The sequence below is a fragment of the Ectothiorhodosinus mongolicus genome (assembly GCF_022406875.1).
Taxonomy (GTDB): domain Bacteria; phylum Pseudomonadota; class Gammaproteobacteria; order Ectothiorhodospirales; family Ectothiorhodospiraceae; genus Ectothiorhodospira; species Ectothiorhodospira mongolica.
In genome coordinates, this window is the sequence record NZ_CP023018.1 from 779,748 (window position 1) to 836,641 (window position 56,894).

Below are 56,894 nucleotides of genomic sequence, written 5' to 3' on the forward strand. Positions count from 1 at the left end.
GGTCTGGCTGGACCAGCACTTTAAGGCCGTTATCTAGAGTGAACTCATGCACCCCTGCACTGCGGGGATCAGCAGAAACGGTGCCTGCCAAAAGCAGCACCATCAGCCAACCCCAAAAACCTGTCTTACCTCTCATTTCGATGCACCTTGCCTAGTGGTAGGATGTGGGTCTTCGCTCAGCATAGACCTGAAATACCCATGTTCGGTTTCCGAAAAAAGCAAAAATCGACTTCCGAGACGACAGCTGCGCCGCCCGAATCGGCGCCAGAACAGCAGGAATCCCCTGCGGCTGCGCCACCTGGACCCACGCCAGAACAGCAGGAATCGCCTTTAGCCGCGCCACCTGAAACCCTGGCAGAGCAGCCAGAAACGCTCTCGTCTGTTGAGGATAACCAGCCTCGAGAGACGAAGAAAGGCTTATTTGCGCGCCTGCGTCAGGGTCTTTCCAAGACCTCATCCCAGCTTACCGACGGTATGGCTGGACTGGTGTTGGGCAAAAAAGCCATTGATGACGAGCTATTAGAAGAGCTTGAGACGCGCCTGTTAATGGCAGATGTGGGCATTGAGGCCACGGAAACCATTTTGCGAAAGCTCACTCAGCAAGTCGCGCGCAAATCCTTGGATGATGCCGATGCCTTGGTGCAGGCTTTAAAGGCCAGCATGACCGAGGTGCTGCTGCCGGTGGAGAAGCCTTTAAATATTGATCGCCGCCACAAACCCATGGTGATCCTAGTCCTGGGTATTAACGGCTCAGGCAAAACCACCACCATTGGCAAACTCACGCATCGCCTCAAAGCCCAGGGCCTTTCGGTGATGTTGGCAGCGGGTGATACCTTTAGGGCAGCAGCGGTAGAACAGCTGCAAACTTGGGGTGCGCGCAATGGTGTCAGCGTGATTGCTCAGGGCCAGGGCGCTGACTCCGCCTCCGTCATCTTTGATGGGCTGCAAGCGGCTAAGGCCAGGGGCATGGATGTCTTGATTGCCGATACCGCGGGGCGGCTGCACACCCAAGACAATCTCATGGAGGAGCTGAAGAAAGTGAAGCGAGTCTTGCAGCGTCTGGATCCTGATGCCCCCCATGAAACGCTATTGGTGGTTGATGCCGGCACCGGACAAAACGCCTTGAATCAGGCTCGGGAGTTTCATGCGGCCATGGGCCTCACCGGCATGGCGGTCACCAAGCTGGATGGAACCGCTAAGGGCGGTATTTTGTTTGCTATTGCTGATCAAGTCGGTGTGCCGGTGCGCTTTATCGGTATTGGCGAGCGCATCGAGGATTTGCGGGAATTTCATGCAGAAGATTTCGTGCAGGCCCTTTTGGACACGCCACATTGATCCAGTTGCGCAATATCACCAAGCGCTATGAGTCGGGCCAAGAGGCTTTATCGCGCATTAATTTAAAAGTCGATGCCGGGGCGATGGCGTTTCTCACCGGCCACTCGGGCGCGGGGAAAAGTACTCTATTAAAACTCATCGCCTTGATTGAGCGCCCCACCCGCGGGCAGCTAATGGTCAATGGCGCCGAACTGACGCAAATGAAGCCGCGGCAAGTGCCTTATTTTCGGCGTCAAATCGGCATTATTTTTCAGGATCATCATCTGCTGCGCGATCGTACGGTGTTCGATAACGTCGCTCTGCCGCTGCTGATTCAGGGCTATTCGCGCCAAGAAATTGGCCGACGCGTGCGCGCGGCATTGGACCGCGTAGGCTTGCTGCATAAAGAGCAAGCTGCGCCAATCACGCTGTCCACCGGGGAGCAGCAGCGCGTCGGTATCGCCCGCGCTGTGGTGCACAAACCCGCCATCTTGCTGGCCGATGAACCGACCGGCAATCTCGACCCTGAGTTGTCGCGGGATATCATGTCGTTATTCCTGCAATTCAACGAACTGGGCACCACGGTCTTAGTCGCCAGTCATGACTTGGATTTGATTCAGACCTTGGGCAAACCAGTGCTGCAATTGGCCAATGGCAGCTTGCAGCAAAGCGTGGTGGCTGACTGATGGCTAAGCCCGCGCTATATTCTCGCCTGCAGGCCTGGGGACTGCGCCATGTCGAGGCGCTGCAATTCAGCCTGCACAAACTCATCTCTGCGCCATTGGCCAGCGCCCTGACGCTGTTGGTGATTGGCATTGCTCTGACCCTGCCCGGCAGCCTGTATCTGCTATTAAGTAACGTGCAAACCCTCACGCCGCATTGGCAGGACAGCAGTCAGGTATCGGTATTCCTGCGCACCGATGCAGCCGCAGAGGAGTTGCCGCGCTTGGTGGCTGAACTGGGGCGTGATCCCCGGGTGGCGCAAATCCAAAGTATGACGCCGGAGCAAGCATTGGCGGAGTTTCGTCGGCACTCTGGCTTCGGTGAGGCATTGGATGTACTCGGCGATAACCCTTTACCGGCCACCATCCTGGTCACGCCGACAGCCGATCATCGCTCGCCCGAGGCCTTATCTGAATTGATCACCGATTGGCAGCGCCTCGACATCGTGGCCAGCGTCGAGGTTGACCTGTTATGGCTACAACGGCTGTCGGCGATTGCGCGCACACTGGAGCGCGGCACGCTATTGCTGGCTTTGCTGTTAGCGGCGGCGGTGCTACTGGTGATTGGTAACACCATTCGCTTAGACATCCAAAACCGTCGGGAAGAGATTGAGGTGGCGAAACTGGTGGGTGCCACCGATGGCTTTATTCGCCGCCCCTTCTTGTATGGCGGTTTGTGGCTGGGGCTGGGCGGTGCCCTGCTGGCGATCACCTTAAGCTTTATTCTGTTAATCGTGCTCAATGGCCCGATTCGCGAATTGGCCGGCCTTTATGGCAGTCCCTTTGGACTCTCCGGGCTGAGTCTTATTGAGATGCTCGGCTTGCTGTTTTTGGGCAGCGCATTGGGTCTTATTGGCGCTTGGCTGACTGTTGGACGCCATTTCAAGAACATTGAGCCCTAGGACACTTGAGAACTTCCGGGGGTATTAGCACTCTAAAGGTGACAGTGCTAATATCAGCCAAAACTCAGTTTTACCGGAGGACAAAACACGATGAATCAAGCGCTTGTGACCGCTCAAAGTCATTTGCTGGTGCCGGTTGGCAACCTGGATAGTTACATCCATGCCGTCAGCCAAATGCCTGTATTGGATGCCGAGGATGAGAAGACTCTGGCACGACGCCTGCGCGACGATCAGGATTTGGAAGCAGCCCGCGCTTTGGTGGTGCATAACCTGCGCTTTGTCATTCATATCGCCCGTGGCTACAACGGCTATGGTTTGAACCTGGCCGACCTGATTCAGGAAGGCAACATTGGCCTGATGAAGGCAGTGAAGCGCTTTGACCCGGAAATGAATGTGCGCTTAATCTCGTTTGCGGTGCATTGGATTCGCGCTGAGATTCATGAGTTCGTGCTGCGCAACTGGCGCATTGTCAAAGTCGCCACCACCAAAGCCCAGCGCAAGCTGTTTTTTAATCTGCGCAGCGCCAAGAAACGCTTGGGCTGGTTTAGTGCCGACGAGGTGGCCAAAGTCGCCGAAGATCTAGGCGTGAGTACCAGTGATGTTTTAGAGATGGAATCTCGCTTGGCCGGACAAGACATGAGCTTTGATCCCATGCAGGCGGATGAAGACAGCGCCTATCTGAGCCCGGCTGAGTCGTTGATGGATACCGCTGAGGACCCCTCAGAACTGCTGGAACGCCATGACTGGGAAAGCCACTACCAAACCCGTCTGGCAGCTGCCATGGGGGATTTGGATGAGCGCAGCCGGGAGATTTTGGCGCGGCGTTGGCTGGCGGATGAAAAAGCCACTCTGCATGAGCTGGCTGCGGAATATCAGGTCTCGGCGGAGCGCATTCGCCAGCTCGAGGCCAATGCGATGAAGAAATTGCGCGGCGTACTGGCGGCCTAAGGCCGCCACACCCTTATCAGCCGAAGATCACGACCGACAAAAAGCTCAACCAAGAGAAGATAATCAGCAATACCACCAGGGTCATGGCGGCATTGTTGAAACTCCATAGCGACTCTTTGGGTTCTTGTTTGTTGGGGTTACTCATGATGACTTCTCCTGCTGCGCAGCGGGCTTTTGCCGCCGCGGAATTCTCGGATCATCGTCGTCCATGATGATGCGGTAAGGCGGTCCATCCATATCTTCATATTGTTCTTGGCGCACGGCCCAAAGAAAACCGGCCAGCAACAGGCCCATAAACACCACGCCCAGCAGCATCAGGACATACAGAATTTCCATCAGTGCACCTCCTCAATCACCGGTGCGGTTGCCGAATTTCGGGGCTCATCCCCGTCATCTTTCAGCCGCAAAGCATTGGCCACGACCAGTAGCGAACTCATGGACATACCCAAAGCCGCCAGCCAGGGTGTAATCACGCCCAGCGCAGCAATTGGTACTGCTAGACCATTATAACCAATAGCCCAACGTATATTCTGCCGAATGATATGCATGGTGTCTTGAGCCCGCGCAATTCCATGCGTGAATTCTGTGAGTTGATTGCGATACAAAATCATATCGGCGCTTGCCTGGGCCAACTGCGTGCCACTGGCCATGGCAATCGAGACATCCGCTGCGGCCAGCACCGGTGCATCATTAATGCCATCACCGAGCATCGCCACTTGCGCCCCCTGAGCCTGCAGCGCTTGCAGGGCCGCCAGCTTATCTGATGGACTCATGCCCCCCTGCCATTGGCTCACGCCGACCTGCTGGGCGACGGCGCCCACAGCCGCTGACGCATCTCCGGAGAAGACATGCACCTTAAGGCCGCGCTCCTGCAACGCCTGCACGGTGGCTAAAGAGTCGCTGCGCAGCTGATCCTCCAAGACAAACAAGGCCAGCAATTCCTGCTTAGAACCTAAGGCAACCAGACTGGCAGCCGGATAGTCAGCGCGCACCTTAGCTATGGGTTGCTCACAGCCGCCACAGTGCTCGCCCACAAAACTCGGGCTGCCGATGCGCAGCGACACACCATCGATATCACCCTGCACGCCGCGGCCGGGTTCCGCCTTTAAGCCATCAGCGGGCTTTGGCTGACTTTGATGGAACACCTTAGCCATGGGGTGCTCCGAAGCCACCTCCAGCGCCGCCGCCCAATCCAATACCTGCTGCTGGGTTTGGCCGGCAAAGGGAATCACTCGCACCAAACTGAGTTGGCCGCGGGTGAGCGTGCCGGTTTTATCAAAGACCACATCGGTGACTTGCGCCAAAGCCTCTAGGGCATCGCCATTGGTCGTCAACAGGCCACGCTTTGCCATGGCGCCGGTTGAGGCGGTGATCGCGGTGGGCGTCGCCAGCGCCAAGGCACAGGGGCAACTCACCACCAACATGGCGATCACCACCCAAAAGGCGCGCGCCGGATCAATGAAAAACCACCATATACCGCCGGCCAAAGCGGCCAGCAACAATACCGCTAAGACGAACCAGCCCGTGCCGCGCTCGGCCAAGCGAGCGATGCGCGGGCGCTGGTTCTGAGCACGCTCCAATAGCCGCTGTATCGAAGACAACACGGTGTCTTGGCCAATGCGGGTGACCTGCATCATCAGCGGGCTTTCGATGTTGACTGTACCCCCCGTGAGCGCATCACCGACGCCGCGCCGTCTGGGTAGGCTCTCACCGCTTAACAAAGACTCATCGACACTGGATTGTCCGGACTCCACTTTGCCATCGGCAGGAACAACCTCGCCGGGCTTGACCCGCAGGCGATCACCGATGGCCAGCTCACTGACCGCCACCTGCTCATCGCCTTGGGGTGTGATGCGTGTGGCAATGGTGGGCAAGAGGCGCGCCAGTGATTCAGTGGCTTGTCCTGCACGCTGGCGAGCGCCCATCTCCAAATAACGCCCGGTGAGCAAAAAGAACACGAACATACAGACGGATTCGAAATAGACATGTTCGCTATAGCCCATGACGGTGGCCCAGCTGCTGGCGATAAAGGTCGAGCCAATGGCCAGCGCCACCGGCACATCCATACCCAGCTGCCGCTTTTTCAGGTCGCGCCAAGCACTGGTAAAAAATCCCAGACCGGAATAAAACACCACCGGCAGCGTCACCAACATCGCCACCCAGCGAAATACTTGCATCAAATGCTCCTGCCCAGGGGCATCGTGACCCAGCCACAGGGCCACGGCTAACATCATCACTTGCATAGTCCCCAAACCGGCCACCACCAAGCGTCGCAAGGCGGTGTTGCGCTCGCGCTTGTAAGCAGCCTCTTGGCGTCCCGGATCAAAGGGGTGGGCGTGATAACCAATATCGGTGATAGCAGCGAGGACTTGGCTGAGATGGATTTGGCTGTCATCCCAGCGCAGCCGCGCCCTATGGGTGGAGTAATTGACATTAAATTCCTGCACACCGGGCAATGCTTTGACGTGGCGCTCATTGAGCCAGACACAGGCGGCGCAGGTAATACCCTCAAGCATTAATGAGGCTTCACGCAGAGTGTCAGACGCTACATGCACAAAACTGCGCTGCACCTGGGGCGCATCATAGAGCTGCAGCTGTTTTAGAGCCTCTAGCGGATCCGCTGGACGCGTGGGCAGCTCGGTCCGGTGGCGATAATAGTCCTCTAAACCAGCCTCGGAGATCGCCTTGGCCACGGCTTGGCAGCCCGGACAGCAAAAATGTCGAGTCTCACCGAGGATCTCATGGATGTAAGACTGTTTCGCCGGTAACGGCAGGCCGCAATGGAAACAGCCTGACTGACTCATCCCTGACGCACGGCGGTATAGGAGCGCATCTCATGAAGTTCACTGCCGCGCACGACCTGCAATAATAAATCCCAGCGACCAGGCATAGTCAGGGTCAGCTCCACTTGATAAACACCGGGGCCGACCTCGCGCATTTGAAATTCCTGATCACGCCGCTCATCCGAAGGCCGCATAAACTCGCCCGAGACATAGGCACCGCGCACCGGGTCACCGTAGCGATCGACTACTTCTACCTGGAACACAGCCGGCTCATCGCGGCGCGGTACTTCTATCCAACCCTGGCGCACCTGCCAGCCGCGCTCAGCTTGGATTTGCGCTTGTTCTAGATACGTCACCGCTAGGGCCTGATTACGCGTAGAGATATGTGCGGCAAACCCCGGGAAGAACGAGGTGACTTCTTGGCCGCCGCTACGTGGCTCCGGCAGAATCCGCCCGACCAGGTTACTGGGCATGCCCTGATGCGCTACCGTCAGCAAGATTCCGTTCACCGTCGCAATAACCATGAAAAATCCAATGATGGTGGCGGGTGCCCAATGAAAGCGAATGCGAAAACCAGGTTTTTCACCGCGGGCCTTTTGTGATTCCAGCTGCGACATGATCATGCCAAGGCCATAGGGGGTAATAAAATACAACGCAAAATGAATCGCAAAAACGTCCGCGCCCTGCCAAAAAACGATGGAGATGGGGATGTAGACCAACATCACGGCAACCAAAACGGTCACCGACACTTGATAGGCGCGCAGCTGAGTGAAGCGATAGAGAACAAAAAACAGCAGGGCCGCCGCAGCCACCCCCGAACTCAGACTCAAGACCAAAGAATCCATGACCGTTTTTTCCTCGAACTGATTCAGTGACTAAATTGCGATGTAATGACCACCGGCTCCATGCCGCTTGGTGCAACGGGCACGATCTCAAAACTCAGTGGCCGCTGTTGTCCCACACCTGGCTGAGCAGGATAGCGCACCCGCGCTAGGAGTGTGGTGCTTTGCTGGGGGAGTAATTCAATGGTCTCAATGCGGCCAGTATCCAAAACCGCGCCCGGCAAGCCTGAAATGCGCAGCTCCAAGGTCACGGCTTGCTGAGCCTTATTATTGAGTTTGATTTGATAGCTATTTTGCACCGAGCCATCGCTGAGGGTCACAAATAACGGTTGACGCACCTGACTCACAGAGGCATCCAGCGGCGCCTGAGTGGCGATCGACCAGATCAGTACGCCGATAATCAGCAACAGCGGAATGCCATAACCAAAGGTCTTGGGCTTTAACACCCGTGCCGGCTTGCCCGCCAGCGCATTTTCTGAGGTATAGCGAATCAGGCCGCGATCCCAGCCGAGTCGATCCATGACATTGTCACAGGCATCAATGCATAGCGCGCAGTGGATGCACTGATATTGCAGGCCATCACGAATGTCGATGCCCACGGGGCACACCTGCACACACATACCACAGTCAATACAATCGCCAATGCCGTCAGCCAACCGAGCCTCATGATCACGCGGACCTTTGCCCATGAGGCGGCGGCCGGCAGCGGCTTCGCCGCGCTTTTGATCATAGGAGACAATCAGGGTGTCGCGATCGAACATCACGCTTTGGAAGCGCGAATAGGGGCACATATAAATACAGACCTGTTCGCGCAGAATGCCGGCAAATACATAGGTAGTCAGTGTCAAAAAGCCGGCAGTGAAATAAGCCGCATAGGCGGCTTGCCCGGTGAAAAAACTCACCGTCAGCGTGGGCGCATCGCCCCAATAGACGATGAAGGTGAAGCCTGTCGCAAACGCAGCCACTAGGTACAGGAGGTGGGTGATCGTGCGCAGTGTCAGGCGTTTGAATGCCGGGCCATCACGATCTAAACGCATGCGCGCGGCGCGATCGCCTTGCATCCGGCGTTCGATCCACATGAACAAATCCGTCCACAGGGTTTGAAAACAAAAATAGCCGCAGAACACCCGGCCCGCCATCCCCGTCACCATGAACAACAACAATGCGGCGATGATTAATAGCCCGGCCAGCCAGAAGATATCTTGGGGATGGACCAGCAGATTAAACAGGTAAAAGCTGCGACCCGGAATGTCGAATAAGACCGCCTGATCGGGCCCATGGGGGCGCTCCCAGCGCAGCCATGGCAATAGAAAATAGACGGAGTAGGCCAAGCCCAGCACCGTCCATTTCAGATTGCGAAAGCGTCCTTTGACGGCGCGGGGGTAGATGGGAATCCGCGCTTCATAAACCTCATTCATCTCAGCCTGCCTGGGGTGGCGGGCGGCTACTGGCCTCCGCCGAATTGGTGGACGTAAGTCGCCAGCACGCGGATCTCAGCTTCAGAGAGACGATCGCCGAATGCGGGCATTTGTCGATTCACCCCGCGGGCCACCATCTCGCTGACTCGCGTCAGGCGCTCTTCGTGACTGGCAGCCCCCAGAACATCCACATTCTGCCAGATATTGTTGCGCAGATCCGGCGCGCCCAAGGCGCGCAGACCCGCCCCATCCGGTCGGTGGCAAGCCACGCAGCCACCTTCCGGCCCCAAGTAAATGCTCTGACCGCGCGCAATCAGATCGGCATCGCCCTCATGTCCCGCAATATTCAGCACATACGCAGAGACCGCACGCAATTGGCCAGCGTCTAGCGTCTCACCGAAATCCGGCATGTAACCCATGCGGCCATGGCGGATGGAGTGCTCGATAGAGGCCAGATCGCCGCCCCAATGCCAGTTGTCATCGGCCAGATTGGGATAGAGTTCGATGATCCCGGCACCGCCGGTTTGATGGCAGGCGGCGCAATTATCACCAAACATGCCGCGACCATAAGAGTTCACAAAAGCCAGTTTGGTGGTATCGGAAAGCACTTCATCAATAGAGCTGTCGGCCACGACACGCAGCATTTCCTGCTGGCGCAGGGCCATTTCACCGGACTGCATTTCACGCGCAAGTACGGCGCGGGTATTCCAGTGCGTGGTGCGCGGCTCACCCTCAACCTCAAAGGTCACCGTGGCAAAACCCTTGGTGAAGGTACTGGCGATTGGCCAGGCGGGATACAGCAGCCAATAAACGATGGCGAAGATCACTGTGGCATAAAAGCCCCACAACCACCAACGCGGCAAGGGATTATTGTATTCGCACAGATCGTCATCCCAGACATGACCGGTGGTTTCTACCTCGGTGCCCGGGGCTTTACCCGGTGTTTTTTTGTCGGATGCGCTCATAACCGATCCTTTTTATCCTGCGAATGCTGCTCATCAGCATCGTCGTCAAAGGGCATGTACTTATAGGATTCGAGGCGCTCGGAGCGGCCCCGGCTGGAGTACAGATAAATCAAAATGCCCACAAAAGTGCTGAAAAATAGGATCAGCGCAACCATCTTGCTGTTGCCCAAATCCGTTATCCATCCCCAAAACTCTGCCACGACGTCACCTGCCTAGCGGAATTCGACGAAGTAGCCTTCGTCGTATTGGGTGAAATCAACCATGGTGCCTAACACCTGAAGATAGGCGACCAAGGCATCCATTTCGGTAATGCGACTGGGATCGCCATCGTAGTTACCGGCACGAGCCTGCGCCTCAAGGTTTTCGCGGGCGCGCCGGATATCCAACATTGGCGCAACATCGGCACCGAAGCGCTCGATATTGGCCTGGAACTCTTCTTCGGTGCGCGAGTAAGGCACACCTACTCGACTCAGAGCAATCAGGCGGCGCTCAATGTCGTCGTACTGCAGATCATTGCGTGCCAACCAGGGGTAGCCCGGCATAATGGACTCGGGCACGACCGACTTGGGCGCAATGAGATGGCGCACATGCCACTCATTGGAGTACTTGCCACCAACCCGTGCTAGATCTGGCCCAGTGCGCTTGGAGCCCCATTGGAAGGGATGGCCAAACTGCGATTCGGCGGCCAATGAATAATGGCCATAGCGCAGCATCTCATCACGGAAGGGCCGCACCATCTGAGAGTGACAGGTGTAGCAGCCTTCACGCACATAGATATCTCGACCACGCTGTTCTAATGGGGTGTAAGGACGCACGCCATGAACTTCTTCGATGGTGTCATCGATGTAGAACAAAGGGACGATTTCCACCAGACCGCCGATGCTGATGACCACCAAGGTCAGGGCGATGAGGATACCGGCATTGGTTTCAATGGTTTCGTGTTTCATCATGTCGGCTCTCTCCCTGATCAGGCGCTCGTGGCCGCGGAGGCATCACCCGCGCGCGAACGCACTGGTTGAGCTTCACTTCGCGCCCCAAGAATAGTCATTGCCACGTTATAGGCCATGATCAGCATGCCGGTGAGGAACAAACCGCCACCAAGGGCACGCACCACATAGGGCTGATGCAAGAACACAACGGTTTCAATGAACGTGTAAGACAGGTTTCCAAACTCATCGAAGGCCCGCAGCATCAGACCCTGACCGATACCCGCCACCCACATGGCGACGATGTACAGCACGATACCGATGGTGGCCAGGAAGAAGTGCACGTACACCAAACGGATACTGTACAGAGTCGTGTCATAGAGACGCGGAATCAGGTGATATAGAGCACCAAAGCTGATCATCGCCACCCAACCCAAGGCGCCCGAGTGCACATGACCAACGGTCCAGTCAGTGTAATGCGACAAAGCATTGACACTCTTAAGCGACATCATCGGCCCTTCGAAGGTCGCCATCCCATAGAACGACAAGGAGGTAATCATGAACAGCATGATGGGATCGGTGCGCAGCTTGTGCCAGGCGCCCGAAAGCGTCATCACGCCGTTAATCATGCCGCCCCAGGAGGGCAGGAGCAGCAGAATTGAGAAGGTCGCCGCCAAGGTCGACACCCAGTCCGGCAATGCCGTCCAGTGCAGGTGATGCGCGCCCACCCACATGTACAAGAACACCAATGCCCAGAAATGGACAATGGACAAACGGTAGGAATAAATCGGACGCCCGGCCTGCTTGGGCACAAAGTAGTACATCATCCCTAGGAAGGCGGCGGTGAGGAAAAAGCCGACAGCGTTATGGCCATACCACCACTGGGTCATCGCGTCCTGCACCCCAGAGAATAAAGAGTAAGACTCTAGACTCCAAGGACTGATGGGCACGGCGAGGTTATTAAAGATATGCAAAATGGCGGTGGCGAGGATGAACGCCATAAAGAACCAGTTGGCCACGTAAATATGTGGCTGAGTCCGGCGCAGCAACGTAATTAAATACACGAAGAAGTAGGCGACCCAGGTGACGGCGATGAGAATATCGATTTGCCAGGTGAACTCGGCGTACTCACGACCTTGGGTGTAACCCATCATATAGGTGACCACGCCCAGCAAAATGGCCAAGTTCCAGCCCCAGAAGGTGAATTCCGCCAATTTCGGGCTGAACAATCGCACCTGACAGGTTCGCTGCACCACGTAATATGAGGTCGCAAACAAGGCGTTACCGCCAAAGCCGAAGATCACCAGTGTGGTGTGCACCGGGCGGAAACGACCAAAACTGATTTGCGGGATATCGAAATTAAGAAACGGCCAAGCCAGCTGGGAGGCGATATAGACGCCAACACTCATTCCCAAGACGCCCCAAACCACGGACATGATGGCGAACTTTTTGATGATCGCGTAGTTGTATTGCTCCCCAGGATGTACCTGAGCGCTGGAACCGACAGTTGCGGTACTGGTGGCCATAGGCTGTTCTCAATGGTTGCCGTACTGAATTGCGAAATCGCAAGAGAATTTTCCGACTTCGACTTTATTACAGCAAATCAGGCGCCGCCAGCAGAGTGTTTTTGGGAACCTATAAAAACGAATGATAATTTGCTTATAATCAATTTTCGCTCCGAATGGGTATAAAGGGTCTTGACGTCCCCGGCGGTGGCGCATCCGGCACCCAAGCGTGGCCATAAATCACCTCATAACTGGCCGGCAGTCGCCGCTGCTCATCACGAAATCCCTCATAGGCCGCCTCAAGCGCCTTTAATTGGCGCGGCGTGGTCAGGCCACGGCGGCGCCCTTGGGTGGCATTCACCGCGCCAATGCCACGCAAATCTGCCAAGAGATCCCGCACTTGCTCATAGGTCAGCGTGATCATTTCTCGGTCCATCACCGGATCGGCAAAGCCAGCGCGCACTAGCGCATCACCGATATCGTGCATATCAATAAAAGTACTGACATGAGGATGCGCATCCACTTGGCGCCAGGCAGTGCGCAGCTCGCCCAAGGTATCTGGGCCTAATGTGGTGAACATCACCAAGCCTTCTGGGCGCAGCACGCGGCGCATCTCCGCAAATGCGGCATCGGGCTGATTACACCACTGTAGAGTCAGATTAGAAAAAACCAGATCCACACTGGCTGGCGCCAGTGGCATTTGTTCTAGGTCGGCGCAGACCCGTGCGGGGCGGCGCCACCAACCGGCCGTGCGGCCAATGCGCGCCAACATCGCGGGCGCGCAATCCAAAGCCGTGACACGTGCCTTTTTAAAGCGTTTTACCAGCCCGGGAATAGCCTCTCCCGGACCGCTGCCGGCATCAAGAATGTGTTCGGGGTTAAGAAGAATCCACTGCAAGCGCTCGAGCAGCCGACGCCGCACCTCTGCCTGGAGGACGGCGCTCTGGACATAGCTGGCTGCAGCGGCATCAAACTGCGTGCGCACCCGGCGTTTATCCAACATCAGAGCTTCAAATTGCGTCACGCCAAGATCTCCAGATGGCCTCATACTGCGCGGCGAATGCCTGTGGCTGACTCAAAAACGGGGCATGCCCTAAGCCCGGGAAAATATGCACGTCAAGATCAGCCCGCAAGGCCTTTAGACTAGCGGCTACGGCACCCGGCACCAAGCGGTCATACTCGCCCAATAGCACCGCACACGGACAGCTTAGCTCGGCAAAGCTTTGGCGCAGGTCACACTGGCGCAGTAACTGCAGCCCTTCGCGCAAGGCCTGAGGGGCGGGAGGCGAGGCCGCTAAGGTGGCGCGCAACTGACGCAGCAAGGGCGCAGAGCCCCCCATGCCCTGCGATTGCAGCGCTAAAAACCGCGCCAAAGTTGCACGGTAGTCCTGCTGCAGATTCTCAGCAAACTCCGACAATACCTCAGCATCCATGGCATGAGGCCATTGATCCCCGCGGGTAAAACGTGGCGTCGCTGCCACCAGAGTCAGGCTGGCGATGCGCTCAGGATGTCGACGAGCCAACTCGAGCCCCGGCAATGCGCCCATCGACCAAAGCAGCAAATGGGTCGGCTGAGGCGGCAAAAAGGACAAGAGGCGCTCGGTCAGTTCTTCCAGCCCACCCAGCCTAGCCTCGTCAGCCAAAGTGCCGTGCCCGGGCAGATCAACCGCCCAGCACTCAAATTCCTTCGCCAAGTGCGGTAGCAAGGGCGCCCAAACGCCCTGGCTCATACCCCATCCATGCACCAGCATTAGGGGCTCACCTTGCCCGGCCATCATTAAAGGCCATGCCGCCCGGCGCGTCATACCCCAATCTCAGGTATCATCGGCACACTCTTAGCCAATGTTGCGGAATACGGCTTCATGTTGCTTGCCATCAGCCTTGTCATCCTCGCTTATTTGCTGGGCTCCGTGTCGACAGCCATTGTTGCCTGCCGTCTCTCGGGCCTACCTGATCCACGCACTCAAGGCTCAGGCAATCCCGGCGCCACCAATGTTCTACGCGCTGGCAGCAAGAAGGCCGCCATCATCACCCTGCTGGGCGATCTTCTCAAGGGGCTAGCGCCGGTGTTTCTGGCAAAAGCCTTGGGTTTGGATGGATTCGCTTTGGCAGCGGCGGCCCTGGCAGCGTTTCTCGGACATTTGTTTCCGCTGTACCACCAATTCAAAGGTGGCAAAGGCGTGGCCACCGCCTTGGGGGTTTTATTGGGCCTGAGCTGGATGGTGGGACTGCTGACGCTGCTAACCTGGCTGCTGGCCGCAGGCTTGACCCGCATCTCATCGGTGGGTGCCTTGGTGGCGGCCACCGCTGCGCCGATTTATGTGGCTGTCATTGTTGGCGATGCTTGGATTACCGGCATGAGCTGTTTATTGGCCTTATTGATTTATTGGCGCCATCGAGCCAACCTGCGGCGCATTCTCGCGGGTGAGGAATCGCGCATCGGCCGGCCCTAGGCAGGCATCGGCAAGGCGCTTAAATCCTCCAGCGTCCAGCGGGCACGCACATCAATATGGCCAGCGTTTTCGGTATCACCTGCGGCTAAGCGCAGCGCTCCGGCCAGCGCGATCATCGCGCCATTATCAGTACAGAATTGTATGCGCGGATAAAAAACGGCAGCCCCTTCGGCCTGACCCATCAGCGACAATTGCTCACGCAGGCGCTGATTAGCGCCCACGCCGCCGGAAATGATTAAGCGTTTTCGGCCCGTGACGCGCAGCGCGCGGCGGCACTTAATCACCATGGTATCGACCACGGCATCTTCGAAGGCGCGGGCGATGTCCGCCGCCAATGTCGCATCTTCGGGGGTTTCACGCAGAGTGGTCAGCGCATGGGTCTTGAGTCCCGAGAAACTGAAATCCAGGCCCGGGCGATCGGTCATAGGCCGAGGAAAGCGAAAACGCTGTGGATTGCCCTGCTGGGCCAAGCGGGCCAGCGCCGGGCCACCGGGATAACCCAGATGCAACAACTTGGCGGTTTTATCAAAGGCCTCGCCCGCGGCATCATCCAAACTCTCACCCAAAACCTGATAATCGCCTAAGCCTTTGACGTCCACCAGCAGCGTATGACCGCCCGAGACCAGCAAGGCAATAAACGGAAACTCGGGCGCGGGATCCTCCAGCAAAGGCGCCAGCAAATGCCCTTCCATGTGATGCACAGCCACCGCTGGCACCTGCAGCGCCCAGGCCAAGGAGCGGCCAATCGCTGCACCCACGAGTAAGGCTCCGACTAAGCCAGGGCCGGCCGTGTAAGCCACCGCGTCAATGTCTTGACGTTGCGCCCCGGCCTGATGCAATACTTCATTGAGCAGGGGCAAAACCCGCTTGATATGGTCGCGCGAGGCCAATTCAGGCACCACGCCGCCATGGCGGGCATGCAAGTCCACCTGACTATGTAGAGCGTGCGCCAATAGGCCTTTCTGGCTGTGATACAGCGCCAATCCGGTCTCATCACAGGAGCTTTCAATACCTAATACGAGCTGCTGTGGGCTGTTTTGTGTGACCACTGACATGGAATTTACGGTCTCGGGCTTGGGTTTTTGTCATCAAGGCCTCTATAATGCGCGACTCTCTGCCTGAAGTGGAGAGATGAACACGAACAGCTCAGCAAATTTAAGGACGGTAATAAGCTCATGCCTCATGTGCGAGTGAAAGAGAATGAACCTTTTGAAGTGGCATTGCGCCGCTTCAAGCGCACCTGCGAGAAAGCCGGTGTGCTGACCGAAGTGCGTCGTCGCGAATTTTATGAAAAGCCCACCGAAATGCGTAAGCGCAAAGCTGCTGCTGCGGTGAAGCGTCAGATGAAGCGCATGTCCAAAGAAATCGGTCGCCGCGAACGTTTGTACTAAGCTTTAGGGCTTACCCGACATGTCTGTTACCGAACTGAAGTCCCGGATTACCGAGGATGTGAAGTCCGCTATGCGCAGCGGCGACAAGCCGCGCCTGGCGACTTTGCGCTTGGTGCAGGCAGCCATCAAACAAATTGAAGTCGACACCCGCGAGACTTTGGATGATGCCGGCGTGCTGGGCGTGCTGGAGAAAATGGTCAAACAGCGCCGCGAATCCATCAGTCAGTACGGCCAGGCGGGTCGCGATGATTTGGTGGCCGTAGAAGAAGCGGAATTGGCGATCATCCAAACCTACATGCCCGAAGCCTTAAGTGAGGCGGAAATCCAAGCTTTGGTGGATGCTGCTCTGGCCGAATCAGGCGCCAGCAGTGTTCGCGATATGGGCAAAGTCATGACCTTGCTCAAACCACAGATGCAAGGGCGTGCCGACATGGCCATGGTCAGTGGTATGGTCAAGGCCCGTTTGAACTAAAACCACCGAGTTGTTGCATGAATTCCCTGAAAAATGACCGCCTGCTGCGGGCCCTGCTGCGCCAGCCCGTGGATAGAACCCCTATTTGGATTATGCGTCAGGCGGGTCGCTACCTGCCGGAGTACCGGGCCACGCGTGCCAAAGCCGGGAACTTTATGGGCCTATGCACCAATCCGGAACTGGCTTGCGAAGTCACCATGCAGCCTTTGGAGCGCTTCCCCCTGGATGCGGCCATTTTGTTTTCCGACATTCTCACCATCCCCGATGCCATGGGCCTGGGACTGTATTTCGCTGAGGGCGAAGGCCCGCGTTTTGAACGCCCGGTACAAGATGCCAAGGCCATCAAGGCGCTGGGTGTTCCGGATCCGGAAGATAGCCTGGGCTATGTGATGGATGCCGTGCGCCTGATTCGTCGGGAGCTGGATGGGCGCGTGCCCTTAATTGGTTTTTCCGGCAGCCCCTGGACCTTGGCGACATACATGGTCGAGGGCGGCTCATCCAAGGATTTCGCGTTACTCAAAGGCATGTTATTTAATGACCCCGCCACGCTGCACCACCTCTTGGGTGTGTTGGCCGAGTCCGTGACCAGCTATCTGAATGCACAGATTGCCGCCGGCGCCCAAGCAGTCATGGTATTTGATACTTGGGGCGGTTCATTGAGCCCAGAAAATTACCGTGAATTCTCACTGCAATACATGCAGCGTATTGTCGATGGCGTCACGCGTGAAGCCGATGGCAGAAAAGTGCCCGTGGTGCTGTTCACCAAGGGCGGCTCGCAATGGCTGGAGACCATGGCTGATACCGGCTGTGATGCTCTGGGTTTGGATTGGACCATCAATATCGGCGAAGCCCGTCAGCGCGTGGGCAGTCGTGTAGCCCTGCAAGGCAACATGGATCCGGCGGTGCTCTACGCCTCACCAGAGCGCGTACGCGAAGAAGCCCGCAGGGTGTTAGCCAGCTTTGGGCATGGTGAAGGTCATGTCTTTAATCTGGGGCATGGCATTCATCCCAAGATCAATCCCGAGCATGTGGCGGCGCTGGTGGAGACGGTACACGCGGACAGTCAGCAGTATCACGCATAAGGGCTTCGACTTCGCGGGCGCTGGCGCGCTTCATCGGCTTGCCGTTAATTGGGCTGAGCGGTGCTTGGCGTAGGCCATCGATGGGAAACACCAAAACATCGATATCCACATCCTCGGCACCAAACTCGATACACGGCGTGGGCTCATGACCGCGAGTACTGCGCACGCGGCGCTCGCTGACGCGATAACTGACACCGCAGTCTGCCAAGAAGAACATGACCTCTTCGACACTCTCCGCAAAGGCATGCAGGGTGATTTCTTGGCGACCATTATCAATACCCTGCAGCACCGAACCCACCAGGCGCGGCGAATAGCGCTCTAATAAATCCATGGCCTTGAGCGCGACAGCCTGTAAATGAGCGATGCGCAGGGGCGTTTCTTCATCTTCAAATAACCGCTGGCGCTCGATCACAGCGGCTTCAATCTCGGTATTCCTGGGCAGGTTGCGAGTTTGTACTGCGCCCAGGCGATCAGCTGCCTTGCGCTTGGCTAGATGATAATCCAGCACACCCTCGTCCAAGATAATGCGCGCTGCCTCTTCGGCAATCAGCTGCCGCATGCGCAGATCATTGACTGACATAACGCCCTCGGGGAACTAGAAAATTTGTTCGGTAACGCCGCCTGCAGCCTCTCCAGAACGCTCCTCCGCCACTTCCAGGCGGCTAAATTGCTCTGCAGTCAGCGACTCAAACAAGGTGCGCTCGGCATCACGGCCCGCTCGGGCGCCGGTGGCAGCATCAATACGCACAGTGATCATGCCGTCAGGTTCATTCAGGGGTATTTGTGGCGCGCCCTGCAAGGCCGGCCCCATGAAATCAATCCAGATGGGCAATGCAGCACCGGCGCCGGTCTCGCGGGCGCCCAAGGGCAGGTTCTGATCAAAGCCCACCCAAGCGGTAGTCACCAAACTCCCGCTATATCCGGCAAACCAAGCATCGCGCATGTCATTGGTGGTGCCGGTTTTGCCGGCTAAGTCATTGCGACCCAATGCGCGGGCACGACGCCCCGTTCCCTCACGAATCACATCACGCAGCATACTGGTCATTTGATAGGCATTTTGCTCACTGATGGTCCGCTCTGGCGGCATAAACTCTTCCCAACGATAGAGCAAATTACCCTGTGCATCCTCGATGCGCTGAATCAACCACGGCTCCAGTAAACGACCGCCGCTGGCAAATACCCCATAGGCGCGCGTCATCTCCAAAGGCGTTGTTGAGCCCGTACCCAAAGCCAAGGATAGGGCCCGCGGATGCTGCGAGAGTGCCAAACCAAAATGACGTAAATAGGCGTGTGAATCACGCACGCCCACCTGATCCAAGAGTCGGATCGAGACCAGATTACGCGAATAAACCATGGCCTCACGCAAACGGGTTGGCCCATAGAACTGACCACTGAAATTGCGCGGGCGCCACTCGGCATCTAAAGACAAATCGGCGACCACCACAGGCGCATCATTGACGGTGGTAGCGGGTGAATAGCCGTGTTCAAAGGCCGCTGCATAAATAAAGGGCTTAAACGCCGATCCGGGTTGGCGCTCGGCACTGGTGGCGCGATTAAAATTGCTGCGATGGAAATCATAACCGCCCACCAGCGCCTTTAACGCGCCGCTTTGCACATCCATCGCCACCAACGCTCCCTCGACAACCGGGACCTGAGACAGTCGCCAGGTATTCTCGGCATCGTGCTGCACGCGGATGACATCCCCCACGCTTAGCACTTGAGAGAGGGATCGTGGCGTCGGACCCGGCCCACGCTGAGGATCGGGATTATGCGGCCGCGCCCAACGCACGGCCTGCAAATCTAGACTGATGAATTCATCACGACCGAGATAAACCTCAGCGTGGTTTTCCCCCAAGGCCGTCACCAATCCGGCACGCAGACTACCTGCCACGCGCGGGAAAGATGAGAGGGCTCGATCCCACTGCGCTGGCTCGGTTAATTCGCTCAAGTCCAACTGGGCCTCAGGACCGCGATAGCCATGGCGGCGATCATAAGCATCTAGACCTGCGCGCACGGCATGGGTGGCTGCGGTTTGCATGTGGCTATCGACCGTGGTGTAGACCCGAAAACCCTCGGTATAAGCCCGCTCACCATAACGAGCCAACATCTCAAGGCGCACCATCTCCGCCACATGACCGGCACTCACCTGAACTTCTGGGGCATGTAAGCGGGCGGTGACTGGAGTCTCTAACGCCTCGGCATAATCGCCGTCGGTGATGAAGCCCAACTCATGCATGCGCCGCAGCACATAGTTACGACGGGCTATGGCGCGGCTTGGATTGGCGATGGGGTTGGCGGCTGAAGGTGCCTGCGGCAGGCCAGCAATCATGGCGATCTGCGGCAAAGTGAGCTCTTGGGGTACGACCCCATAATAGACGCGAGAGGCCGCACCTACCCCATAGGCGCGCTGCCCAAGAAAAATCTTATTCACATACAGTTCGAAAATTTCTTCTTTGCTGAACTCGCGCTCCATGCGCAAAGCCAGGAAGATCTCGGTGAGCTTACGGGTATAGGTTTTATCGCGTTGCAAGAAGTAATTGCGAGCCACCTGCATGGTGATGGTGCTACCGCCTTGGGTCTTCTCACCGGTGGAGATCAGATTAATGCCGGCTCGTAGCAAACCCAGCGGGTCCACCCCAGGATGAGTCTCGAAACGGTCATCCTCAGCCGCCAAAAAGGCCAGACGCATGAGCTCTGGGACTTCGTCAAAGGCCATGGGTTCGCGCCGCTGTTCCCCAAATTCAGCTATCAATGCGCCATCTTCGCTAAAGACACGCAGCGGCACCTGCAGTCGCACATCACGAATCGTCTCGCTGTCGGGCAACTGGGGAGCAACGTACACATAACCGGCACCCAGCATCAATACGCCCATGACCAGCGCTAAAAAAACGCCGGTGAGTAACAACTTAACGGGGGCCAACAAAAGTCTCATGTGTCTATCAAGGTGGCCGCCCACGGCGGCAGTTTATCGGCAGCTTTCTGCCACTGGTCGGTCTGACATGCCTAAAGCATAGCGTTGGGGCTGAAAAGCCATTAAACAAGGCTTTGAAGCAGCACACCAAGATGTCCGGATATTAAGTCTTCGGGCACAGTACCGCAATCACAGGATGTGGCTATGCGCACTTTGTGGAAGAAAAAACGCACCCAAGTCGGCATAGATCTCGAACGAAATCACCTGCGCCTAGCACTGATCGGCAAATATCCCCAAGGCAATGAGCTGATCGATCAATGTGAATGGGAACTAGATGACAATAACAGCCTTTTGAGTGGCGGCAACGATGCCCTAATCGCTGCTTTTACAGAAGTCCGCCGTTACTTGGGGCGCTCGGTGCGCGACGGTGTGTTGGGCCTGCCTGCCCATGATTATGCATGCCACGATGCAGCGATTCCTCGGGGCCTACCCGAGGCACAACTCAAGCGACTCATTCGTGAAGAGGCAGCTGCCTATCTCCCCTATCCGTTGGATGAGGCAGAACTGCGCTATCACCCCAGTCATCAACCCAGCATGGGCAGCAGCCAACAGCGTTATCTTTTTTGGGCCGTGCGGCGGGATCGCTTGGCATTGATTCAGGCGGCAGCGCGACAAGCGGGCCTGCGCTTGAGCTGTATCGAAGCCCGGGCGCATGGACTTTATCGAGCCTGCCGACCCACTGGCCCGGCCTCGGCGACTCTCATTGCCTGCGTGGAACCCACACAGCTGCAGCTGTGGGAGATCGGGCAAGGTGAACTGCGCTATCAAGAAGTGTCATTAGACTTAGCCGACGCATCGCCACTGGCTTGGCTTGGGTCGATCAGCGAGGCCATGAATCTGCTGCTGCGGAGTGCCAGAACTACGCCAATCTGTTTGACTGGGCGCATTGCCAGCCCAGAGCTGCAAGAACATTTGCAAAAGACATTGCCGTCTCCCTGCCGGCTTTGGCGGGGCCCTTCTCATGGATTAATGGCTGAAAAAAGCAAGCCTATTGATCCCGCCTATGCCGCCGCTATCGGCCTGGCTTTGCGGGAGCCCAGCTGATGCAAGAGATTAATTTTCTTAACAAGCACCGGTTGGCTTGGTCATGGCGACATCGCCTGTCTGTGGGTTTGGCGGTGTTGTGCTTACTCATAGGTTTGGGCATTGGCGTTTATTGGCAACCGCATCTGGCTGAATCTTTAAAACAAGCGCAGGCTGAACAGCATTGGCTGCAGGCACGTCATATCGCTGTCACCCGCCAGCTTCGCTGGTTTGGTGGGCTGACTGAGGACGCAGTGCAGCTGCACGAGCTCGGCGCGCGCATCGCTAATCTCCAAGACCAGCGCTGGCGGCCTCTGCAGGCTTTGGATGAGCTGACGGCCGTGAGCCTGACGGGGGTGCAACTGCATAGCGCCCAGGTAGATGCCCAGCGGTTGTTGCTCCACGGCCATGCCCAAAACCACCAGCAGCTCAGCGCCTATCTCGATGCGCTGCATCAGCTTTCCTGCTGTAACTCGGTGCAGGTCCAGACTCGGCCGGTAGCGCCCGCCAGCACCACGCAGCCTTATTTCACGCTAAGCCTGGGCCTACGATGAAGAACGCTCTTCGCCATCCTGCTTGGGCCTTGCCGCCTTTGGTTTTAGCGCTGTTAGCCGGCGGCTATGGGCTTTGGATCCTTCCGCTGCAACAAGAGCATTCCGATGTGCGTGCTCAAAAACAGTACATCGAGCAACATTGGGCGCAAGCGCAGCCGAGACTGCTGCAGGCCTCCCATCACTTAGACGCTATGTATGGCGCGGAAACCCAGCTCTACTCGCTAATGCAAAAAGCGCAGGCTCGCCGCACACACTCTGCTTTGCTGGCTGATATTGAGGCCTTAGCGATCAGCAAAGCGCTGCAGATTCAAGATCTAAGTTGGCCCAGCAGCGATGGGCAAAGCCCGCTGGGCCAACAAAGCTTTTCCTTGGTGGTCAATGGCGAGTTACCAGCACTGCAGGATTTTTGGCATTGGCTGGCCAGCCTGCCTTGGTTTTTACAAGTGAATCAGGCTGAGTTATCGCTTGGGGAAGACGGCTCATCTCTGACGCTAAATTTACAAATGAGTCTTTTTGATGCGCTGCGCAGCCCAGGAATAGCCGCCACCGCGCCACCGAAGTCCGCCGCCGCGAATCCGTTTCAAGCCTTGGCATCGATTGATGAGGCTGCAGACGCGTCGAGCCCCGCTGAAATACCGGTTTTACGGCCCGAAATCCGCATTATTCAGGTCAATCACGGCCGCGCAGAGGATTTGGCGGCTCTGATTCGCGGAGATTCCAGCGCCTGGATTTCACCTCAAGGCAGCCTGCAGGTGGATCCGCGCAACAACACGCTGTTTGTACGGGACGTGCCAGAGCAGCTGGCGCAACTCCAGGATCTGGTGGCTCGGCTGGATCAACCCTTGCGCCAAGTCCTGATTGAAACCCGCATCGTCATTGCCGCCGATGACTTCGCGCGCGATCTGGGGGTGCGTCTGGGGGTTAGCGCTCGCTCCGAACGCGGCCGATCGGCAGTGGCCACGAGTGGTTCAGCTGCGGGCGCCGAAGCTATAGCGCAAGGTGAGCCCGTGCCGTTGGCCGATCGCCTAAGCATTAATCTACCCGCGGGTGGCAGCGCTGCAGGCCGCATCGGGCTGTCGATTTTGCGTCCGAATATTCTCTTGGATTTGGAATTATCGGCACTGCAGGCCGAAGGTCGCGGTGAGATTATCGCCACCCCCCGAATCATCACAGCCAATGGCAAAACCGCCGTGATCAAGCAAGGCGAGCGCCTGCCTTATGAGGAATCCGCGGAATCGGGCAACACCACTATTCGCTTTATCGACGCAGTTTTAGCCACGGAAGTCACACCACACATCACCGCCGATGGCAGCATCATCTTGGATATACGCGTCAACAAGGACAATCCCGGCACGCGCGAGATTCAAGGTACCCCATCGATAGAAACCCGCGAGGTGCAAACCCGGGTGTTTGTACGCAATGGCGAGACCGTCGTACTGGGCGGCATCTATGAAATGACGGATATGGAACAGATCCGAAAAATACCGTTTTTCGGCGACTTGCCGGGTCTGGGGCGGTTATTTCGTTCCGAAGGGCGACTGCGTTCCAAGGCCGAGCTGCTGGTGTTTGTTACCCCCCACATTATCGATAGCGATTTTTAACCCACGAAGACTAGGAGTCAAAACGATGCAACAAAAAGGATTTTCTCTCATGGAACTGATGCTGGTGGTGGCCATCATCGGCGTCTTGGCGGCACTGGGCATTCCTCAGTACCAAAACTACATGGCGCGCGCCCAAGTCAGCGAAGCACTCACCCTAACCGCCGCTTTGCGCATGGACTTAGTGCAACAGCAAATCATGGGCGGCTCTGTGCCCAGCGGCGATCAAGAACTCAGTGGCCGCCATGTGGCCTCGGTCACCACCAATGAGGCCGGCAATACGGTCAATGTGGTGTTCAAAGGCACAGCCAATGGGCAAATCGCCAATGAAACTCTGGTGTTGGTTTTGACTGAAGCAAGCAGCGGGGGCGGCTGGACTTGCTCATGGGTAGGTAATGTTGCAGAGAATCTGTTGCCCAGCAGCTGTCTCACTGATGGCTAATGAGCCAGATAGGCCGACCACTGCAGCTTGGGGTCAGACCCCACCCATGTGGGGTCTGACCCCATCTCTGACCATCCGAAGATCAGGATGATCTGGCGTGAGACCAGAGCGTTGGGGGATTCGCCTTTTAGGGTGATATGCCACTGATCTGAGTTTAAGGCCACAGTCACGATCGACCATTGGCCATCGGCTAGCGGCTCTTGCTGGGTTTGATGCAAAAGATCCCGCAACGCATCGAGCGCTCCCTCGTGGGGGAGCGCTCGATCCTCTAGGGCATCGATTAGACGCGCAGCGCCGGATTGCACCGCCAATTCAGCCCGCAAAGCCTCTTGTTGATAGTGGGCAATGCGGTACTGATCTGAACCTAAATCCATGGCCGCCATGGCCAAAAAACTGGCCGTGGACAACAGCAAAGCCATCAGCAACAAGACAGCCCCGCGTTGTCTGCCATCCGTTATGGCGGGAATCCTGCTCATGGCATGGGCCGCTGCGGCCGTCGCGGCGTGGCCGTCACCTCAATCGGGCTGGGATAAGACAGTGGTAGGCGGATGCGAACCCCATGCTCAAGGCCACCGGTTACCGCCTCTGCTTGCAGTCGCGAACGCGGTGCAAATCCCAGCAATAACTCTTGCGCCAGACGACTGCCGCGACAACGCAGCCCCTCGCCCTGCATAAAATAGGTGATGGGGCGTGGCTCTGTTGCTGCCGGCTGTGCGCACCACTCAGTAAAACGCTGGCGACTGATGATGAGGGCATTATTCCCTGTCTCCAAGGCGGAAGCCGAGCGCACCTCACGCAGCAACACATCAACGCTAAAGGCCAGTACCTCTTGCGCCTCAGCCAAATCATGCAACTCATTTTGTGCCGCGCGTAGAGCCGTGAATAACTGCAGTGCTCCGGCAAGCAAAAAAGCCGCCAGCAACAAACTGATCAACATCTCCACCAGCGAAAAGCCAGCTTGATCACGCATCACTGAGCCAGACGGGGCAGCTGTACCCAGTAGTCTTGTGAGACTGAGGAACTGCGCATTTGAATATGACATAAACGCTGCGGCGTGCAGTGGATCTCGTGGTCGCCTTCCATAAAAAAATCTGACCAATGCTGCTGCCACTCATGGCTGAGAGATTCGGGCTGCCACGGGCCGTGTAAGCTCGCCATCCACAAGCGCTCAGCAGCGTCAGCGGCCATCACTTGGGCCAGTGTCTGTTGGTAGGCTTTGTGCGCCGCTCCGTTGGCTACGGCATGCCACTGCAACAAACCTAGCGCAGCGACGCTAAGCAACACCAGACTCAGCAACACTTCCACCAAAGTGAATCCAGCGGCCAAATGGCGGCACTTATCCTGCATGTGCATAGTGCTAGTTTGATTCGTTAAGAAGACAGTAACGCACCACTAATCAGCACAGAAATGCCGGTCATCGGAACGGATGCATTACACTGTCGCCTCTTCATGATCAATCCAGCTTTGAATGTGAGCAAGCAAGCGAACATCGTTTTAATTGGTCCCATGGGCGCCGGCAAAACCACGGTTGGCCGCCAGCTCGCGCAGCAGTTGCGCCTGTCTTTTGTCGATAGCGACCAAGAGATTGAAAAGCGCACTGGAGTGGACATCTCCACCATCTTTGAATTTGAGGGTGAGGACGGCTTTCGCCAGCGCGAGGCGGCCATGATGGCAGAGCTGGGTGCACACGAGGGCATCGTCTTGGCCACGGGTGGGGGCTCGGTGATTCGTGCTGAGAATCGCGCTTGCCTGCAGCAAGCAGGGTTTGTGGTTTACCTATACACACCCGTCTCGGTACAGCTGCGGCGCACAGCGCGCGATCGCAAGCGTCCCCTGCTGCAAACTGAAAACCCCAAAGAGCGCCTACAAGCCTTATTCAGCGAGCGTGACCCGCTGTATCGAGAGATCGCCGATCTGGTGGTCGATACCAGCGGAGAGCATCTGCGTGGCACCGTTCGTCAGATTATCAAAGGCTTTAAGGCACAAACAGCTATGTAGCTTACCGAGCCTTGCGGGTATCATTGACCCTATGGAAACCCTCACCGTCGAATTGGGCGATCGCAGCTATCCGATTCACATCGGCCGCGGCTTGCGCCATGCCAGCGAATATTTGGCACCGCTACTGCAAGGGCGGCGCGCCGTCATCATCACCAATGAAACGGTGGGGCCCTTATATCTGGATGATTTGCGCAATACCCTGATGCCGCTACAAGACCAGCCCGTGGCTGCGCTGCAATTGGCCGATGGTGAGCAGTACAAAAACCTCAGCTCACTGGAGCAGATTTATACGTTTTTGCTGGAGCAACGCCTGGAGCGCAATGATTTACTGATCGCTTTGGGCGGCGGCGTGATTGGCGATATCGCGGGCTTTGCCGCCGCGAGCTATCAGCGCGGCATCGATTTTATTCAAGTGCCCACCACCCTGTTGTCTCAGGTGGATTCCTCGGTGGGCGGTAAAACCGGCATTAATCACCCCCTAGGCAAGAACATGATTGGGGCTTTCCATCAGCCGCGCTTGGTTTTAATTGATACCGATACGCTGAACACCCTACCGGATAGAGAGCTGAGCGCCGGTTTGGCGGAAGTCATCAAATATGGTCTGATTGATGATCCTGAGTTTTTTGCCTGGTTGGAAAAACACATCGATGCGTTGCGGGCGCGTGACCCCCAAGCGCTGGCTTTTGCCATTGCCCGCTCCTGCGCCGACAAAGCGCGCGTGGTGGCCGAGGATGAACGCGAAGCCGGTCGCCGTGCTTTGTTAAACCTCGGACATACCTTCGGTCATGCCATTGAAACCGGCATGGGTTATGGCGCTTGGCTGCATGGTGAGGCCATTGCTGCGGGCATGATGATGGCAGCAGACCTATCACAGCGCCTGGGCTGGATTGATACCGATAGCGTCTCACGCATGCGTGACCTCTTCTCGGCAGCCGGCCTGCCAGTGACGCCCCCCGCTGGTCTGTCGCCCGCGCGTTTTCGCGACATCATGGCCGTGGATAAAAAGGTGCAACGAGGGCGGCTGCGTTTGGTGCTGCTGCACAGCATTGGCGCTGCCACCGTCACCGCTGATTTTGATGCGCAGTGCTTAGAGCAAACGCTGGAGGCTTTGACCGCAGCATGAGTCACCCCCTAGCCGTTTATGCAGCGCAGGAAAGCAATAGCCGCGGACGACGCCATTGCGAGCCCGCCCCGGTGTATCGCAGCGAGTTTCAACGCGACCGCGATCGGATTATTCACTCCAGCGCTTTTCGCCGCTTGGAATACAAAACCCAAGTGTTTGTGAATCATGAGGGTGATTTATTTCGCACGCGCCTAACCCATAGCTTAGAGGTTGCACAAATCGCCCGCGGCATCGCCCGTGTGCTGCACCTGCATGAAGATCTGAGTGAGGCTATCGCCTTATCGCATGATCTGGGCCACACACCTTTTGGTCATGCCGGACAAGATATGTTGAATGCGTGCATGCGCGACTATGGCGGCTTTGAACACAATTTACAGTCGCTGCGGGTAGTCGACAAACTGGAATCCAAATATGCCGAGTTTGATGGTCTGAATCTGACCTTCGAGACCCGCGAGGGCATTTTGAAACACTGCAATCGGCGCAATGCCGAGCGTCTAGGTGAATTGGGTCAACGCTTCTTAAATGACCAGCAACCGGGGCTTGAGGCGCAGCTCACTAACTTGGCGGATGAGATCGCTTATAACAATCACGATGTCGATGATGGCCTGCGCTCAGGACTGATTACTTTGGAACAGATCCTGGAGATCCGTTTATTTCGCGAAGCCCATGACGCAGTGCAAACAGCCTATTCCGGTCTGGAAGAAAAACGCCTGCGCCATGAGATTATCCGCCGCATGATCAATCGTTTGTTCACCGATCTCGTCGAGTACAGTGCGGCGCAAATCAAAAGCGCGAACCCACAAACCATTGATGCGGTGCGTAGCCTGCCCAAACCGCTGATTGGCTTTAGCCCGGAAGTGAAGGCCATGAACCAGGAACTCAAACAATTTCTGCATCGATATTTATACCAACATTATCGAGTGCGGCGCATGACTGGCAAAGCAGAGCGGCTGCTTAAGGCTTTATTCGAGGCTTACATGAATGATCCAAGTCTGCTGCCGACCGCTCATGCGCAAACCCTTATTCAAGCGCGCGCTGAGTCGGGTGATGCCGGCCAGGCTCGGGTGATTGTCGATTATCTGGCGGGCATGACGGATCGTTTCGCCATTGCTGAATATGATCGTTTATTTGATCCCGCCACCCTGTGCTGATCCGGAGTCTATTTGATGAATGAAGAAACCCTTTCGTCAGAATCCTTGGATCGCCTTGGCCTGTTGCAACAGCCCTTCGCGGTGACTATGGGTGAGCAATTCCTCTTTGTCGATCCCGGTATCGATATGGGTGTGAATGTGGTGTTGCAACATCTGCGCGGCCCACAGAACCTGGTGGTGCTGCGCGGAGAGACGGGCTCAGGGAAAAGCACGCAGCTGCTGCGTATTCTTGCCAGCGGTGAGGCGGACTTGGATTTTTGTGCGTTTCGCGCGCGAACCGATACGACATTGGCCGCCATCGAAACTGCAGTTTCCTCATTTTGGCAAGAAAAGCTGGCCGCAGCTCAGGCGGATGAACTGGCCAGCGGTAGCCTCGGCTTACAGCTCACGCAGTTGATGCAAGATGGGCTGAAACCGGTCTTGGCGATTGATGATGCGGATCGGCTGCCTGCCGATGTGATTGCTGAATTACTGGATATCCGGCAACAAATCCTGCAGCGTTTCTCGAACAGCTTTGGCCTGTTATTGGTTGGCAGCCCCCGTATTGAAGAGCGGCTCAACAGTATCTGTGACGACAGCGACATGCTGTTGGCACCCATGATTATTCAGCAGCGCCCGCTCAATAGTGAACAGACCCGGGCCTATTTAACGCATCGCTTGCGCGCCGCGGGATTGCGCGATATGGACTTACTCGATGATGCAGCCATGCAGGATATCCATCGCCGCAGCGGCGGACTTCCAGGACAAATCAATCAACTGGCCAGTCAAACCCTGCGCGCCATCGCCGACTCAATGGCGGGCGATCAACTAGGCTCCAGCCTAGGCATCAAAAAACTGGCCTTTGGCGGCATGCCCGCCCAGCCTTTGCGCACGTGGTTGGGAGCCGCAGCCAGTGTGGTGATTTTGGGCGGTGGCGCTTTACTGATTGGCTTAGCGACGCGTCCATCGGTGCCTGTGGAGGATCCGCTCAGTCGGCCTTTGGTCTTACCTGAACGTCCTGCTGAAGTCACTGTACAACCCGAAGCAGCGCCCGAGGTCAGTGCCGAGCCCAGTATGGCACCTGTTGAGCCGGCCACCGCCGAGACGCGCGAGACTGCGCCCGCTCCCGAGGCGCCTACTGCGCCACCTCCCTCCGCAGCCGCCACACCCCCAATGGCTGAGACCACAGGCGTCTTGGGCGCTGACTGGCTGAGGCAACAAGACCCCAGTCAGTTCACCCTACAATTCATCTCAGGCAGTGACGCCGAGGCGTTGCGCGCTTATGCCCAGCGCGTTGATCTGCCGGGCGAGGTCGCCATATTTAGCGTACGGCGCAATGACCAAGTCAGTTATGCCTTGGTCTACGGCGTTTACTCAAGCGCTGCGGCGGCGCGCAGTGCGATTGTGGCCTTGCCTGCTGCGGTGCGCCGCAACCAGCCTTTTGCCCGCAGTTTTGCCTCGATCAACGAGGCTATGGCTGATTAAGCCTTGCCCCAGCGATGCCGCGTATCCCCCAATCTTTCATCGATGAGCTCATTAGCCGCAGCGACATTGTTGAACTCATCGGCTCGCGCCTAGAGCTGAAGAAAAAGGGTCGCGAGTACACGGCCTGCTGCCCGTTTCATGGCGAAAAAACGCCCTCGTTCACGGTCAGCCAGAACAAACAGTTCTATCACTGCTTCGGTTGCGGTGCGCATGGCACGGTGATCAGCTTTCTCATGGAGTATGACAATCTGGGATTTGTTGAAGCCATCGAGGAACTGGCGCAACGGGCTGGCCTGGAGGTACCCCAAGAAGTCGGTCAAGCAGATCGCAGCGACACCAACCAGCGCCTTTATTTGGCGCAGCAGATGGCCGCTGAACACTTTGCTGAGAATCTTAGGCGCAGCCCGGAGGCCATCGACTACCTCAAAAACCGCGGCCTCACGGGCAATATTGCGCGCGACTATCAACTGGGTTTTGCGCTGGATCGGTTTGATGACCTGATGCCGGCACTGCTGCGCCAGTTTAGTGAGAAAGAGCTGCTCACAGCGGGTCTATTGACCCGCAAAGATGGAGGTAAACCCTATGATCGCTTTCGTGGGCGCATCATGTTTCCCATCCGCGACACCCGGGGTCGGGTGGTCGGCTTTGGCGGGCGGGTTTTGGCCCAGCAAGAACCCAAGTATCTCAACACCGCCGAAACTCCCATCTTCCACAAGGGTCGGCAACTCTATGGGCTATATGAAGCGCGCAAGGCTTCGCCGCGGCTGGAGAGCCTGCTGGTGGTGGAAGGCTATATGGATGTCATCGCCCTAGCTCAATACGGCATCAAAAATGCCGTGGCCACCTTGGGCACAGCAACCACGCACGAACATGTGGAGCGGCTGTTACGGGTGGTACCCAAAATCGTCTTTTGTTTTGATGGCGACCGTGCCGGCAAAGAGGCGGCGTGGCGGGCGCTAGAACAAGCCCTACCCAGCATTCGCGATGGGGTGGAACTGCGGTTCTTGCTGCTTCCGGAGGGCGAAGACCCCGATACACTGGTACGGCAGCTGGGCACCGAGGCTTTTGTGCAGCAGGTTCAAGCCGCCACCCCCTTGTCGGATATGTTGATTCAAGGCTTGGGCGAGCGCTTTGACCAAAGCTCCCGTGAGGGACGAGCCGCTTTGGGATTAGAAGCCGTGCGTCTTTTGCGACTGATGCCCGAGGGCTTGCTGCGTAGTCAGATCATCAGTGATATCGCGCCTTTAGCGGGGGTGAGCTCTGCGGAATTGAACGAGCGGCTGGGCAAAGCTGAGAGCCGCCCAGCAACCACGCCAGCACCACCCAAGCGGCCTTCAGGGCAACGCCGCTCTGGTCTGAGCATGAATCCCGTGCGCATGGCGATCACCTTACTTTTAGAAGACCCCGGCCTGGCCAAAGCAGTGAAGGATTTTGCTTGGTTGGCCGAGATAGAACTGCCCGGTGTGGATATTTTGTTGGCTTTGCTTGAAACCTTAAGCAAAGAACCCCATCTAAACACTGCGCAGTTATTGGAGCGCTGGCGCGAGCATGAATGGAGTGTTCACCTGCATAAACTGGCAGAAAAGTCCTTACCCGGCGTCGCCGAAGAGGATAGACCGGTGATTTTACGTGACGCTTTGGGCAGGCTGACTGAACAAGCTGACTCTCAGCAAGCGAATGAGTTGTTGAATGTGGCTCAGACCCGCAGCTTGAGTGCAGAAGAAAAACAGACGCTGCAAGCGATTTTGTCTCGCAGGGGACATAAATAACTGCTATTATTAACGGTTTGCGTATTTCGGGGCTGGGCGGCGTTTCATGAATCACGACGAGCAACAATCACGGCTCAAAGAGCTGATTGCCAAAGGCAAGGAACAGGGCTACCTGACCTATGCCGAGGTCAATGACCACCTGCCTGACACCATTGTGGATCCGGAGCAGATCGAAGACATCATTGCGATGATCAATGATATGGGGATCACCGTTCATGAACAGGCCCCCGATGCCGATACCCTGATCCTCTCGGATAACTCGGTCTCAACCGACGAGGATGCCGCAGAAGAAGCGGCCGCCGCGCTGGCCTCAGTGGACGGCGATTTTGGCCGCACCACGGATCCCGTGCGCATGTACATGCGCGAGATGGGTACGGTTGAGCTGCTCACCCGCGAAGGTGAAATCAGCATCGCCAAGCGCATCGAAGAAGGCTTGGCGCAGGTGCTGTTTGCCCTGGCCCACTCGCCTAAAGTCATTGCATTGCTGCTCTCGGAATACGGCCAAGTGGAAGCCGGAAACGTCAAACTGACTGATGTTTTGGTGGGCTTTTTGGGCCCTGATGGTGAGCCGGAAACCCCGCAGGCTCAGGCCGATAATGATTCCAATAACAACAACAGCGATAACGCCAACGATGATGATGGCAATGGCGACGATGACAGCGACGATGATGATGATTCAGAAAACGCCGCCCCCGAAGACACGGGACCGGATCCAGAGGAAGCCCGTCAGCGCTTTGAGCAATTGGAAGTCATTTATGAGCGCGCCATGGAGTATGCGGCCCAGGGTGATCAGGACAAATATCGTGAAACCCGCGTCGAGATGGCGCAATTTTTCATGGAATTTAAGCTGATTCCGCGCCTGGTTGACCGTCTCACCGCTGACCTTCATGAGATGGTGGCCCGCATTCGCGCTCAGGAGGATTTCCTCATTCGCCTGTGTGTAGAAACCAGTGGCATGCCCCGCAAAGAATTCATCCGCAGCTTCCCCAAGAATGCCACCAACCTGAAATGGGTCGACGAGCTGCTTGAAGGCAAGGCCGCGCGTTACAAGGAAGCTTTGGCTGAACAGCGCGATGACATCGTCAAAGCCCAGAAACGTTTGCTGGCGATTGAAGATGAGGCCACGCTGACCATTGGCGAGATCAAAGATATTAACCGCCGCATGTCGATTGGTGAGGCCAAAGCGCGCCGCGCCAAGAAAGAAATGGTGGAGGCAAACCTGCGCTTGGTGATTTCTATTGCCAAGAAGTACACGAATCGTGGCCTGCAGTTCCTGGACCTGATTCAGGAAGGCAACATCGGCCTGATGAAAGCCGTGGACAAGTTTGAATACCGGCGCGGTTATAAGTTCTCGACCTACGCCACTTGGTGGATTCGCCAGGCGATCACCCGCTCGATCGCCGACCAAGCCCGCACCATCCGTATTCCGGTACATATGATTGAGACCATCAACAAACTCAATCGCATCAGCCGGCAGATGCTGCAGGAAATGGGCCGCGAAGCGACGCCAGAAGAACTGTCCGAGCGCATGGAAATGCCCGAAGACAAGGTGCGCAAGGTGCTGAAGATCGCCAAAGAGCCTATCTCCATGGAGACGCCCATCGGTGATGACGAAGACTCGCATTTGGGTGATTTCATTGAAGATCAGAACGTGCAATCACCGATTGAGTCGGCAACCCGCGAAAGTCTCTCGGAAACCACCCGCGAGGTGTTGGCCAGCCTGACGCCGCGCGAGGCTAAAGTACTGCGCATGCGCTTTGGCATCGATATGAATACCGACCACACGCTCGAGGAAGTCGGTAAACAGTTTGATGTCACGCGTGAACGTATTCGCCAGATCGAGGCCAAGGCCCTGCGCAAGCTACGCCACCCCAGCCGCTCCGAGCTGCTGCGCAGCTTCCTCGACAGCGAGTAAGTGTTACGGGCCTGTAGCTCAGTTGGTTAGAGCAGGGGACTCATAATCCCTTGGTCGTCGGTTCGAGTCCGACCGGGCCCACCACCTCACTACCCCAGCGAAATCGTGATATCGTCCTGTACAGAGCAACAAGCGAATACAGGCAGAGTATGAGCAAACCGCCATCTGAAGACGCGAATATCCTCTACGCTGTTGACGATAAACCGCCTCATCTGCTCTCTGCCCTTTTGGGCTTTCAAGTTGTTGCCCTGATTCTCGCCTTTATTGTGCTGATCCCAGTGATCGCGCTGGATGCTGGCGGCATGGATGACAATGCCAAAGCTTGGGCGGTGTTTGCGACGCTGATGGTGAGTGGTTCGGTCACCATTCTGCAAGCCAAAGCAATAGGACCCATTGGGGCGGGTTATGTGCTGTTCATGGGCACATCTGGGGCATTTATTGCGGTCTCCGTTTCAGCGCTTCAAGCGGGCGGGCTTCCACTCTTAGCCTCACTGATCATCGCCTCCTCGCTGGTGCAATTTTTATTCGCCAACCGCTTGGGCTTGCTGCGGAAAATCATCACGCCGACGGTGGGTGGCACAGTTGTTGCCTTGATTGCCGTCGCTGTCATCCCGATTGCTTTAAACATGTTGAACGTGCGTCCGGAAAATTATGCGGGCACAGATTCAGCGGCCGCATGGACCGCAGCGCTGACGCTGGTGGTGATCCTGGGACTCTCTTTTTTCGGCAACAAGAAATGGCGCTTGTGGGGACCTGTCATTGGCGTCGTCACTGGCTCGATATTTGCGCATTTCATGGGCTTAACCGATTTGCGCGCATTGGCTGAAGCGGATTTTATTGGCCTTCCACCGGCGAGCTGGCCGGGGATTGATTTAAGTTTTAGCACGGCTTTTTGGGTGTTGTTGCCGGGCTTTATCATCGTCACTGTCATTGGGGCGCTCGAAACCTATGGCGATGGTATCGCCATCCAAGAGGTATCCAGACGCGGACGCAACCCAACCGATTACAAAGCCGTCCAAGGCGCAGTGTCTGCGGATGGCATGGGGAATTTACTGTCAGGCCTGAGTGGCACGCTGCCTAATACGACCTACTCCACCAGCGTTTCAGTGGTCGATTTAACGGGCGTTGCCGCCAGGCGGGTGGGTATTTATGGCGGCATTATTCTCATGTTGCTGGCTTTTTCCCCGAAAGTTTCAGCCTTGCTACAGTCGATACCAGGTCCCGTTGGCGGCGTGTTTTTGTTTTTCTTGATTGTCCTGTTATTTGCCCACGGTATCCGACTGATTGTGAGCGACGGCCTGTCTTTTGATAGCGGCATCATCTTCGGTGTGTCTTTGTGGATGGGTTATGGCTTTCAGGCCCAGGGGGTGTTCCACGAGCTGATGCCGCCAATGATGGCCCAACTCCTGGATAATGGCATGACCACCGGCGGCCTCACCGCTATCGCCTTATCCCTATTGCTGACGCTCAAGCGCTCCAAAGCGCACCGCCTGACCGTGCCCGCGAAAGCTTCCGCCCTACCACAAATCATGAGTTTCGCGCGTGAAAAAGCCGAGCAAGCAGATTGGCGCGGGGATGATGTCATGCGCCTAGAATTAGCGCTCGAAGAGGCTTTTTTGTATCAAGTCGAGAAAGCCGGTGAAGATAATGACTTTAAGATTCGCTTATCACTGCGCAAACTCGATCATAAACTCGAGGTGGAGTTTGTCAGCGCCCCCGCTGAGGATAATCTCGAAGCGGTCATTCAAAATATGCAAACGGATTCTGATTTTTCGGCCGATGATCTGCGCCTGCGTCTTTTGGCGGGAATGGTGGAAAAACTCTCGCATGAGCAGTTTAATCAGCAGGACTATCTGTCGCTGGTCATCGCGCAAAAACGCGAAGTACAGCGCCTAAGCTAATGGAGGCGAATACGTGGCAACTCGTTCCGGGCAGCGACCGAGTTGAGATCTATCCGATCATCTCTAAGCCAAGCATCCTATCCTCGAACTGCTATCTACTCTCAGCGCCGAATGCACTCATTGTTATTGATCCGGGCGCAAACCCAACACAAACGGCTATCATCAACGCGGTACTGAATGAAGCATTGTCAGCCAAGCCGCGGCCGGTGCTGAGCTTTTTGACGCACTGCCACCAAGATCACTCTCAAGAACTGGGCTCAATAGCCCTGCCTGAGGGGATCGAGATCAAGCACTTTGCCCATGAGGCGGGCGTTGATGCTTTAGCCAGGGGTGATAAACAACTCACCGTGGCCTATCTTTATCCGTGGGAGCCGCCCGTGTGCACTGCGCCTTTTGCAGGCTGCTTGTTTGACGCACGCCACTGGAAGAACCCCAAGATCATCTCGTATGCGAATGGCGATACATTCGAACTGCGAGGAAAGCTGCTGAACTTGCCCAATGGCACACTGCTCAAGCAGCAATCGATATCGCTGGGCGAGGGTGAAATGCTAGAGCTTTACCACACCCCCGGACACACACCCTGCAGTATTTCACTGCGCGTTGCCCGTTTGCTGTTATCAGGCGATATCTCTTTTGCAGCTAATCCCGGACTGTGCGGGCTCGACGGGTGGAGTCATGCAGACCTCATGGATACCTTAGGCAAGGTCGACTGGCTGTTGCAGCAGCATGACATCGAAGTGTGCTGCACCGGCCATGGCTTTTGCGTACCTGCACCGCAGATGCAGCAAAAGCTGCGCCAAGTCGAAGAAGATGCTCGCGGGCTGGTCGAGGTTGATTCGCTGAATGCCGATCGAATCCGATCACTCAAACTGTATGTTGACGAGTTATTGGAGGAAATGTCCGTTCTGTTCACGATACTGTCGGGACGGCTATATACGGCGTCATTTTATCTATCAGAGCTTGAGGAGGAGGACGCCGCTCAGGAGATTCTGAACCAGAGCGATCTGGATAAAATCGACCGCATACTCTCCGAGTTTAGACGTTTTATCGAGGCATTTAATGCCAGCGAAACGCCCGAATTAACCTTGGTCTTAAAGGGCGTGCAAGTGGCAGGTTCATTGCAAAATCTGCTCGACGGGTCAGTATTGAGTGACTTGTTGGACTCTTCACTAGTGGCACGTGCTCGGCGACTTCTAACCGACTATTTAGGGGCTGTGCGCGGCCTGAAATTTGTGAACAGCGAGAGCTCAGGCAATGTTCATGAACTCCTGAAGAATCTGCAGAAGCGCACCCAAGCGCTGGCGGATCGCGCTGCGCAGGATTTATTGGAATCAGCAGACAGTGAGCAATCCTTTATATCCGCCCTAGCGCGGCGACTATCGAGTCAATCTCCCTTGCGGCACGCCGAACTCACCCTCGTGACCGAAGCGCAATCAGGTGATATTGCATTCAGCATTGAACGTTTGGATGACATATTGAGCAATCTCATTGAGAGCACGATCGCGCGCGGCGCTCGGCACATTCAGATTAGAACGGAGTCTCTGGCAGATCACATACTGATCAGTCTCTCAGCTCAGCCGGCGGTTGCACCGACATCATTCTCCCCGCGGCGCCTGAGTCTGTACTGCCGCATGTTAGGTTGGTTATCGGGAAGCTTAGAATGGGTCGAGGTCGATGGCGGAACGGAATTTCTCTTACATGTTCCGACCCAAATGACCAAGCTATAAAGAAGATGACAGGCGACTAAAGCAGGTGTCATTTCGCGGCAACAAAAGCTATCTACCGAGCAAACCCTGCGTGGTTTGCGGCCGCACCATGACTTGGCGAAAGTCGTGGGCCAAAAACTGGGAAAGCGTTAAGTATTGCTCCGAAGCTTGCAAGCGCAAGAAACCGCGATCGAGTTAGCGTATGCTGGCTCTCATGAAGCGATCTTCCAAAGTCAGAGCAGCCGCATGGATCGTATTGGCCGCAGCGCTATGCGCCTTTGCGGTAGGTGCACAGGCCGAAACCGCAGAGGGCTTAATGTCCTGTGAACTCACTAATCCCGAGCACGGACAGGTCAGCCAAGTAGATATTCGATACTCTTTTACGTCTTGCGGGCGCCTGAGTGTCGACGTCCAAGAAAATAGCCAGCTCTTATTTAGTACCCACACCCGTCTGGATGTGTTGGAGTCTGATGACGGAGTATGGCGTTTTGAAGGCGCTCTGTCGCAAAACGCACTGATTCGTGAGAAGCGATTTCAAACGACGATGGGTTTGCATGGGCAGCAAGTCGTTCTTAACCATATCCGCGATACCCGATGGGAAGGGCAGTTACAAAACCCGCGCGTATCGCAGGGTTCGGGCACGCTAATTTGCGAGCACTCGTGGGATGCTTTGGCGACCGTGTTCGCTTGGGCAGAGCAGCTGCGCTAAACCGTGTGTTCTGGACGTCAAATCCTCGGTAACGCTTTGACACCGATTTAGACAAAGTCTAAAGTAGGGGACGTTTATTCAAACCCCATACAGAGGAACACGACCCTATGAGCGAACAGACTTCTTCCGGCAAATGCCCTGTGATGCATGGTGCCCAAACTTCCATGAGCACTGCGAAGATGGATTGGTGGCCCAATGCGCTGAACCTCGACATCTTGCATCAACACGACGCCAAGACCGATCCGCTGGGTGAAGACTTTGATTACGCTGAAGAATTTAAGAAGCTGGACCTAGAAGCGGTGAAAAAAGACCTGCATGCGCTGATGACCGATAGCCAAGAGTGGTGGCCGGCAGACTGGGGTCACTATGGCGGTTTGATGATCCGCATGGCTTGGCACGTCGCAGGGACCTACCGTATCGCCGATGGCCGTGGCGGTGCTGGTACAGGTAACCAGCGGTTTGCTCCGCTCAACAGCTGGCCCGACAACACCAACCTCGATAAAGCACGTCGCTTGTTGTGGCCCATTAAGAAAAAATACGGCAATAAGCTCTCTTGGGCTGACCTGATGGTTTTGGCCGGCAATATCGCCTATGAGTCCATGGGTCTGAAGACCTTTGGGTTTGGCGGCGGTCGCGCCGATATCTGGCACCCAGAGAAAGACATCTACTGGGGTTCGGAAAAAGAATGGCTCGCTCCCTCGGGCAGTGAAGGCTCTCGTTACTCAGGCGAGCGTGATCTCGCAAACCCGCTGGCTGCCGTGATGATGGGTTTGATCTATGTGAACCCTGAAGGCGTGGACGGCCAGCCTGATCCGCTGAAGACGGCCCATGATGTGCGCATTACCTTTGCTCGCATGGCCATGAATGATGAAGAAACTGTTGCGCTGACCGCCGGTGGCCACACGGTCGGCAAGTGCCACGGCAACGGTGATGCCGCCAATTTGGGTGAAAGCCCGGAAGGTGCTGATATCCATGAGCAAGGCTTTGGCTGGAATGCCAAATCTGGCCGTGGCGTTGGTCGCAACGCTGTCACCAGCGGCATTGAAGGTGCTTGGACCACGCATCCCACCAAATTTGACAACGGCTACTTCAAAATGTTGTTTGAGCATGAGTGGGAACTGAAGAAGAGCCCGGCCGGTGCTTGGCAGTGGGAACCCACCAACATCAAGGAAGAAGATAAGCCGGTGGATGTTGAAGACCCGTCCATTCGGTACAACCCGATCATGACGGATGCCGATATGGCGATGATCAAGGACCCTGAGTACCGCAAGATTTCTGAGCGGTTCTACAAGGATCCGGAATACTTCCAGGAAGTCTTTGCCCGCGCTTGGTTCAAGCTGACCCACCGCGATATGGGGCCAAAAGTGCGTTACTTGGGCCCGGATGTCCCGCAAGAAGATCTGATCTGGCAAGACCCGGTTCCCAGCGTTGACTACACGCTCAGTGATGCGGAAATTGCCGACATCAAAGCCAAGATCCTGGCAACGGGTTTGAGCGTGTCTGAGCTGGTGGCCACTGCTTGGGACAGCGCCCGTACTTTCCGCGGCTCCGACAATCGGGGTGGAGCCAATGGTGCACGCATCCGTTTGGCGCCGCAGAAAGATTGGGAAGGCAACGAGCCTGCTCGCCTGAGCAAAGTGCTGTCTGCCCTGGAAGGCATCAAGGCTGGCTTGTCCAAGTCCGTGAGTATGGCTGACTTGATCGTTCTAGGCGGCACTGCTGCAGTTGAGAAAGCCGCTCATGACGCTGGCGTTCAGGTCACCGTGCCGTTTGCTCCGGGTCGTGGTGATGCTACCCAGGAAATGACGGATGTCGAGTCTTTTGAAGTGCTAGAGCCGCTGCACGATGGCTTCCGCAACTGGCAGAAGCAAGACTATGTGGTGCAGCCTGAGGAAATGCTGTTGGATCGCGCCCAGTTGATGGGCCTGACCGCCCCGGAGATGACCGTGTTGATTGGTGGCATGCGCGTTTTGGGAACCAACCACGGCGGCTCCAAGCACGGCGTATTCACCGACAAGGTCGGTGTGCTGTCCAACGATTTCTTCGTGAATCTGACCGACATGGCTTACTCCTGGAAGCCGGCTGGCACGAATCAGTATGAAATCGTCGATCGTAAGAGCGGGCAAACCAAATGGACCGCCACTCGCGCGGATCTGGTGTTTGGTTCCAACTCGATTCTGCGTTCCTACGCTGAGGTCTACGCCCAAGACGACAACAAAGAGAAGTTTGTGAAAGACTTTGTTGCCGCTTGGACCAAGGTGATGAACGCCGATCGCTTCGATCTGCATCGGTAATTAAGCTTCACAGGCAGTACCGGCGGCGTCCTTCGGGGCGCCGTTTTTTTGTCTAGGTGTTTTTCGTCCTCAAAAAACTGGCGAGCATGATGCCGGTCGCAATTAGCAGGGCGCCAATACCATGAAACGGTTGCAGGCGCTCCCCCAGAAAAATAATCGCCATCGCCGCGCCAAAGAGCGGCATGAGGTGGATATACTGCCCAGTGCGATTGGGGCCCAACTCTTGCACCGCGCGATTCCAAAAAACGTAAGCCAGGACCGAAGGAAAAACAGCCACATAGGCGATGACGCTAATATTGGCCGCGTTCATGGCCAGGCGATTTCCCCACCACAAGACATCAACCGCGTACAAGGGAATTAAAGGAATCACGCCGATGGCGATGATCGCTCCCAAAAAAGCCCCGGGACTGATATCGGCGGGGCGCCAACGTAGAAAAACCGAATACAAAGCCCAATCAAGACTGGCGGCCAACAGCCACAAATCGCCGCGATTCCAAGTCATATCGGTGAGCAGCGTCGGCCTGCCCTCGGTGAGGATCACCAGCACCCCCGCTAATGACAACACAATCCCTAAAAGCTGAAGGCGACTCAGGCGCACTTGAAAAATCAGAAACGATAGGGCGAGAATAATCAGCGGGATGGCTGAGGCCAGCAAAACACCATTGGTTGCCGGAGAGGTCTGCAGGCCGAAATAGGCAAAGGTGTTGTAATTGGTGATCCCCAACACCGCGAACAGCGTCAGTACCGCCCAGTGCTGCCGGATCAGGGCGCGCTGGGTCCACATCGCCTTGTACACAAAGGGCAGAATCACCAACAGCGCCAGGCTCCAGCGCCAAAAAGACAGGGCCGCGGGTGAAATCTCAGCGTGCATGGCACGCGCCAAAACAAAATTGCCCGCCCAAAATAAGGGAGGCAGTATGGCCAACAGGCTGACCGGCACCACGAGGCGCCGGCTCAACTGCATCTAGGCCTCCGGCCGCAAATCAAACACCAATAGTTCAGCGTCTTGCCCCTGACTGATTTCCAAATGCTCAGGATAGCGTAATTTAAGCGCGTCCCCAGCATGCAGAGTGTGTTCATTAATGCACAGTGCTCCGCGAGCCAGATGCACATAGGTAAAAATCTCCATGTCGCGGTGGCCATGCATGTCAAAGCCGCAGGCAGGTTGCACGTAGTCGTCATTAATGACACGCAGATCCGAAAAGCCCATGTGTTCTGGATCGTAATAGCGCCCGAAAGAGAAGCTGTGGCGCGAGCTCAGCCATCCATGCTCAGCCAGCCCCCGATCATTAGCCAAACGCAATTCCATTACTCTCCACGCCTCCGCAGATCAATCAACAAGCAACGCCTAGGTTAGCTTGGTCAATCAACGCAAAAAATGCGTTAATCTGCAAAAATTTATTGCTTAAAAAGCAATAATCAAGTTCGCCGCAGGGCGCCCCACTCAATCCAACTCTTTCCAGGCGACTCCTAGAGCACTGAGCGCATGCATGAGCTCTTCCATCGCTTCTGCCACCTCTGTAGCCGCGCCTCTTAACCCTAACTCCACCTCACGACACCCGGGCTTGCCCGAGGGCAAACTGGAGACCCGAAGCGCGGGGTAAGCAGCAGTAATCGACTCCATCACTGGAATAAGCTCTGACTCGGGGGTGTTTTCGATCAGCACGCGTTGCTCTATTTGCGGGGCCGCATGATGTAAATGTGGGTAGAGGGTATCCAAGACCCATTCAATCATTGGCCAGGCCATATTCGGAAAACCCGGCACACAATGATGATGTGCGTAACTAAAGCCGGGGATTTCATTGACTGGGTTAGGGATGAGGGTGGCCCCTTGAGGAAACTCGGTCATGCGAATGCGGTGTGGATAAGCCTCTTCACCGAAGCGGCGCTCAAGAATGGCTGCGGCCTCAGGATGTTGCTCCAAGCTTGCGCCGGCGGCCATGGCGAGACATTGACGGGTTCGATCATCGGGGGTGGCGCCGATACCGCCAAAGCTCAGCACCACGGAACGGCTCGCCATGGTCGACACGAAAGTTTGCGTTAGAAGCTCGGGATCATCGCCAACAAAATGCACGAACGACAATTCCATACCGCGCGCGTCAAGCGCATCAATAAGAAAAGCCATATGCCGATCTTGACGCTTGCCGGAGAGCAACTCATCACCAATGATGACGGCACCGACGCGCATTAGAGCAGCGCTCAGTTCTTCGAGCCGATAGCCAGCGCCCGCTCGCGCGCCCGCTCGCCCTCTTGGCGCAGCGACTCTCCGTCATAGTCCGACTGGGCCTCGGGCCAGCCTTGAATATGTTGCTGGATGACAGCGGCCACGGCATCCATGTGGTCATCACGGGCGTTCAGCGCAGGAATGTAGCCGAACTTCTCGCCACCGGCATGCAGAAAATCCTCCTCACCCTCATCGGCGATTTCTTCTAGGGTCTCCAAGCAATCAGCTGAGAAGCCCGGACAAACCACATGCAGGCTTTTCACGCCCTTGGCAGGCAGGCCCTTAATGGTCTCTTGGGTATAAGGGGTAAGCCACTGCGCCTTGCCAAAGCGCGATTGAAAGCACACAGACCAGCGATCTGAGTCATTGGCCATCCCTAGTTTTTCGGTGACCAAGCGCGCCGTGGCACGACAGAAACAATGGTAGGGATCACCCTCTTCCAGATACTTTTGCGGGATCCCATGAAATGAAAACAATAGATGATCAGCTTCGCCATGTTCGGCCCAATACTCACGAATACTGTTGGCCACCGACTGGATGTAATGCGGATCCGTGTGGTAGCTCATCACGAAGCGTACCTCAGGTACCCAACGCCATTGACGCAGCGTATTGGTGACCTCATCGAACGTCGATGCCGTGGTTGAGGCAGCATACTGCGGATACATGGGCAGAATCAGAATGCGACGTGCGCCAGCTCGACGAAGTTCGTCTAAACCCGCAGCTATCGAGGGGTTGCCATAGCGCATGGCAATGGCCACCTTAACCGGGCCAGGCACACTGGCGCTCAGACGCTCTTGTAAGCCCTCTTGCTGGCGCTTTGTAATGACCAGAAGGGGCGAGCCCTCTTCCCACCAAATAGAGGCATACTTGGCCGCGCTTTTTTGCGGTCGGGTGTTGAGAATAATGCCGTTAAGTATGACCCACCATAGCGGTCGCGGGGCGTCCACAACGCGCGGATCCCACAGGAACTGTTTCAGATAGCGCCGCAGGGCCGAGCGGGTCGGCGCGTCCGGTGTGCCAAGATTGGTTACCAGAATACCGAGGGTCTGAGGTGTCCCGTGACGATAGTCTGGCTCTCCGAGATAATTCATATTCTGTGGTTTTGAAATCAGCTTAAAAGGCGTGACTGTAAACTGACCGGGCGCTTTAGGCCAGCTTTTGCTGTCATTGAAGGAAAAAATTATTGCTTTAAACGGGTGCGCAAGGGGCTAGAGCGCGGGAAATGCGCCTGCAGGAACTCCATTTGATCGGCCAGAACGCGTCGACCCTGCAGATAAATGTATTCCGCATGCGTCGGCACGAAAGGCACGGCCAGCAGCTGCATATGGGCCTGTTCGGGCGTACGCCCGGCTTTGTGATTGTTGCAGCGCTTACAAGCGGTGACCACATTCGCCCACTCATCATTGCCACCTTGGCTGATCGGCGTGACGTGGTCGCGAGACAGCTCATGGTGGTGAAACGGATTGCCGCAATACAGGCATAGATGCGCATCGCGTTTGAATAGAGCGGGATTATTAAGGGGCGGGGTGTAGGCGTGGTGGAGGGCGCGGTTGGTGCCGTACGTGGCGATAATGCTGTTAACCTCAACCTCGCTGCGCAGACCGCTGCGGGCGTTGACACCGCCACGCAGGCGGTACAGCAAGGTTCCGCAGGTGTAAGCGACCTGGCCGGCATGGTAGAGTCGCACCGCCTGCTGGTAGTTGATCCACTCCATCGGCATGCCCGAGGCGTCAGTACGGAGTACCTGCTGGGTAATTTCGTACACCCTAAAACCTCCTGAGGTCAAGGACTCGCAAAGAATGTGCCGCATTTGCGCGATGAAAGCAACGCTAAGGCAAACCTGTGCAGACGTTTTAAGCCTAGCCAAAGTCGGTTAATATGGACCGCTTTTCAACGCCTGCGTTCAATTTCGCCGCTGTGCACCCCTGGAGTCTGTGAATGCCAATAAAGATTGCTGTCCCGAAAGAGCATGCGCCGGGCGAGAAACGTGTCGCCCTCGATCCCTCAGTGTGCGCCCGCTTCGCCAAAATGGGCCTAGAGGTTCTGCTGGAAAAAGAGGCCGGTAGTGCCGCGCAGTTTTCTGACAGTGCTTACGCTGATGCGCGCATCGTCAATGATGCCAAATCCTTGTTCGGTGAGGCCGACATCGTCGTCAAGGTCGCTCCGCCCAGTGCGGATGAAGTGAAAAAAATGCGTGAGGGCGCGGTGCTGCTGGGCTTTTTCCATGCCCACAAGAACGTCGATATGGTCAAGGCGCTGCAAGCCAAGAAGATCACCGCCTTCGCCATGGAACTGGTACCGCGTATCTCGCGCGCCCAAAGCATGGACGCCCTGTCCTCACAGGCAGCCATCGGCGGCTATAAGGCCGCCATCATGGGTGCGGATCTGGCCTGCCGCTTCTTCCCAATGTTGACCACTGCAGCGGGAACCATTCGCCCATCCAAAGTCATTGTGATCGGCGCTGGGGTCGCGGGGCTGCAAGCCATTGCCACAGCGCGACGCTTGGGTGCCATGGTCGAAGCCTATGACGTACGCTCAGCCACCAAGGAGCAGGTGGAGTCCCTGGGCGCAAAGTTTTTGGATTTGGGCGTTTCTGCTGAAGGTGAAGGTGGATATGCGCGCGAACTGACGGCTGAAGAAAAACAACAGCAACAAGATGCGCTGGCCAAATACATCGGTCAGGCCGATGTGTTGATCACCACCGCCGCTATTCCGGGACGCGATGCGCCCAAGCTAATCCCCCAAAGCATGGTGGATGGTATGAAGCCCGGCGCGGTAATTATTGATCTGGCTGCCGAAGGCGGTGGCAACTGCGAACTTACCCAGCCGGGCAAGACCATTACCCATGGCCATGTGGTGATTCACGGCCCACTCAATGTGCCCAGCCAAGTGGCTCTGCATGCCAGCGAGATGTATGCCAAAAACCTGCTGAATTTTCTCACTCCCGTGATCAAGGAAGGTGCTTTAGCGCTGGATTGGGAGGATGAAGTGATCGCCAAGAGCTGTCTGACCCATGAGGGCCAGATCAAGCATGAAGCCACGCGCAGTCTGATTGAAGGAGCCCAGTCATGATCGAGGGTTTTGTTGCACTCTACATTTTTATGCTCGCCGCCTTCACCGGCTACGAGGTGATTTCCAAGGTGCCGGTGATTTTGCACACGCCGCTGATGTCGGGCTCCAACTTCGTGCATGGCATTGTCTTGGTGGGCACCATGGTGGCTCTGGGACATGCTGAGACCGGCATGCAACAGTTGATTGGCTTTATCGCCGTGATTCTCGCCGCGGGTAATGCCGTGGGCGGCTATGTGGTCACCGAACGCATGCTTGAAATGTTCAAATCCAGCAAGGGGGCCAAATAATGAGCTTTATCGTTAATCTGGCCTATTTTGCGGCTGCTGTTCTTTTCATTATCGGTCTGAAACAGATGGCCTCGCCGGTGACGGCGCGACGCGGCATTATCTGGGCCGGCTATGGCATGGTGTTGGCCACCGCAGTGACCTTCCTGCATCCCGATGTCATTGGCTTTGTGAATTACCTGCTGATTATCTTGGGCATTGGCATTGGCGGTGGACTGGCTTGGTACACCGGTAAGCGGGTGGCCATGACCGACATGCCACAAATGATCGCACTCTATAACGGCATGGGCGGTGGCGCCGCGGCCGGCATCGGCATTGTCGCATTAATGGGCAGCTACCCCTTGGGTTGGACCATCCAATTCATCGCGGTGGTCGGTATTATCATCGGCGCTGTGGCTTTCTCCGGCTCACTAATCGCTTACGGCAAGCTGCAAGGCTTGATCAAGAAATCCTTCCGCTTTGACATGCAGCAAAAGGTCAATCTAGGCGTCTTGGCAGCCACCGTCGTATTGGGCCTGGTCGTCTGGTTCTCAGGAGCCAATGTCAACGGCACTATCCTGCTGCTGTTTGTTGCCTTGGCCCTGTTGTTTGGTGTTCTCATGACCTTACCGATCGGCGGTGCGGATATGCCGGTGGTGATCTCTTTGTACAACGCCCTGACCGGACTGGCTGTGGGCCTCAAAGGCTTGGTGCTGGATAATGCGGCACTGATGATTGCTGGGATTGTGGTGGGCGCTGCCGGTACGCTGCTGACCCAGCTGATGGCCAAAGCCATGAACCGCCCTATCACCAATGTGTTGTTCTCGCACTTCGGTGAGGGCTCTGGCACCGGCGCTGAGGAAGAAGTCAGCGGCTCGATGAAAGAGATCGAAGCCTCCGATGCCGGTGTGATGATGGCCTTTGCCGACAAAGTGATCATTATTCCGGGTTATGGCATGGCGGTGGCTCAGGCGCAGCACAAGATTTGGGAACTCACACAGCTACTCCAGGAACGCGGCGTCGCCGTGAAGTTTGCGATTCATCCAGTGGCGGGTCGCATGCCCGGGCACATGAATGTCCTGCTGGCGGAAGCTGGTGTGCCTTACGACATCATCTATGACCTCGATGAAATCAATAATGAGTTCAAGACGGCCGATGTGGCGATAGTCATTGGCGCCAATGATGTGGTCAATCCGGTGGCTCGCAGCAATCCAGAAAGCCCCATTTATGGCATGCCCATTCTCAATGCCGATGAAGCCAAAAACGTCATCGTCATTAAACGTGGCAAGGGTGCCGGCTTCTCCGGAGTGGAAAACCATCTGTTCTACGCCGACAACACGCGTATGTTGTATGCCGATGGTCAGAAAGCCGCCAGCGATCTGATCAGCGCCATCAAAGAGATTGGCTAAGTGGGGTCCGGCGGCCTGCTAGTGCAGGTCTGCCGGGTCGACATCCAGCGACCAACGAACACGGCGCGCCGTCTCTAAAGTCCCCAGTTGCGGCAAACATTGGCGCAACACGGCCTGTAAAGGCGCACGCTGCTCAGCTTGGATCAAGAGCTGCGCTCGATAGCGGCCAGCGCGGCGCTCCATGGGCGCAGGAGCAGGGCCCCAGAGCTGCACCCGCGCATCACCCTGAGCCGCCAACAACTGATAGGCTTCTGATAAAAATGCCTGAGGCCAGTGCGCCTCAGTCGCTTCGGCGCGCAACAACGCCAAGCTAGCATAGGGGGGAAGCTGCGCCATGCGGCGCTCCTCCAGCAGGACTTCGGCAAAGCGAGCATAACCACCGGCAATCAAACTGCGCAGCAAGGGATGATCGGGCTGATGGGTTTGTACCATCACCTCCCCACGCCGTTCACCCCGACCGGCACGACCAGCGACTTGCACGATGGTCTGCGCCAAACGCTCAATCGCGCGAAAATCGCTGCTGAATAAACCTTGATCGGCGTCCAACACGGCAGCCAAGGTGACATCCGGAAAATCATGCCCCTTGGCGAGCATTTGCGTGCCCACCAAAATCCGGTAATGGCCGCTGCGTATCTCCGCCAACGCATCCTCTAAGGAACCTTTACGGGACGTGCTGTCACGATCAATGCGTACCACGGGATAATCCGGAAAATGTCGTTGTAGGGCCGCTTCGATGCGTTGCGTACCCTCGCCTTGTGGCGCTAAAGCACTATCACAAGCCGGGCAGCGAGGCGGCGGCGAGCACTCATAACCACAATGGTGACAGCGCAGACGCGCTGCGCGTGCATGCCAGGTCATGCGTGCATCACAGCGGCGACAATCGGCCACCCAGCCACAGTCATGACACAGCAGCGCCGGCGCAAAACCGCGGCGATTGAGAAACAGCAGCACTTGCCCCTGTTGCTGCAGATGCTTTTGCATGCGTTCCAACAAAGGCTCCGCCAAACCCTCATCCAAAAAGCGGCGGCGCAAATCCAGTAGCTCGATACGCGGCAGTTCCGCGCCACCGGCACGAGCCGGCAGCCGCACGCGTTGATATTGGCCACGCTGGACATTGGCCAAAGACTCTAACGACGGTGTGGCTGAGCCCAATAAAACGGGCACTGATTCTCTATGCCCACGCAGCATGGCCAGATCACGGGCATGATAGCGAAAGCCCTCGTGCTGTTTCAGTGAGGGATCGTGTTCTTCATCCACAATAATCAAGCCGGGCCGGGCCCAAGGAACAAACACGGCCGAGCGGGTGCCGATAATCACACCCGCTTCCCCACTGCGTGCCAATAGCCAGGCACAATGGCGATCGCCATCACTGAGCGCTGAATGCATAACCGCCACTGGCGTCGGCAGGCGCTCACGAAACCGCGCCACCAGCTGGGGAGTCAAAGCAATCTCTGGCACCAAGACCAGCACCTGTTTACCCTGCGCGAGTGCTGCTTGAGCCAGATGCAGGTACACCTCCGTCTTACCACTGCCGGTAATGCCCTCGAGCAAAAACCCCTGAAACCGCCCCCAATGGCTGCTCACGGCAGCCACGGCCTGCTGTTGCTCGGCATTGAGGGCCGGCCCAGACCCTAAGCTTTCGCATGGCGCTGGTAGGCCACGATGACGCGGTTTTAATTCAGCGGGCTGACCTTGGCGCAGGGTTTTGGGTAAGGCGCTGGCAATGACTTCCCCCAAAGGATACTGGTAGTAGTCAGCTGCCCATTGCAAAAGTCCGAGCAAAGAAGCATCGATCAGCGGGCTTGAGTCTAAAACCTCGAGTATCGGCTTGATGCGACTTTGTGGCAGCTCACTGCCACGTCCATGAGTCATCACCATGCCTACCAGCTTGCGCCGACCAAACATCACTCGAACACGTGCACCTACCACCGGTACTGGCGCATCGGCTAGGGCCAGATAATCAAAACAGCCAGGCAGAGGCACGGGCACCGCAACCTGCAGGATGGGCAGGGTGTCTGAGTTTTGAGATGTGGGCTGACTCGTCATGATCCCACATTGTAAACCCGCGGCCATGCTGTCGGGGCGAGTCATTTCGCTGCTTGCGATAAGGCCTGACGGTCTGCTTCCAAGCGCTTTAGGGACACCTTTTCTTGGGTGCCCAGCTCCTGAGCAAAAACAGAGACCCGCAGCTCTTCTAAGCGCCAACGATAGGCGATAAGCGCTGCCTGTTGCGCATCTTGCTCATCCAGCACATCGTCCTTGTAGGCCGCCAAGCGATGTTTACAGTCCTCCCACAGAGGCAATAGCTCTACCCGCAGGCGTCGATCGCGATCGGGAGCAGCCTCAGCTTTTTCCAAACGGCGGCTCATGGCCTGCAAATAACGGGGATACTGCTGCAACCAGTGTGCCGGAGTCTGCAATAAAAAGCCCGGATACAACAGATGAGCAAGCTGATCTTGAACATCTGCTGCTGCCTCAATCAATGACAGCGGCAGCGATCCTTTTAACTGCGCGCGCAGCTGAGTGTAAGCCTCAAACACTCGATCTAAGAGCGCACAAACCTCTCCAGTGACCGCAACCAGTTCGCCGCGACCAGCGTCCAGCCTGGCATGAAAAGAATCGGCATCAACAGGCCATGGCTGGACCATAAACACCTGTTCCACGGCACGAAAAATAATCTCCTCTTTCAACACCTCACAGCGATCAATCGGCGCATAGCGCAGGCACAGCTGTTGGATATTGGGCAATTGTCGGCTCAAGTATTTCACCGGCTCGCGGGCGCCCAGCATAAACAGCCGGCGCAGCCCGCCGCGATGCAGTTGTTGGGCTTTTTCAGGGCTATCCGCCAGCACCAAGCTCACTGAACTCTGCTTATCCACCAAAGCCGGGTAAGCCCTCAAAGTCGCGCCATGACGATCGAAATCCACCCACGGCTTTAGGGTCCCAAAATCCCATTCGCTGATCTCATCTCGCTCCCAATTCGACGGCCGCTGCTCGGCAAAGCTGGCCTGAGCCTGCCCGGATAACTGGGCTTTGAGCGCTGCTAAATCCCGACCGCTAGCCAGAGGTTTGCCCTCATGACTGAGCACCTCAAAACGCATCCGCAAATGCGGCTCAAGTTGTTCAGGACGCCATTGATCCGCGGCTACGGCGGTGCCGGTGATGGCATCTAATACTTGGCTCAGTGCCGGCAGCAGGGCGCCTTCGGGCTTACCCAAACGCCCCAATGCCGCTTTCGCAAACTCTGGAGCGGGAACGAATTGCTTGCGTATGGCTTTGGGCAGACTCTTGATCAGCGCTGTGAGTTTTTCCTCCAACAACCCTGGCACCAACCAATCACCGACATCATCTGGCAGGCCGTTGAGCGCCGCCAAGGGAATCTGCAGAGTGACTCCATCAGCGTTGTGACCCGGCTCAAAACGATAAGAAAGCGGTAAGCGCAGACCGGCGATTTCCAGCACATCGGGGAAGTCACGTTGACTATCTACAGGAGCCTCGGTTTGCAACAAAGCATCGCGCTGCAAAATCAAAAACTGTGGCTGGTCCCGTTCGATGCGTTTGCGCCAAGCCTCGAAATGCGCCGCGTCGACGATCGAGTCTGGTAGGCGAGCGTCATAGAAATCATAAAGCACTTGTTCATCCACCAGCAGGTCACGGCGGCGACCTTTAGCCTCTAAATCAGCGATGGATTCAATCAGCGCCTGATTATGTTTTAAAGCCTTTGAGTCACTGCGCAACCGCCCGGCGACCAAGCCCTCGCGAATAAATACCCGGCGTGATTCTTGAGGATCAACCGTGGCGAAATTAATGCGCTTTTTGGGATGCACCACCAGGCCGTGCAGGGTAATTCGATCAAAGCCTCCCACCGTGCCGCGGCGCGGCTGAAAATGCGGTTCAAAGTAGTGATGTTTGAGTAAGTGCGGCGCCACCGATTCGATCCACTCAGGACGAATGGCCGCGCACTCCCGAGCATAAACCCGGGTAGTCTCCGCGATCTCGGCCGCCATCAGCCAAGCTGGATTGGATTTAAAAAGACCTGACCCGGGGTGGATCGCAAAGCGACGATTACGCGCACCCAGATAATCGCCTTTTTCGGTTTTTACCCCGACCTGATTAATCAGGCCGGTCAGCAAAGCTTTATGAATGGCTGCGGGCTCTGCCGGTTGGGTATTTTCTTTCAAACCCAGCTCGCCATGATAGCGCCGCAACTGCCCCAGAAGATCCTGCCAATCCCGCATGCGCAAGAAAGACAAATAATGGCTTTTGCACCAGTCACGCAGCTTCCGCTGAGAAAGATGTCGCGACTGCTCCTGCCATGCCTCCCAAAGGCTGAGATAGGACAAAAAGTCTGAGCCGGGCACGCGCCATTGAGCATGCGCTTCATCGGCTGCTTGGCGTTTTTCAGCGGGGCGCTCACGCGGATCTTGGATGGCCAACAAGGCAACAATACGGCTCACCTCGGCCAATGCTTGTTGTTCATCCGCTGCCAATAACATAGCCGCCAAGCTGGGATCCAGCGGCAGACGGGCCAAACGCCTTCCATGCCGGGTGATGCGGTGTTGCGCATCCACAGCGCGCAGGGTCTCTAGCAGTTTAAACGCATCACGAATCAGTCGCGGATCGGGTGCATCAATAAAGGGGAATTGTTGTGGGTCTCCCAAGTCCAGATGCGCCATTTGTAGAACCACCGATGTCAGATTCGAACGCAGGATTTCCGGATCGGTGTGCATGGGCCGTAGATCAAAATCCTCTTCTGCGTAGAGACGGATACAGATTCCTGGGCCCAGGCGGCCACAGCGGCCAGCCCGCTGCTGCGCGGATGCCTGAGAAATCGGTTCCAGTGATAAACGTTGCAGCCGCGAGCGCCACGCATAGCGAGCCAGCCGTGCCAGACCTGAATCAATAACATAGCGAATCCCCGGCACGGTTAAGGCGGTTTCCGCCACATTGGTCGCCAGCACCACGCGGCGACCCACATGACGGGTGAAAATTCGCTGCTGTTCTGCACTCGACAAGCGCGCATATAACGGTAGAATTTCTGTGTGACGCGGATGGTGCTTGCGCAGAGCCTCTGCTGCCTCGCGAATCTCTCGTTCACCCGGCAAAAATACCAAGACATCGCCCTCGCCTTCGGCCGCGAGTTCATCAACCGCATCGATAATGGCTTGATTTAAATCCCGGTCTGGCTGTGCTTCGGCTTCACCTTGAACCGACCGATAACGAACCTCCACGGGATAGCTGCGACCCGGCACCTCATAAATAGGAGCTTGGCCAAAATGGGCAGCGATACGCTCGGGGTCAAGGGTTGCCGAGGTGATAATCAGTTTGAGATCAGGACGCTTGGGCAATAAGCGCTTGAGATAACCCAGCAGGAAATCGATATTCAGACTGCGCTCATGCGCTTCATCGATGATCAGGGTGCCGTAAGCGCGCAACTTCGGATCAGCGCGCAGCTCCGCCAGCAATATGCCATCGGTCATCAGCTTGATCTGGCAATCCGCACCCACATGGTCGGCGAAACGCATTTTGAAGCCAACCCGTCCACCTAGCCGGACTTTTAGCTCCTCAGCAATACGCGTAGCAACCGAGCGCGCGGCAATGCGGCGAGGCTGTGTATGACCGATCAGACCATTCTGGCCACGGCCTAAACTCAAACAAATCTTAGGTAGCTGCGTGGTCTTGCCTGAACCGGTCTCGCCACATAGGACAAGCACCTGATGGGCAGCGATCAGATCGGCAATCTCCTGCCGATGCTGACTAACAGGCAGGTCTTCCGGAAATGTAATCGCTGACGGATGCTCAGGCATCCGTAGCCAGACGGACCATCAAGGTTTGAATATCATGACGATGCAAACGATCGCGCATCTGGTTCAGCTCGCCCAAATCAGTAAAGGGTCCAATCCGCACCCGATGCCATGTGTCAGTATCGACTGTGACGGCCTGCACATTGGATTGCACACCCAGCAAAGCAAGGCTGGCCCGCATCCTATCGGCTTCTTCGGTGGAGCGAAAAGAACCGGCCTGAAGAATATAGGTGCCGGGACGTTCCACCGCAGCAGGAGGGGCCGGCGGCTCATTGGCTGCGCGTGGGCGCGTGGGAACCTCGGGCACGACCACTTCAAGCTCCGGCAACAGGGTATAAAATTCAAAGCGAGGACGCACCGCACCCTCAGCAGGGGCTAGCTCAGCGGCATCCTGCGCCCCCGTCAATTCAGCGCCCCCCTGACTGTCCACAAACATCCATGCAGTGATCAGCACACCGCACAACAGCCCGCCCAAGCCCCAAAGCCAACCGGGTAAGGGCTGACTGGGCTGGCTTTGTCGACGCCGACTGGCCTGACGGGGCGGTGACACTACATTTCCTCCGGCGCTGACACACCCAACAGATGCAAGCCATTGGCCAGAACCTGCCGTACCGCGCAGATGAGACACAGGCGGGCATCTCGCAGGTCCGCCTCTTCCACCAAGAACTGATGCGCGTTGTAGTAGGTATGAAACTCATTGGCCAACTCACGTAAGAAATTCGCGATTTGGTGCGGCTCCTCAGCCAGGGCAGCGGCCTCAACCACCTCGGGATAGCGCGCCAAACTGGCCAGCAGCGCTGCTTCGTGGTCTTCACTGAGGCCCTGCAGCTGCTGTAACCCGCGCTGAGAATCATGCGTTAAACCCTTGGCGGGCAGTTGCCTGAGCACACTACAGACCCGGGCGTGGGCATACTGGATGTAATACACGGGATTATCGGCAGACTCCGATTTAGCCAAGTCCAAATCAAAGTCCAAATGCTGTTCACAACGGCGCATCACATAAAAAAACCGCGCCGCATCTTTGCCTACCTCATCACGCAGTTCACGCAGGGTGACAAAGCTGCCCGAGCGGGTGGACATCTGCACACGCTCACCACCCCGGTAAAGAATCGCAAACTGCACCAACAGCACATCGAGCTTGGCCGGATCCTGTCCCAGCGCGCTCAGCGCCGCTTTTACCCGCGGCACATAACCGTGGTGATCCGCGCCCCAGACATCGATCACGCGCTCATAACCGCGCTCGAACTTCTCCCAATGATAGGCGATGTCCGAGGCGAAATACGTGGTCTGGCCATTGTCACGCTGCACCACTCGATCTTTCTCATCGCCAAAATCACTGGAGCGAAACCACAGCGCGCCGTCTTGCTCATAGATATGGCCATGACCGCGCAGTAACTCAAGGGCGCGGTTCACCGAACCCTTTTCCGTCAAGCCGCGCTCGGAGTACCAAGTGTCATAGGTCACACCGAACTCGGCCAAATCATCACGAATATCGTCAAGAATGGTATTCAAGCCTAGCTGGAACACATAGCGATAGCGGTTCTCGCCCAGCAAGTTCTGGGCGCGCTCGATCAGAGCATCGATATAAATTTCTTTGTCCCCACCCTCAGGCTCATCGTCCGGCAAACCGTCCAGAAGTGCCTCGTTGGTCACCGCATAGTCGCTGCCATGTTCTTGATGCAAAACAGCGGAGATATCGCGCACATAGTCACCGCGGTAGGCATTGGTGGGGAAAGGAAATACCACGCCACAGGCCTCGAGGTAACGCAGCCAGACGCTGGTTGCCAAGATATCCATCTGGCGACCAGCATCATTCACGTAGTACTCACGATGCACATCAAAACCCACGGCCTCCAAAAGGTCCGCCACTGCCGCACCATAGGCAGCTCCGCGGCCGTGGCCGACGTGCAGCGGGCCAGTGGGATTGGCGGATACAAATTCCACTTGAATGCGGCGGCCCTGGCCCATTTGGCTTTTGCCATAATCCTTCCCGGAGGCAAGAACCGCGGGGACAACGGCTAGTCTGGCGATCTCACTCAAAAACACATTGATAAACCCGGGCCCGGCAATCTCTACCCGGGTGAGATTGTCATTCTCGGGAAGCAGCTCGCTGATGCGCGTAGCGATATCACGGGGTTTAGCGCGCAGAGGCTTGGCCAATTGCATGGCGATATTACAGGCAAAATCACCATGCGCCGGATCGCGGCTGCGGGTCAGCTGCACCGGGATACCGTGATCGGCGGACAAATCACCGGCTTCTACCAATGCCTGTAAGGCCTGCTCAAAAAGTGCTTGAATCTGCTGTTTCAAAATTCTGGGGTCCCGGCTTGTCGCCGCCATGTTCTTGGAGCGAAGATTCTACCGACAATAGCGCCCGGGGTGTAGGCGCAGGCATTAAACCAGGCTGGCGAAACGCGTAAGCAGCTGCTGGCTTTGCGGTCCCGGCATGACCCCCTTAAGTAGCTCATCGGCAAACACACCCTGATCTGCAAGCCGCGCGCGATAGTATTCGATGAAATGCGGAATCATTGTTTCGTCAAATTCGGGATGAAACTGGATCCCCCAAGCTCGCTCGCCCCAACGAAAGCCGTGATGCTTCTCCAGCGCGCTCTCTGCGAGGTGAACCGCGCCTGGAGGCAACTCGATCACCGACTGACTGTGGCTGACTTGGGCAACAAACTGCGGCGAAAAAGCAGCGAATAGTGCGTCGTTATGCGCGGCTGGCAAACAAGACAAAGAAACACTACCTACCTCAATCCCGCGTGGGTTGTAGTCCACTTGGCCTCCCAAGGCATGCGCTAGGATTTGATGACCAAAACATATCCCCAAACAGGGCAAGCCACTGGGGACGGCTTGTTTTAGCCACTGCGCCGTGCTGTTCATCCAATCGGCCTGCTCGGTCACCATCGAACCCGAGCCCGTAATCACCACTCCAGCGATGTCACGATAATCCGGCAGACGCGCATCCAGCTGCACATCGGCAACCCGCACCTCAGACCAAGGCCAACCCATACCTTGCGCAATCCAGTGTTCGTAATCTCCGGCATGATCGGCCAAAGAGTCGATGCGTTTTCCGGTTTTGATAATCAGCAGGGGTTTTCTGGCCATGATCACAGCTTTTTCAGGCATTCCAGATAGGCCATCTCATCGGGCATCCGACCCGATCGACCGGCTTCCCAGAGCACTGGACCGAGGCATTCCATCATCGCATGCTCGGCTTCCAAGTCCCCCAGACGTCTCACTAAAGCTTGATAGATGGCGGCGATGCCAGCAGGGCGATCCATACCCACTTGATCGCGTATAGCCAGATGCATCCCCATGTGCAAAAAGGGATTATGCACATCACCACTGGAGAGCTCCTCACGCAGCGCCTCGGCATCCCCCTCCAGCAGGCCATGATACTCAGGATGCACAGCGACCAACTGAGCAATCTGCTGCTCTAGGGGTTCGAGGGATTCTCCGGCTTGGTATTTACGCCAAGCGGTCACATACAGACCGCGCAGTCGCTCGCGACCCATGTCATCAAACATGAAGACCTCCGGTTAATGCGCCATAAACCGCATTCAAACCGTAAAGCGGCCCTCGCGCAACATTTGCGCATCCATATTTTCCAGCTCACGCGCCCCAGACACGACGATTTTCGGGTCGGGTACGAAATCCAGCTTGGGATCGGCACGCGGGTAATCCACTGAGTTGAGAATCACCTTCATGGCATTTAAGCGTGCTCTGGCTTTGTCATTGGAACGAATGATGCTCCACGGCGCCCATGAGGTATGGGTCC

56 protein-coding genes and 1 tRNA gene (2 of these 57 cut by a window edge) are annotated in these 56,894 nt (G+C 56.5%); 27 read left to right on the forward strand and 30 right to left on the reverse strand.

Going from position 1 to position 56,894, the window contains the following annotated elements; all coding sequences use genetic code 11:
- Positions 1-136 carry the beginning of a M16 family metallopeptidase gene (locus CKX93_RS03505; RefSeq protein ID WP_076755335.1) on the reverse strand. 1,244 nt of this gene lie to the left of the window's left edge, so the window shows 136 of its 1,380 coding nt (coding positions 1-136); its start codon is at positions 134-136; the stop codon falls past the left edge of the window.
- Between the two features lie 62 nt (positions 137-198).
- Between CKX93_RS03505 and ftsY the strand changes: the two genes are divergently transcribed.
- From ftsY to rpoH, 4 genes are all read left to right on the forward strand, one after another.
- On the forward strand, positions 199-1,335 hold the full coding sequence (ftsY, locus tag CKX93_RS03510; RefSeq protein ID WP_076755336.1) for a signal recognition particle-docking protein FtsY: 1,137 nt from the start codon (positions 199-201) through the stop codon (positions 1,333-1,335).
- Entirely contained in the window at positions 1,332-2,000 is a 669-nt protein-coding gene (ftsE, locus tag CKX93_RS03515) for a cell division ATP-binding protein FtsE (protein ID WP_076755337.1), read from the forward strand. Before ftsY ends, ftsE begins: the two co-directional genes overlap by 4 nt.
- Positions 2,000-2,938, forward strand: a complete 939-nt coding sequence (gene ftsX / locus CKX93_RS03520; protein ID WP_076755338.1) for a permease-like cell division protein FtsX — start codon at positions 2,000-2,002, stop codon at positions 2,936-2,938. Before ftsE ends, ftsX begins: the two co-directional genes overlap by 1 nt.
- 90 nt (positions 2,939-3,028) lie before the next feature.
- Entirely contained in the window at positions 3,029-3,886 is an 858-nt protein-coding gene (gene rpoH, locus CKX93_RS03525; RefSeq protein WP_076755339.1) for an RNA polymerase sigma factor RpoH, read from the forward strand.
- Between the two features lie 16 nt (positions 3,887-3,902).
- Here the strand turns inward: rpoH and CKX93_RS09520 are convergent, their stop codons facing one another.
- The 11 genes from CKX93_RS09520 to bioH all read right to left on the reverse strand — a co-directional run bounded on the left by CKX93_RS09520 (position 3,903) and on the right by bioH (position 14,130).
- Positions 3,903-4,031, reverse strand: a complete 129-nt coding sequence (locus CKX93_RS09520; protein WP_268753138.1) for a hypothetical protein — start codon at positions 4,029-4,031, stop codon at positions 3,903-3,905.
- A complete protein-coding gene (ccoS, locus tag CKX93_RS03530; protein WP_076755340.1) occupies positions 4,028-4,222 on the reverse strand; it encodes a cbb3-type cytochrome oxidase assembly protein CcoS in 195 nt (64 codons plus the stop codon). The genes CKX93_RS09520 and ccoS overlap by 4 nt, the downstream gene beginning before the upstream one ends.
- The gene (locus CKX93_RS03535; RefSeq protein WP_076755341.1) at positions 4,222-6,690 is read right to left on the reverse strand and encodes a heavy metal translocating P-type ATPase; all 2,469 of its coding nucleotides are present in this window, start codon (positions 6,688-6,690) and stop codon (positions 4,222-4,224) included. Before CKX93_RS03535 ends, ccoS begins: the two co-directional genes overlap by 1 nt.
- The gene (locus CKX93_RS03540) at positions 6,687-7,514 is read right to left on the reverse strand and encodes a FixH family protein (RefSeq protein ID WP_076755342.1); all 828 of its coding nucleotides are present in this window, start codon (positions 7,512-7,514) and stop codon (positions 6,687-6,689) included. Before CKX93_RS03540 ends, CKX93_RS03535 begins: the two co-directional genes overlap by 4 nt.
- Positions 7,515-7,537: 23 nt before the next feature.
- Positions 7,538-8,929, reverse strand: coding sequence for a cytochrome c oxidase accessory protein CcoG (gene ccoG, locus CKX93_RS03545; protein ID WP_076755343.1), 1,392 nt, complete (start codon positions 8,927-8,929; stop codon positions 7,538-7,540).
- A gap of 26 nt (positions 8,930-8,955) precedes the next feature.
- Complete coding sequence (ccoP, locus tag CKX93_RS03550) at positions 8,956-9,894, reverse strand: cytochrome-c oxidase, cbb3-type subunit III (protein WP_076755344.1); 939 nt, start codon at positions 9,892-9,894, stop codon at positions 8,956-8,958.
- Positions 9,891-10,094 (reverse strand): cbb3-type cytochrome c oxidase subunit 3, encoded by a 204-nt coding sequence (locus CKX93_RS03555; protein WP_076755345.1) that lies wholly within the window; start codon positions 10,092-10,094, stop codon positions 9,891-9,893. Before CKX93_RS03555 ends, ccoP begins: the two co-directional genes overlap by 4 nt.
- 12 nt (positions 10,095-10,106) lie before the next feature.
- Positions 10,107-10,841, reverse strand: coding sequence for a cytochrome-c oxidase, cbb3-type subunit II (gene ccoO, locus CKX93_RS03560; RefSeq protein WP_076755903.1), 735 nt, complete (start codon positions 10,839-10,841; stop codon positions 10,107-10,109).
- Between the two features lie 20 nt (positions 10,842-10,861).
- The gene (ccoN, locus tag CKX93_RS03565; RefSeq protein WP_076755346.1) at positions 10,862-12,346 is read right to left on the reverse strand and encodes a cytochrome-c oxidase, cbb3-type subunit I; all 1,485 of its coding nucleotides are present in this window, start codon (positions 12,344-12,346) and stop codon (positions 10,862-10,864) included.
- A gap of 139 nt (positions 12,347-12,485) precedes the next feature.
- A complete protein-coding gene (gene bioC / locus CKX93_RS03570; RefSeq protein WP_076755347.1) occupies positions 12,486-13,349 on the reverse strand; it encodes a malonyl-ACP O-methyltransferase BioC in 864 nt (287 codons plus the stop codon).
- Positions 13,336-14,130, reverse strand: a complete 795-nt coding sequence (gene bioH, locus CKX93_RS03575; RefSeq protein WP_084178645.1) for a pimeloyl-ACP methyl ester esterase BioH — start codon at positions 14,128-14,130, stop codon at positions 13,336-13,338. Before bioH ends, bioC begins: the two co-directional genes overlap by 14 nt.
- 57 nt (positions 14,131-14,187) lie before the next feature.
- Between bioH and plsY the strand changes: the two genes are divergently transcribed.
- Positions 14,188-14,778 (forward strand): glycerol-3-phosphate 1-O-acyltransferase PlsY, encoded by a 591-nt coding sequence (gene plsY / locus CKX93_RS03580; protein WP_076755348.1) that lies wholly within the window; start codon positions 14,188-14,190, stop codon positions 14,776-14,778.
- On the opposite strand, the gene tsaD is transcribed toward plsY, so the two are convergent.
- Entirely contained in the window at positions 14,775-15,833 is a 1,059-nt protein-coding gene (gene tsaD, locus CKX93_RS03585; protein WP_076755349.1) for a tRNA (adenosine(37)-N6)-threonylcarbamoyltransferase complex transferase subunit TsaD, read from the reverse strand. The genes plsY and tsaD overlap by 4 nt on opposite strands.
- A 120-nt stretch (positions 15,834-15,953) precedes the next feature.
- Between tsaD and rpsU the strand changes: the two genes are divergently transcribed.
- The 3 genes from rpsU to hemE are packed head-to-tail and all read left to right on the forward strand — an operon-like array spanning position 15,954 to position 17,723.
- Positions 15,954-16,169: a 30S ribosomal protein S21 gene (gene rpsU, locus CKX93_RS03590; RefSeq protein ID WP_076755350.1), complete on the forward strand. Its 216-nt coding sequence runs from the start codon at positions 15,954-15,956 to the stop codon at positions 16,167-16,169.
- Between the two features lie 19 nt (positions 16,170-16,188).
- On the forward strand, positions 16,189-16,641 hold the full coding sequence (locus CKX93_RS03595; protein WP_076755351.1) for a GatB/YqeY domain-containing protein: 453 nt from the start codon (positions 16,189-16,191) through the stop codon (positions 16,639-16,641).
- A 17-nt stretch (positions 16,642-16,658) separates the two neighbouring features.
- Entirely contained in the window at positions 16,659-17,723 is a 1,065-nt protein-coding gene (hemE, locus tag CKX93_RS03600; protein WP_076755352.1) for a uroporphyrinogen decarboxylase, read from the forward strand.
- Here hemE and CKX93_RS03605 read toward each other — a convergent pair.
- Both CKX93_RS03605 and CKX93_RS03610 read right to left on the reverse strand, forming a co-directional pair.
- Positions 17,656-18,303, reverse strand: coding sequence for a hypothetical protein (locus CKX93_RS03605; RefSeq protein WP_076755353.1), 648 nt, complete (start codon positions 18,301-18,303; stop codon positions 17,656-17,658). The two genes, hemE and CKX93_RS03605, sit on opposite strands and share 68 nt — an antisense overlap.
- 15 nt (positions 18,304-18,318) lie before the next feature.
- Positions 18,319-20,655, reverse strand: a complete 2,337-nt coding sequence (locus CKX93_RS03610; protein WP_076755354.1) for a penicillin-binding protein 1A — start codon at positions 20,653-20,655, stop codon at positions 18,319-18,321.
- Positions 20,656-20,838: 183 nt separating this feature from the next.
- Between CKX93_RS03610 and pilM the strand changes: the two genes are divergently transcribed.
- Genes pilM through CKX93_RS09525 form a run of 4 tightly spaced genes read left to right on the forward strand, consistent with a single transcriptional unit; the run spans position 20,839 to position 24,311 of the window.
- Entirely contained in the window at positions 20,839-21,738 is a 900-nt protein-coding gene (gene pilM / locus CKX93_RS03615) for a type IV pilus biogenesis protein PilM (protein WP_076755355.1), read from the forward strand.
- Positions 21,738-22,271, forward strand: a complete 534-nt coding sequence (locus CKX93_RS03620; protein WP_076755356.1) for a PilN domain-containing protein — start codon at positions 21,738-21,740, stop codon at positions 22,269-22,271. Before pilM ends, CKX93_RS03620 begins: the two co-directional genes overlap by 1 nt.
- Positions 22,268-23,872, forward strand: a complete 1,605-nt coding sequence (gene pilQ / locus CKX93_RS03625) for a type IV pilus secretin PilQ (RefSeq protein ID WP_076755357.1) — start codon at positions 22,268-22,270, stop codon at positions 23,870-23,872. The genes CKX93_RS03620 and pilQ overlap by 4 nt, the downstream gene beginning before the upstream one ends.
- A gap of 25 nt (positions 23,873-23,897) precedes the next feature.
- Positions 23,898-24,311 (forward strand): pilin, encoded by a 414-nt coding sequence (locus tag CKX93_RS09525; RefSeq protein WP_076755358.1) that lies wholly within the window; start codon positions 23,898-23,900, stop codon positions 24,309-24,311.
- On the opposite strand, the gene CKX93_RS03640 is transcribed toward CKX93_RS09525, so the two are convergent.
- From CKX93_RS03640 to CKX93_RS03650, 3 genes are read right to left on the reverse strand one after another with little or no spacing between them, the layout of a single operon-like run.
- Positions 24,308-24,787, reverse strand: coding sequence for a hypothetical protein (locus CKX93_RS03640; protein WP_076755359.1), 480 nt, complete (start codon positions 24,785-24,787; stop codon positions 24,308-24,310). The genes CKX93_RS09525 and CKX93_RS03640 overlap by 4 nt on opposite strands.
- A complete protein-coding gene (locus CKX93_RS03645) occupies positions 24,784-25,281 on the reverse strand; it encodes a prepilin-type N-terminal cleavage/methylation domain-containing protein (RefSeq protein ID WP_076755360.1) in 498 nt (165 codons plus the stop codon). Before CKX93_RS03645 ends, CKX93_RS03640 begins: the two co-directional genes overlap by 4 nt.
- Entirely contained in the window at positions 25,281-25,658 is a 378-nt protein-coding gene (locus CKX93_RS03650; protein ID WP_076755361.1) for a prepilin-type N-terminal cleavage/methylation domain-containing protein, read from the reverse strand. The genes CKX93_RS03645 and CKX93_RS03650 overlap by 1 nt, the downstream gene beginning before the upstream one ends.
- 123 nt (positions 25,659-25,781) lie before the next feature.
- Between CKX93_RS03650 and aroK the strand changes: the two genes are divergently transcribed.
- The 12 genes from aroK to katG all read left to right on the forward strand — a co-directional run bounded on the left by aroK (position 25,782) and on the right by katG (position 40,341).
- Positions 25,782-26,309 (forward strand): shikimate kinase AroK, encoded by a 528-nt coding sequence (gene aroK / locus CKX93_RS03655; RefSeq protein ID WP_076755905.1) that lies wholly within the window; start codon positions 25,782-25,784, stop codon positions 26,307-26,309.
- 31 nt (positions 26,310-26,340) lie between these two features.
- Positions 26,341-27,432: a 3-dehydroquinate synthase gene (gene aroB / locus CKX93_RS03660; RefSeq protein ID WP_076755362.1), complete on the forward strand. Its 1,092-nt coding sequence runs from the start codon at positions 26,341-26,343 to the stop codon at positions 27,430-27,432.
- Complete coding sequence (locus CKX93_RS03665) at positions 27,429-28,583, forward strand: deoxyguanosinetriphosphate triphosphohydrolase (RefSeq protein ID WP_076755363.1); 1,155 nt, start codon at positions 27,429-27,431, stop codon at positions 28,581-28,583. The genes aroB and CKX93_RS03665 overlap by 4 nt, the downstream gene beginning before the upstream one ends.
- A 15-nt stretch (positions 28,584-28,598) precedes the next feature.
- Entirely contained in the window at positions 28,599-30,047 is a 1,449-nt protein-coding gene (locus CKX93_RS03670; RefSeq protein ID WP_076755364.1) for an AAA family ATPase, read from the forward strand.
- A gap of 14 nt (positions 30,048-30,061) precedes the next feature.
- On the forward strand, positions 30,062-31,816 hold the full coding sequence (gene dnaG / locus CKX93_RS03675) for a DNA primase (protein WP_076755365.1): 1,755 nt from the start codon (positions 30,062-30,064) through the stop codon (positions 31,814-31,816).
- Positions 31,817-31,862: 46 nt separating this feature from the next.
- The gene (gene rpoD / locus CKX93_RS03680; protein ID WP_076755366.1) at positions 31,863-33,731 is read left to right on the forward strand and encodes an RNA polymerase sigma factor RpoD; all 1,869 of its coding nucleotides are present in this window, start codon (positions 31,863-31,865) and stop codon (positions 33,729-33,731) included.
- A 7-nt stretch (positions 33,732-33,738) separates the two neighbouring features.
- Positions 33,739-33,815: transfer RNA gene (locus CKX93_RS03685), tRNA-Ile, on the forward strand.
- Positions 33,816-33,880: 65 nt separating this feature from the next.
- The gene (locus tag CKX93_RS03690; protein WP_076755367.1) at positions 33,881-35,632 is read left to right on the forward strand and encodes a solute carrier family 23 protein; all 1,752 of its coding nucleotides are present in this window, start codon (positions 33,881-33,883) and stop codon (positions 35,630-35,632) included.
- A complete protein-coding gene (locus CKX93_RS03695; protein WP_076755368.1) occupies positions 35,632-37,359 on the forward strand; it encodes an MBL fold metallo-hydrolase in 1,728 nt (575 codons plus the stop codon). Before CKX93_RS03690 ends, CKX93_RS03695 begins: the two co-directional genes overlap by 1 nt.
- Positions 37,360-37,384: 25 nt before the next feature.
- The gene (locus tag CKX93_RS09530) at positions 37,385-37,537 is read left to right on the forward strand and encodes a DUF2256 domain-containing protein (protein WP_076755369.1); all 153 of its coding nucleotides are present in this window, start codon (positions 37,385-37,387) and stop codon (positions 37,535-37,537) included.
- A gap of 15 nt (positions 37,538-37,552) precedes the next feature.
- Positions 37,553-38,047 (forward strand): hypothetical protein, encoded by a 495-nt coding sequence (locus CKX93_RS03705; RefSeq protein WP_143339924.1) that lies wholly within the window; start codon positions 37,553-37,555, stop codon positions 38,045-38,047.
- Positions 38,048-38,154: 107 nt separating this feature from the next.
- Entirely contained in the window at positions 38,155-40,341 is a 2,187-nt protein-coding gene (gene katG / locus CKX93_RS03710) for a catalase/peroxidase HPI (RefSeq protein WP_076755371.1), read from the forward strand.
- A gap of 52 nt (positions 40,342-40,393) precedes the next feature.
- Here katG and CKX93_RS03715 read toward each other — a convergent pair whose 3' ends face one another.
- The 5 genes from CKX93_RS03715 to CKX93_RS03740 form a co-directional block, all read right to left on the reverse strand.
- Positions 40,394-41,305 (reverse strand): DMT family transporter, encoded by a 912-nt coding sequence (locus CKX93_RS03715; protein ID WP_076755372.1) that lies wholly within the window; start codon positions 41,303-41,305, stop codon positions 40,394-40,396.
- Positions 41,306-41,650 carry a pirin family protein gene (locus CKX93_RS09535; protein ID WP_084178648.1) on the reverse strand — a complete coding sequence of 115 codons (345 nt, stop codon included), beginning with the start codon at positions 41,648-41,650 and terminating at the stop codon, positions 41,306-41,308.
- Positions 41,651-41,785: 135 nt separating this feature from the next.
- Positions 41,786-42,529: a competence/damage-inducible protein A gene (locus tag CKX93_RS03730; RefSeq protein ID WP_076755373.1), complete on the reverse strand. Its 744-nt coding sequence runs from the start codon at positions 42,527-42,529 to the stop codon at positions 41,786-41,788.
- Positions 42,530-42,540: 11 nt separating this feature from the next.
- A complete protein-coding gene (gene hemH, locus CKX93_RS03735; protein ID WP_076755374.1) occupies positions 42,541-43,656 on the reverse strand; it encodes a ferrochelatase in 1,116 nt (371 codons plus the stop codon).
- Between the two features lie 89 nt (positions 43,657-43,745).
- Entirely contained in the window at positions 43,746-44,285 is a 540-nt protein-coding gene (locus CKX93_RS03740) for an HNH endonuclease (RefSeq protein ID WP_076755906.1), read from the reverse strand.
- Between the two features lie 218 nt (positions 44,286-44,503).
- Here CKX93_RS03740 and CKX93_RS03745 point away from each other — a divergent pair, with 218 nt between their 5' ends.
- From CKX93_RS03745 to CKX93_RS03755, 3 genes are read left to right on the forward strand one after another with little or no spacing between them, the layout of a single operon-like run.
- Positions 44,504-45,637: a Re/Si-specific NAD(P)(+) transhydrogenase subunit alpha gene (locus CKX93_RS03745; protein ID WP_076755375.1), complete on the forward strand. Its 1,134-nt coding sequence runs from the start codon at positions 44,504-44,506 to the stop codon at positions 45,635-45,637.
- Entirely contained in the window at positions 45,634-45,924 is a 291-nt protein-coding gene (locus CKX93_RS03750; protein ID WP_076755376.1) for an NAD(P) transhydrogenase subunit alpha part 2, read from the forward strand. The genes CKX93_RS03745 and CKX93_RS03750 overlap by 4 nt, the downstream gene beginning before the upstream one ends.
- A complete protein-coding gene (locus CKX93_RS03755) occupies positions 45,924-47,309 on the forward strand; it encodes an NAD(P)(+) transhydrogenase (Re/Si-specific) subunit beta (RefSeq protein WP_076755377.1) in 1,386 nt (461 codons plus the stop codon). The genes CKX93_RS03750 and CKX93_RS03755 overlap by 1 nt, the downstream gene beginning before the upstream one ends.
- 18 nt (positions 47,310-47,327) lie before the next feature.
- Here CKX93_RS03755 and CKX93_RS03760 read toward each other — a convergent pair whose 3' ends face one another.
- From CKX93_RS03760 to ppk2, 7 genes are all read right to left on the reverse strand, one after another.
- On the reverse strand, positions 47,328-49,355 hold the full coding sequence (locus CKX93_RS03760; protein ID WP_076755907.1) for a primosomal protein N': 2,028 nt from the start codon (positions 49,353-49,355) through the stop codon (positions 47,328-47,330).
- Positions 49,356-49,396: 41 nt separating this feature from the next.
- Positions 49,397-53,116: an ATP-dependent RNA helicase HrpA gene (gene hrpA, locus CKX93_RS03765; RefSeq protein ID WP_084178650.1), complete on the reverse strand. Its 3,720-nt coding sequence runs from the start codon at positions 53,114-53,116 to the stop codon at positions 49,397-49,399.
- Positions 53,109-53,663 (reverse strand): SPOR domain-containing protein, encoded by a 555-nt coding sequence (locus CKX93_RS03770; RefSeq protein WP_076755378.1) that lies wholly within the window; start codon positions 53,661-53,663, stop codon positions 53,109-53,111. Before CKX93_RS03770 ends, hrpA begins: the two co-directional genes overlap by 8 nt.
- Positions 53,663-55,423, reverse strand: a complete 1,761-nt coding sequence (gene argS, locus CKX93_RS03775; protein WP_076755379.1) for an arginine--tRNA ligase — start codon at positions 55,421-55,423, stop codon at positions 53,663-53,665. The genes CKX93_RS03770 and argS overlap by 1 nt, the downstream gene beginning before the upstream one ends.
- A gap of 84 nt (positions 55,424-55,507) precedes the next feature.
- Positions 55,508-56,242: a glutamine amidotransferase gene (locus tag CKX93_RS03780; RefSeq protein ID WP_234982803.1), complete on the reverse strand. Its 735-nt coding sequence runs from the start codon at positions 56,240-56,242 to the stop codon at positions 55,508-55,510.
- Positions 56,224-56,643, reverse strand: a complete 420-nt coding sequence (locus CKX93_RS03785; protein WP_076755380.1) for a DUF1841 family protein — start codon at positions 56,641-56,643, stop codon at positions 56,224-56,226. The genes CKX93_RS03780 and CKX93_RS03785 overlap by 19 nt, the downstream gene beginning before the upstream one ends.
- A 33-nt stretch (positions 56,644-56,676) precedes the next feature.
- Positions 56,677-56,894 carry the final stretch of a polyphosphate kinase 2 gene (ppk2, locus tag CKX93_RS03790; protein ID WP_084178651.1) on the reverse strand. It continues 715 nt past the right edge of the window, so only the last 218 of its 933 coding nucleotides appear in the window; its start codon lies off the right edge, out of view; it ends in the stop codon at positions 56,677-56,679.

What these genes read in the sequence shown, in the direction of transcription:
- CKX93_RS09535 (WP_084178648.1), bottom strand. Translation starts at nt 41,650, where the DNA reads ATGGAATTGCGTTTGGCTAATGATCGGGGGCTGGCTGAGCATGGATGG.
- CKX93_RS03780 (WP_234982803.1), bottom strand. Translation starts at nt 56,242, where the DNA reads ATGCCTGAAAAAGCTGTGATCATGGCCAGAAAACCCCTGCTGATTATC.
- CKX93_RS03785 (WP_076755380.1), bottom strand. Translation starts at nt 56,643, where the DNA reads ATGTTTGATGACATGGGTCGCGAGCGACTGCGCGGTCTGTATGTGACC.
- ccoO (WP_076755903.1), bottom strand. Translation starts at nt 10,841, where the DNA reads ATGAAACACGAAACCATTGAAACCAATGCCGGTATCCTCATCGCCCTG.
- CKX93_RS03645 (WP_076755360.1), bottom strand. Translation starts at nt 25,281, where the DNA reads ATGCGTGATCAAGCTGGCTTTTCGCTGGTGGAGATGTTGATCAGTTTG.
- tsaD (WP_076755349.1), bottom strand. Translation starts at nt 15,833, where the DNA reads ATGTCAGTGGTCACACAAAACAGCCCACAGCAGCTCGTATTAGGTATT.
- CKX93_RS03695 (WP_076755368.1), top strand. Translation starts at nt 35,632, where the DNA reads ATGGAGGCGAATACGTGGCAACTCGTTCCGGGCAGCGACCGAGTTGAG.
- hrpA (WP_084178650.1), bottom strand. Translation starts at nt 53,116, where the DNA reads ATGCCTGAGCATCCGTCAGCGATTACATTTCCGGAAGACCTGCCTGTT.
- ccoN (WP_076755346.1), bottom strand. Translation starts at nt 12,346, where the DNA reads ATGGCCACCAGTACCGCAACTGTCGGTTCCAGCGCTCAGGTACATCCT.
- ccoP (WP_076755344.1), bottom strand. Translation starts at nt 9,894, where the DNA reads ATGAGCGCATCCGACAAAAAAACACCGGGTAAAGCCCCGGGCACCGAG.
- CKX93_RS03690 (WP_076755367.1), top strand. Translation starts at nt 33,881, where the DNA reads ATGAGCAAACCGCCATCTGAAGACGCGAATATCCTCTACGCTGTTGAC.
- CKX93_RS03730 (WP_076755373.1), bottom strand. Translation starts at nt 42,529, where the DNA reads ATGCGCGTCGGTGCCGTCATCATTGGTGATGAGTTGCTCTCCGGCAAG.
- CKX93_RS03750 (WP_076755376.1), top strand. Translation starts at nt 45,634, where the DNA reads ATGATCGAGGGTTTTGTTGCACTCTACATTTTTATGCTCGCCGCCTTC.
- CKX93_RS03745 (WP_076755375.1), top strand. Translation starts at nt 44,504, where the DNA reads ATGCCAATAAAGATTGCTGTCCCGAAAGAGCATGCGCCGGGCGAGAAA.
- hemH (WP_076755374.1), bottom strand. Translation starts at nt 43,656, where the DNA reads ATGAATTATCTCGGAGAGCCAGACTATCGTCACGGGACACCTCAGACC.
- hemE (WP_076755352.1), top strand. Translation starts at nt 16,659, where the DNA reads ATGAATTCCCTGAAAAATGACCGCCTGCTGCGGGCCCTGCTGCGCCAG.
- CKX93_RS03610 (WP_076755354.1), bottom strand. Translation starts at nt 20,655, where the DNA reads ATGAGACTTTTGTTGGCCCCCGTTAAGTTGTTACTCACCGGCGTTTTT.
- CKX93_RS09525 (WP_076755358.1), top strand. Translation starts at nt 23,898, where the DNA reads ATGCAACAAAAAGGATTTTCTCTCATGGAACTGATGCTGGTGGTGGCC.
- ftsX (WP_076755338.1), top strand. Translation starts at nt 2,000, where the DNA reads ATGGCTAAGCCCGCGCTATATTCTCGCCTGCAGGCCTGGGGACTGCGC.
- rpoH (WP_076755339.1), top strand. Translation starts at nt 3,029, where the DNA reads ATGAATCAAGCGCTTGTGACCGCTCAAAGTCATTTGCTGGTGCCGGTT.
- CKX93_RS03760 (WP_076755907.1), bottom strand. Translation starts at nt 49,355, where the DNA reads ATGACGAGTCAGCCCACATCTCAAAACTCAGACACCCTGCCCATCCTG.
- CKX93_RS03755 (WP_076755377.1), top strand. Translation starts at nt 45,924, where the DNA reads ATGAGCTTTATCGTTAATCTGGCCTATTTTGCGGCTGCTGTTCTTTTC.
- CKX93_RS03705 (WP_143339924.1), top strand. Translation starts at nt 37,553, where the DNA reads ATGAAGCGATCTTCCAAAGTCAGAGCAGCCGCATGGATCGTATTGGCC.
- pilM (WP_076755355.1), top strand. Translation starts at nt 20,839, where the DNA reads ATGCGCACTTTGTGGAAGAAAAAACGCACCCAAGTCGGCATAGATCTC.
- ftsY (WP_076755336.1), top strand. Translation starts at nt 199, where the DNA reads ATGTTCGGTTTCCGAAAAAAGCAAAAATCGACTTCCGAGACGACAGCT.
- pilQ (WP_076755357.1), top strand. Translation starts at nt 22,268, where the DNA reads ATGAAGAACGCTCTTCGCCATCCTGCTTGGGCCTTGCCGCCTTTGGTT.
- CKX93_RS03540 (WP_076755342.1), bottom strand. Translation starts at nt 7,514, where the DNA reads ATGGATTCTTTGGTCTTGAGTCTGAGTTCGGGGGTGGCTGCGGCGGCC.
- CKX93_RS03595 (WP_076755351.1), top strand. Translation starts at nt 16,189, where the DNA reads ATGTCTGTTACCGAACTGAAGTCCCGGATTACCGAGGATGTGAAGTCC.
- CKX93_RS03670 (WP_076755364.1), top strand. Translation starts at nt 28,599, where the DNA reads ATGAATGAAGAAACCCTTTCGTCAGAATCCTTGGATCGCCTTGGCCTG.
- rpoD (WP_076755366.1), top strand. Translation starts at nt 31,863, where the DNA reads ATGAATCACGACGAGCAACAATCACGGCTCAAAGAGCTGATTGCCAAA.
- CKX93_RS09520 (WP_268753138.1), bottom strand. Translation starts at nt 4,031, where the DNA reads ATGAGTAACCCCAACAAACAAGAACCCAAAGAGTCGCTATGGAGTTTC.
- rpsU (WP_076755350.1), top strand. Translation starts at nt 15,954, where the DNA reads ATGCCTCATGTGCGAGTGAAAGAGAATGAACCTTTTGAAGTGGCATTG.
- CKX93_RS03740 (WP_076755906.1), bottom strand. Translation starts at nt 44,285, where the DNA reads ATGCCGATGGAGTGGATCAACTACCAGCAGGCGGTGCGACTCTACCAT.
- katG (WP_076755371.1), top strand. Translation starts at nt 38,155, where the DNA reads ATGAGCGAACAGACTTCTTCCGGCAAATGCCCTGTGATGCATGGTGCC.
- bioH (WP_084178645.1), bottom strand. Translation starts at nt 14,130, where the DNA reads ATGACGCGCCGGGCGGCATGGCCTTTAATGATGGCCGGGCAAGGTGAG.
- CKX93_RS03715 (WP_076755372.1), bottom strand. Translation starts at nt 41,305, where the DNA reads ATGCAGTTGAGCCGGCGCCTCGTGGTGCCGGTCAGCCTGTTGGCCATA.
- CKX93_RS03640 (WP_076755359.1), bottom strand. Translation starts at nt 24,787, where the DNA reads ATGAGCAGGATTCCCGCCATAACGGATGGCAGACAACGCGGGGCTGTC.
- plsY (WP_076755348.1), top strand. Translation starts at nt 14,188, where the DNA reads ATGTTGCTTGCCATCAGCCTTGTCATCCTCGCTTATTTGCTGGGCTCC.
- aroB (WP_076755362.1), top strand. Translation starts at nt 26,341, where the DNA reads ATGGAAACCCTCACCGTCGAATTGGGCGATCGCAGCTATCCGATTCAC.
- CKX93_RS03650 (WP_076755361.1), bottom strand. Translation starts at nt 25,658, where the DNA reads ATGCAGGATAAGTGCCGCCATTTGGCCGCTGGATTCACTTTGGTGGAA.
- CKX93_RS03665 (WP_076755363.1), top strand. Translation starts at nt 27,429, where the DNA reads ATGAGTCACCCCCTAGCCGTTTATGCAGCGCAGGAAAGCAATAGCCGC.
- ccoS (WP_076755340.1), bottom strand. Translation starts at nt 4,222, where the DNA reads ATGGAAATTCTGTATGTCCTGATGCTGCTGGGCGTGGTGTTTATGGGC.
- CKX93_RS03620 (WP_076755356.1), top strand. Translation starts at nt 21,738, where the DNA reads ATGCAAGAGATTAATTTTCTTAACAAGCACCGGTTGGCTTGGTCATGG.
- CKX93_RS03535 (WP_076755341.1), bottom strand. Translation starts at nt 6,690, where the DNA reads ATGAGTCAGTCAGGCTGTTTCCATTGCGGCCTGCCGTTACCGGCGAAA.
- CKX93_RS03605 (WP_076755353.1), bottom strand. Translation starts at nt 18,303, where the DNA reads ATGTCAGTCAATGATCTGCGCATGCGGCAGCTGATTGCCGAAGAGGCA.
- dnaG (WP_076755365.1), top strand. Translation starts at nt 30,062, where the DNA reads ATGCCGCGTATCCCCCAATCTTTCATCGATGAGCTCATTAGCCGCAGC.
- ccoG (WP_076755343.1), bottom strand. Translation starts at nt 8,929, where the DNA reads ATGAATGAGGTTTATGAAGCGCGGATTCCCATCTACCCCCGCGCCGTC.